Here is a 57337-nt window from a genome sequence, read left to right on the forward strand (position 1 = left end):
GTGCAGGGGCCGAACCTTTTTCTGCTTGCAGCAATTGCTGCTCTCCCAGAAACGTCAATAGTCCATTGAATGCTGCGCTATCAAGCTGGAGCGCCGTCACGCTGTTGATCTCGGCGAGGATGGCTTCTGCATCGCCCATATTCCAGCGACTGAGCATTTCAAAACTAGGCCAGTCGAGCTGAAAAAACATATTGCGCACAGGATCATGCAGCGTCCAGCTCGGTTGTCCGTCGGGCAAGCGCGGGCCGACGCTGATGGACAGTTCCTGGCGCAGAGCAGGTAGGCTAGAAGGCATGCGTACTCAAATCGCCAGGAATTGACGGATGCTGGCCAGCGGTCGTCGTAGTACCCAATAGACCAACGGTACATAGCTACCACCCAATTTAGCCGTTCCTTTGAGGCCCACGCGCTGGTCGGTGCTGGCATTCAGTTTGGCGCGTACCCGGTAGGCGTAGCTGCCATCGGGACGCGCTGTGGCACGATGGCTCATGTAACGCAGGGTGCCGGATACCGACGACAAGGGAGCGGCTGCCAGGTACAAAGACAGTGGCGCTTGCTCGCTGACCGGGACGGCATCACCTATCGGTACCCACGCTTCGATTTCAATATCGTTAGCTGCGGCTACCTGCATGATGCGCTCTCCGGTTTGTACCGGACGACCTACCCATTCGGATGGATCATCGAACAATACGGTACCCGCTTGCGGTGCCACCACGCGCGAACGTTGTGCCTGACTTTCGAGGAAGCTGGCCTGCGCCTGTTTCTCGGCGATCCGGCCCAGGAGCGTAGCTAATTGCGTTTTTGCACGCGGGTCGTTCAACATGAGTTGTGCGGCTTGCCGGTACTCGGCTTGAGCCGTACCCAAGGCTTCGCGTGCTACTTCCAGGCGGCTGCCGATAGGTGCCTGATCGAAAGAAAATAGTAGCTGACCGGCGGCGACGGTCTGGTTGGGCGTGACGGCGAAATCTGCAATGACGCCATCCAATGGCGCACGTATGGTGGCCGGATTGGCTGGTACCAGCTCACCGGGCGCCAGCACCGTGAGGCGCACTGGAAACAATAGAACGACCAGTAATCCGACACCTGCTGCGAGACGGCGACGCCAGCGTTTGTCTGCTGCACCACCATGCCACCAGGCCCGTAAGCGCGCCGGAATAGCGGCAAGCGACCAGCGTGCAGGGCGATGCATGGCGCGCCACGCGTGCTGCCAGATATCCATCCATTCTTCTAGCAGCGCCAATTCGTCCGGGCGTAATGGATGATCGCCTGCCAGCAGCAAGCCAGCCTGATCAGCAGTTGGGTGATTGTTTTCGGGATGGCGCAGTCCGCGCAGCGGTATCCATGTTACTGCTGCAGGCAACCATTCGTCCCACGCAGTAGTTATCGAGGCGGGTAGCTGTGTCGCATCGACCGTTAGCGCTCCACCGCTTGTATGCTGGGTCGCGAGCGTGCGGCACAACTGGTTCAGCCATTGTGCATATGGCGCATTGGCTTCGACCGCCACCACGCCGGACAGTGTGTGTACACCACTTGTGCCTAACCATAATGCAGCCTGGCGGTAAGGCAGCAAAACGCGCGTGTCGTTGACTGCGAGGAAGGCAAGTTCAATGGCACTGGCAGCAGCGCGTGCGCGCTGAGCCAGTTCGATTAACTTCAGTAGCGGATTACCTGCTGCGCCGTCGCTCATGCCCCCGGTCTCGCTCCTGTCGTACTACGCGCCAATACGGCCAGGCGTTCGGCACCAGCTTCGCGCGTGGTACGCATTTGTTCAGTCAGGCTGGCGCGACCGATAGGTTCGGCGATGCCGCGCTCTAAATGAGCGCCTTTGTTACCTTGTCCATCTTTGGTCACAACGATTTTGAAGGTCTGTACTGCGATCCGTCCCTGCGCATCCCGTGCCACCACCTTGAAGCTAATTGTGCCTTCGAAGGCGGGAGGTGGAGTACCTTCAAAACGTCCGGTGCGGGAATTGAATTGGAGCCAGCCTGGCAATGGCATGCCATTGGCTTGCGTTGCGCTCAACTCTATGGTGCTGGATGAGATAAAGGCATCGCCTGGTATTTGTACTGCAATGCGACTGCCGCTGCCCACACTCAAGTCTGCAATTGGACTATTGATTAACAATACGTCACTGTTGACCGTCGATTCCGCACGCACAGTGGAATCGAAAGGCGAAGACAAGCTATTGCTATCGAGTGTGGACACGCTCGGATTTAAAACACTGGACCAAGTGCCGGATGGCGACGGCGCGAAAACGGGCGCGGGAACTGAGCCAGGGCCGCTTGGCGCCGGTGGTTCTATGCTCGGCTGATGGATTACCTGCGGCGGCGGGGTTTGCGTCTCCACAGGTAATGGTGGCGGTGCTGTTGATGGCAGTACACCGACTGTCAATTCATTCACGTTGCTGTCGCTGGCAGTATTGCCAGCCAGATCGGTGACGGTAGCGACCACACTGTATTGATGGTTCATGACCAGGGTCAAGCTGCCGCTAACCGGTACCGCTGTTGCCAGATCCAGGGTCCAGCTACCGGCCACTGGCGTAACGTTATAGGTAGCGCCGCCGACTGTGACGGTCATGGTCTCACCGGCCGCCAGTGTGGCGCTACCGGTCAATACCGGTGTGAGGCTGGTGGTCGACTGTGTATCGACGGTAGGCACGCTGGCCGCGGTATCGTAGACATAAGCCTGGGCTGTCACGGTGCCATCATTACCGGCAGTGTCGACTACCTTGACCAGCAAGGTGTTACTGCCGCTCAGCGTCTGGCCGCTCAGCGACCAGGTGTCAGTACCGACGGTGGCGGTAGCAACGATCCAGGTAGCGCCATTATCCAGCGAGACCTGGACAGTCTCACCGCTGGCCAGATTGGCTGACAAAGTACCGCTGATAGTTTGTGCGGCGACGTTGGTAATGAAGTCGGTGGACGAAGCGCCGCTGTCAGCCGAGAAGGAGATGCTAGCCACGCTGGTCATCGGCCCAGTCGTATCGAGTACATAAGCACGGCTGGTGGCGGTACCGTTGTTGCCTGCTGCATCAGTGACGCGCAATTGCAGGGTGTCGCTGGCGGCCAGCGTGACGCCGTTCCAGGTCAGTGTCGTGCCGGATACCTTGCTGGTGATGTCGGTCCACGTCGCACCGTTGTCGAGTGAGCCGTAGACAACATCACCGGCCGCTGGTGCCGCGCTAAGCGTAGCACTGATGGTTTGCGCCGCGGTGTTGGTGATCAAGTCGGTTGCGCTGCTGCCGGTGTCGGCTGATAGCGCGATGTCGCTGAAACTGATGCTCGGTGCCGTAGTGTCGAGTACATAGGCTTGCGAGTAAGGCGTGCCATTATTACCAGCGTCGTCGCTGATGCGCACCTTCAGCGTGCCGCTGCCGTTTAAGGTTTGATTGGCGAGTGACCAAGTGTTGGCGCCGACCGTGGCGGTGGCGAGGGTCCAGGTAGCGCCATTGTCGAGCGAGACGTAGACGCGTTCACCAGCGGCCAGATTGGAAGTTAATGTGCCGCTGATGGTTTGCGCTGCCGTCTTGGTGATGAAGTCGCTGCCTGAGGTTCCGGTGTCATCCGAGAAGGCGGCACTGGCGACGGTATTGGTCGGTGCCGAGGTATCGATAACGATATCTTTGTTTGCACCCAGCGATCCGGCCGTGCCCGGCGTCGCCAGAATGATATTGGCGGATTGCTGGGAACCCCCTGCATCGATAATCGAGGCACCGTTGAGCGCCAGCGCGAAGGCCGAGCTGTAGTCGAGGTCGGCACTGTTCTCGCCAGCCCCGACGGTGTAGCTAAAGGTCAGCGTGCCGGTACCACTGCCGCCGGTATAGGTGGCAGTGCCACCACTGGCAAGCGCAAGGGTCGGCGTGCCGAAGGTGGTGTCGACATTGATCGCAGTGGAAAAATCGACCGTGATCGTGATGGTCGAGCCGGCGCCATAGGCACCGTCGGATGTGCTGGAGCCGACGCTGGTGATGGCGGGGTTGGTGCCGTCAACATTGATGGCGGCCGTGCTGCCTACGCTGTTGAGGGTAGTCACGATGTCGTTGCCAGCGGCATCCTGCATTAGGGCTCCGCCGGTTGATAAGGCGCCTATCGTAATGCCATTGGCGTCGATGTCACCACTAGGTACGATGTAGCGGAACAGCAGCGCGCTACTGCCCGAACCTGATACATAGTCAGCATAGCGAGTAGTGGAACCGACAACGAGGGCGATCCGCGGCGTGCCGCCGAAGGTGTCGACGATGACTGCCTCACTGAAGTTAACGGTGAACTCCAATGTGCCGCCAGCGCTATAGGTACCGTTGGCCGGGACTGCGACTGAGGTTACGGTAGGCGCGGTGGTGTCGATGGTGATGGTCAGTCCGCTGGAGGCGGCTGAGACGTTACCGGCGGTATCAGTGGCGACGGCAGTGATAGTGTGGCTGCCCTGGGTTAAGACGCCAGTAGTGTAGGTCCAGCCACCGGCACCAGCGACAACAGTGCCGAGCATTGTAGCGCCATCGTACAGCGTGACTGTGCTGCCATTTTCTGCCGTACCGCTCAGCGTAGGCGTGGTATCGAGCGTGATGTTGTCATTGTTGAGCGGACCTGTATCACTGGACGTTGCCAGATCCGGCGTGCCGGGCGTGGCCGGGGCGCTGGTGTCCAGCGTATAAGCTTTGCTTTGCGGTGTGCTTTGGTTGCCGGCAGCATCGACCACCTTCAGTTGTAGCGTGTTGCTGCCAATGAGGGTGGCGCCGTCCCAGCTCAGGCTGGTGCTGCTAACTTTACTGGTGATGTCGGTCCAGGTCGCGCCGTTATCCAGCGAGCCGTACAGGATATCGCCAGCAGCGAGTGGTCCGCTCAGCGTGGCTCCTATGGTCTGACTAGCGGTCTTGGTGATGAAATCACTGTTGCTGCTACCTGTATCGGCTGACAGCGACAGGCCGCTGAAGGTAGTGGTCGGTGAGGTGGTGTCGTACTGGTAGGCCTGCGACAGCGCGGTGCTAACGTTACCGGCAGTGTCGCTAACCCTGACCAACAGGGTACCGTTACCCGTCAGTGTGCGGGGCAGTGACCAGGTGTTCTGGCCGACGGCGGCGGTGGCGGCGGTCCAGGTGCTGCCATTGTTGAGCGACACATAGACTGTTTCGCCGCTGGCCAGGTTGGCCGATAACGTACCGCTGATGGTCTGTGCCGCTTGGTTGGTGATGAAGTCCGTTGGCGAAGTCCCGGTGTCGCCGGAAAAGGACGCAGTGGCTACAGTGGTGGTCGGTACACTTGTGTCGAGCGTGTAGTTGCGGAAGCTCAGCGCGCTGTCGTTACCAGCCTCGTCGGTGACCTTGAACATGATGGAGTTGGCGCCCGTACCGAGCGTGGCACCATTCCAGTTCAGTGAGGTGCCGCTAACCTTGCTGGTGATATTGGTCCAGTGCGCGCCACCGTCGACTGAACCCCAGACGACATCGCCACCGGCTGGTGCACCGCTAAGCGTGGCACTGATGGTCTGCGACGCGCTGTTAGTGATGAAGTCGGTGTTGCTGACGCCGGTGTCGCTTGACAAGGCAATGCTGCCGAAGGTGGTCGTCGGCGGGGTGCTGTCGACTGTGTAGCTTTGGCTGCGCACCGTGCCGTCATTACCGGCGGCGTCAGTGACTTTGAGCTGTAGCGTGTTGCTGCCGGTGAGGGTGACGTTGTCCCAGGTCAAGGTAGTACCGCTGACTTTGTTGGTGATGTCGGTCCAGTGGGCGCCATTGTCGATCGAGCCCCAAACGATATCTGTGCCGGCTAGTGGGCTGCTGAGTGTAGCAGTGATGGTCTGGCTACTGTCCTGCGTGATGAAGTCAGTCCCCAAGGTGCCTGTGTCGCTCGACAGTGACTGGCCACTGAAGGTGATGGTCGGTGCAGTAGTGTCCAGGGTGTAGGTGTGCGAAAACGCGGTACTGGTGGAACCGCCGTTCGTCACGCGCGCCATGAAGGTGTTGCTGCCGGACAGCGTGGTGGTGGTGCTCCAGGTGCTGCTGCCGACCGCGTAGCTGGTGGCGTTGTTCCACGTGCTGCCGTTGTCGTAGGAAACCTCGATCCGCTCACCGCTGCCCAGGTTGCCAGAAAGTGTGCCGGTGATGGTTTGCGCGGCGGTCTTGGTTATGAAATCGGTATTGCTGGTACCGGTGTCGGCCGACAGGTGGGCATCATTGTTGACCACGATGGTCGGCGGAGGAAGTGCCTTGACGTCGGTGATGTCGAAATTCTGGAACGTCGTAAACATGGTGGAACTAAGAGTCACGCTTCTGACGTCCTGCAGCGACAGGGTGAGCGGCGACAACATGCCGCTGTCGTCGATAGTTCTATTGATGGGGGTACCGGCGGTGCCGTCTGCCTTGGTGTAATTGATGGTCAGGCTGGAGCCGAAGGACGACAGGTCTAGCGAGTTCAAGTCGAAGGTGTAGCCGTTCTGGACGGTGATCGTCACCAGCGAGTCGCTGCGGTTCGCCGCCATGGAGTACAGGCCGTTGCCATCGTTGTAGACATACAGTTCGGGGCCGCCGCCGGCGAAGGTGATGGACTTGCCGCCGACGGTTTTCATGATCGAGCCCACCTGGCCGTTACCGTCGATGTCGGTGCCGTTTTCATCGCCGTCGACGCCGTAGGTGAAGCTCACCACCTGCAAGGTGCCATCGTACTGCGATGGTGCCAGTGCCTGGGTGTCGATGGTGCCGGCATGCGCTTCCAGCGTCCAGTCGCCGCCGAGGCTGGCGGCACCGGTCAGATCAGTCGAGGCAGCCACATCGGCACCGGTGGCCCTTGCGATGCCGTTAATCAATTGCGCGCCATTAGTACCAGCCGCTATGTCGCAACCGTATAAGAGTAAATCGCCGTCGGCGCTCAGCGCCTGGCCCAGCTGCGCGAGTTCGGCTTGGGTTGTTGCGTTCGAAAGCGACGCTTCGGTCAACTGCGCGGTGCCGAGGATGACGGCACCTTCCGAACCGTGAGACATGATGTGGATGGCGTCATAGCCGCCTTCATTGGCAGCCCATAGGGCAATTTGCGCCAGCCCATTTTTGTTGCCGTCGAATTCGACAATACCCACGCCCTCGCGTATGCCTGCTTCCAGTGTTTTGTAATTTGCCAGCGAAGTATCAACCAGCACCACTTCCTTCTTGCCATCGTCTTTCGCGGGATCTGCCGCGCGTATCGTGACTGCCGGTGGCACCGGCGGCGGGGCGCTGTCAGGTGTGGCGGCATGGGCTGCGTCGACGACTGCACCATCAAACATGAAGCGCTGCTCCAGCGACATCAACTGCGAAGCACGGCGTAACGGGCGACGCGTGCTGAGGGCCGCTGCGGTAAGGTTCAGTGGAGTGATCATTTGATTCATGGCAGGCTCCTCGAAGGGCGCGGGTGGTGCAACTAAATAGTGTGTAGAGAACTAACGCTGCGGCGGTGCCATCAGGACTTTGCCGCTCATGCCAGCAACCAGTTCGCTGAAGCGACCGTCAATGACGGCAGTCAACTTGACCGACTGACTGATAGGGTCGACACGGGCGCCGATGCGTTGTACTTTGGCCGGATAGGTTTTGCCGGTCTCGTCTATATTGACCTGGAAGGCGGCGCCATTGCGCACCCAGGCGAGCCAGCGCGACGGGACGATGAATTCCAGTTCCAATTGACTGTCGTCGAGGATTTCCAGTAGGGCCTGACCTGGTTGTACGTATTGCTGCTCGCGCGCTTTTTGTTCGGCGATACGACCGCTGAACGGGGCGGTAATCTGACACTTGCCGATTAACGCGCGGTTGGCTGAGACTTCGGCCTGGGCCTTGAGTACATCAGCCTTCGAAATATCGAGTTCAACTTTGCCGACCGAATTAAGCTCGGCCAGTTTTTGATTGCCGCGCCATGCCGTATCGGCCGCCATCAATGCAGCCTCCGCTTTGGCCAGCTGGGTTTGCTGCAGCGCGCAGTCAAATTGCACCAGGGTTTGCCCCTACTTGAATGCTGCGCCTTCGGTCAGTGGCAAACGATTGATCTTGGCACCTATCTCGGCCGCCAGCGTGGTGTAACGACGTGGTGACAATTGCGCACGGATTTCACGTGTTTCCAGCGTTGAACCAACGACTGCTTGCGGCGGGGCGGCTTGTATGAGCGGGGTCAGTACCAGCAGCGTGCAGGCCAGTGAGCGACGCAGGTTGGTACCGATTAAAACTTGCTTCATGGAGCGCTTTCAATTTCCGGTAACTGGCCCTTGTTCCATGTCTGCAGCGATTTGGACACTGCATCGGTCAATGAGGCCAAAGGCATGTCTGATGCAGCGTCTATAGTCGGTTCCATGCCCAGTGTGGCTTGCAGGCGCGATGCGGCGGCCTGTGCATTCGACAAAGCCTGATAGCGACGCAGTTGCGATAGTGCGGCTGCGCTTTGTTGCGAAATACGATCAAGCGCAGATTGTTTTTGCGCATCCGCCTGATTGGATACATGCTGGGTAATACGGTTATCTACCTGCGCGATCGCATCGGAGCGTTCGTATTGACGTGCAGTGTTTGCGTATTGCAGGCGCGCGATATGTAATTGGCTCAGCACGGCCATTTGCATTGCCATCCGCTTTTGATCAGCCAGTGCAACACCGGCATCGGCCAGGCGCATTTGTGCCGGTGCTGCCAGCAGTCCCAGTAAGTTGAACGATAACTGTATGCCAGCTTCGTTCCAGCTTTGATTGATCAGATAGCTGTCATCACTATGCTTGGCACCGTAGTTGAAAGACAGGCCAGGGAACAGCTTGAGCATCGCGCGACGCGTTTCTTGTTGCGCGATACGCGAGTTATAGATGCCCTCACGCAGATCAGGATTGCGCAGCAAGGCGACTTCTTCCATCTTGTCCAGCGGCTGATTCAACCAGGCGGTATTGATATCACTTGCTGGTTCGACCACCGTATAGTCAGTGTTCAACGGCAGCGCAGTCAGGTTGGCCAACTCGATTCGTGCGGTCGACAACTCTTGTTCTATGGTTTCCAGCAAGCGCAGGTTTTCCAGCAATTGACGTTGATAACGCAGTGGTTCCAGTGGTGAACGGATGCGGTCGTCTTCTGCTTTGCGTGCGTCCTGCAAGGCTTTTTCCGAATCTGCAATGGTAGTGCGCAGCAAAGGCAATAATTTTTGTGCTGCGACGACGCGCCAGTAAGCGGTGCGTACATCCAGGATCAGGTTATGCAAGGCCTTGCGGCGGCGCTCACCAGCGATCATCACGCGGTCAGCATTTTGACGTGCCGCGTAATAGCTCTGTCCGAAGTCGAGCAAGCTCCACGAAATACCGATTTCGGTCGTGGTTGCCTCACGGCTGGACGAGATGTATGGATTGGCCAGTGAAGGCTGACCGGTAACTGAGTCGACGCTACGGGTGATCAGGTCCTTGTCGCGATCACGGTATCCGGCCGATGCCATCAGCTTGGGCAGCATGTCGAACTTGCCAGCTTCAAAAGTGCCCATCGCGACAGCTTCTTCCAGCGCACGATAACGACGGTCTGCGTTGTACTTGATGGCACGGGCAATCGCGCCGTCCAGGGTCAGCGGTCCTGCCAGTGGTTCTATATCTTTTTGTAAGGCGGCTTTGTCTTGCAGCAGCGTGTCGCGGATTTCCGGTGTCGAAAGCCGGGCATTATCGACATTGAAGGTAGAGCAGCCGCTTAAAACCAGCACGCTGGTGACGGCAATCGCGCCCATCTTTACACCAGATAAACGAACGAAGGGATGCTTAAGGGTTTTGTACATAGATTGATTTTTTTGGTTATTCGATTTATCTGGCGCGACTACAGTCGTTAACTATTTGGCAATTTTCTGACTTTCCAGATTTTCCTCGCTGCAATATTTTACTAGCTAACTTTCTAATAAAAATACAATTAGCCTCATCTATTTTTTAACAACAAAACGGGCTGCTGATTGCTGATCAGGCCGATTTTTGATAAGGCACACGAGTCTATTCATTTCAAAATGAATGTAAATACTGCAAACGCAGTAGGTGAGTGTTCCTGCCATTCCCATCCAGCAGAAAAAAATCCCGCCGAGATCGCTCAGGGCGGGAAATGCTTTACTGCTATTTTTACGACCCAGTCAGGTAGTGACCCTGGCCGCTCTTGTTAATCCGAAACCGATTTGAATTGTGTTCAATCGATACCGGTTGCCGTCGCGACAACGGCAAGTCGATGGCGTGGTGGCGTGACCGCGCGTTTGATGCTGGATAGTTTGGAAGTCAGGGCAGGCCGTACCGGTGTCGAGCGCGCTGCTTCCTGCTGTTGCTGCTCGGCCTGGATTGCGCTGGCGTCGATCTTGAAGACGCTGACGGTTTGTTCCAGCTTGACTGCCTGATCCTTGAGCGAGGCCGCGGCAGCCGCTGCTTCTTCTACCAGTGCCGCGTTCTGCTGCGTGACGTTATCCATTTGCGAGATGGCTTGGTTGACCTGTTCTATGCCTGCGCTTTGCTCTTCGCTGGCAGCCATGATTTCAGCCATGATGTCGGTTACGCGTTTCACGCTGTCTACAACTTCTGTCATGGTCGAGCCGGCTTGCGCCACCAGTTTGCTGCCGGTGTCGACACGACCGACTGAGTCGTCGATAAGTGCCTTGATTTCCTTGGCGGCGGCAGCGGAGCGTTGTGCCAGGTTGCGTACTTCGCTGGCGACGACGGCAAAGCCGCGGCCTTGTTCACCGGCACGTGCCGCTTCGACTGCAGCATTAAGGGCCAGGATGTTGGTCTGGAAGGCGATGCCGTCGATGACGCCGATGATGTCGGTGATTTTTTTCGCGGAGTCGTTGATGCCGTTCATGGTGACGACAACTTCGTTGACGACGTCACCGCCTTTGATTGCGATTTCGGAAGCGGACATGGACAGGCTGTTGGCCTGACGGGCGTTGTCTGCATTCTGTCTGACGGTAGAGGTGAGTTCTTCCATTGACGAGGCAGTTTCTTCCAGTGAGCTGGCTTGTTCTTCGGTGCGGGAAGAGAGATCCATATTGCCGCTGGCGATCTGGTTGGAGGCGGTCGCCATAGTCGAGGTACCGCTGCGCACTTCGTCGACGATACCGATCAGGCTTTGGTTCATGTCTTTCAGTGCTTGCAACAACTGACCGGTTTCATCTTTGGATTTGACATCGATTTTGCTGGTCAGGTCGCCGCTGGCCACAGTTTGTGCAACCAGTACTGCTTCGTTCAGTGGGCGCGTAATCGAGCGGCTGATGAAGATGCCCAGGCCTATGCTGAGGAGCAGGGCAATGGCAGAGATCGCGACGATGATGGTGATCGATTGTCGCGCTGCGAGGTCGGCTTCAGCGCTTTTCGCATCAACTACTTTCTGCATAGCAGTGACGACTACACCGATGTCTGCAACGATTTGTCGACGCAGCGGACTGCATTCATTGACGAGGAATTTGCCGAAGGCTTCCATTTGATCCGCATCGCGGAACTGACGCGGGCGTTTGAGTTCTTCCGCCATGGTCAGCAAACCTTTGCTGACTTTTTCAAAGTTGGCATCGCCTTTGAAGTGGGGCGTCATCTGCGCCAGGGCTTCCAGATAGATGGCTTTTTGCTCATCCAGGATGTCCAGTTCTTTCACCGCATCTGCTTTGTTGGTGAAGATGTACGCATTACGCGCCGCAAGGCCGGTCTGGCCGAGCGCTTCACGCGCGGTGTAGAGGCGCTCCAGTTGCTGGGTGCGGATTTCGTTTTGTGCCGCGATGACACCGTCGATCTGATTTATTCGCATCAGGGCGAATATTGCGATCAGCAATGTAAGCAGGGCGGTGATGCCGAATCCGAGGGCTAGCTTGGTTCCTACCTTCATATTTGCAAACATCGTTATCTCCCAATGTACGTCATTGAAGTTCTTCGCTGAGTGATGATTAGTCCGAAACGCGTTTGTGAAAAAAAGAGGTCCAGAGGCCAGAAAAAAGCGTGATGCCATGAGGAAATTTTCATGACGCTACCATGCTGTATGGAAATAAACGCTCCCATAAATATGAGATTTGATGCGGATTTGCGACGGTTTTTGCTAAAAAACGTCAAATGAAACTAAGCCCAACTATTTTTAATATGCGCTTAACAAGATGTGCACCAAATTGACACGTGCTGACGTGTCAGTTGCGCTGTTTTTGCGGGCTTATTCGAGGTACCTGATCTTGTGCAGATAGGCATAAAGTTGCTGGCGTTGCGCGGTGTCGAGCTGCAGGCATTCGCCCCCTATCGAGATAGTCAATTCACCATCAGAGAACAAGCCTGCAATGACGGGAGGAGACTTGGATTCGAAGCTGAGTGATGGGAATTCGATGTGTTCGATCGAAGATGGTGTGCCATTTTCGTGACCGCTCATTGAGTACACATTGGAAGAGATAAGTGCGGGTGTTTTTTCGGCGGAGGCTCTCTGCAACTGCAGGATGTTTGGTTTCGATGATGTATCGCTATCTGCTATTCCTGATTCGCCTTGAGGAGTAGGGACAAATTGTTCATCCAGTATTGTGTCTGGCGTAGCGAAATAGAGGCGACCACGCCGGTCTTTGACTCTGATGATGGCTGCATGCGTCAGGGCGCGTAACAACAAGGTATTGATCGCAGAACTATCGCGTTGCAGCACATGGGCCAGTTCTTTCGGTGTCATAGGGCCATTGCCGAGTGCATCGATGGCTTCTGCGACCTTGCTGCCTGGACGAGGAGAATATCGAGAAGGTGGTTTTTTCATGGCATTGGTTTCAGATATGGCCAGGGCGGTTTAGCTGCTTTTTTCGGATACTCGGGTTCTGATCTGGTAAGTATTTGCGCTGGTCGTTGATCTATACTCAAATGAATAGAATGATGCGTCTTTTTATACGGAAATGACGCGGGATTAGTCTGGAAGGGTGGGGTGGGAGCGTCGCCAGACTGCTGGCGATCGCTGAAATGGCAATGTGATACTGCGGAAGAAAAGTGCGCTGCTGGGCGGAAATTTAATTGTCCGAGACTGACTTGTCAGGACTGTTGCCGGGTAATGGTTCTGCTATCGTATCGATGATTTTGACCATTTGATTGAGCTGATAATCCGACATCTGCTGCATGGTTTTCACCGCATGTGCGATGCGTTTGTCCATAGCAGGATAGCTGTCTGTCGCACCTTCCTCCGAGTCGGAATGCTCCGCCACGCCTTCATTCAGCCATGAGAAGCTAACCCGGCAGGCTTTGGCCAATCTCTTGACGGTTTCAGTTTCCGGCCCTTTGCTGCCGACACCTTTCAGGATGCGGCTAATCGTCGCTTGCGGCACGCCCGAAATACGGGCGAGTTCACTTTGCGATTTGATGCGCGCGGCCTTCATGGCCTGGTCCAGTCGGTTTCCTATAGTCATGCAAAGACTATACATATGCGCATAATCACGATCAAAGAAACAATCATTTGTGCATAGTTTTAAACCATTCATGCATATATCGTGTTTTTCTGCATGTCCGGCGCTGATCAGGAGTGCTGGTAGTAAACTTGAAACTCCGTATTTGGAGTATATTATATCCATATATGGAGGTAATCATGAGTGCAGCTTACGCTTATCCGAAGAGCCGATTTGAACCAGCAACGCTGGTAGACCTGAACGCGAAGTCAGAAAGAGAGCGCTTGTCGCGCTCCGCGCTGAAAGGTTTTTTCTTGCTGGCCGCGGCGTGGAAGCTGCGCGATGAAGATGCGCGCGAGTTGCTGGGCGGTTTGTCCAGCAGTGCTTTCTATGAGTGGAAAAAGAATCCTGATCGTCTGCTTGAGGTCGATCGCATCACGCGCATTTCCTATCTGATCGGTATCTACAAGGCGCTGCACATTTTGTACGGTGAGAAGCTGGCGGATGAGTGGGTCAGTCTGCCGAATAAAAACGTGATTTTCTCCGGCGTGTCGCCGCTGGCTTATATGCAGGCTGGTGGCTTGCTGGCGATGCAGACCGTACGCAAATTACTGGATGCACGACGCGGAGGCTTGTGATGGCGTCACCTCCGTTAGTGCAGTTGCGGCAGTTTGATACCTGCCGCTTAATCCCTTCGCGTTTTGTCGATAAAGAAGATTCAGTACTGGTTGCGCTGTCCGAAGACGAGAAGCATCTGGCCGACATCTTTGAGCTGGATAATGCAACCAATGCGCGCCTGATCGCCGAGCATGGCAGGGCTACCGGCATCGGTGTCGACGAGCTGGTGTTTGGCGTACCTAACTTTCGCATGATTAACGCTGCATATACCTATGCACGGCCGGAAGGTAGTCGCTTCAATACCGATGAACGCGGTGCCTGGTATTGCGCTTTCGAGTTGCAGACAGCGCTGGCCGAGATCATCTTTCACAAGACGGTCGAGTACTACGAGATAGACCGTTTTGACGATAGTGTGCGTTATCAAGTCTTATTGGCGGATTTTAATAGCGAGTTTCATGACCTGCGCGGCGCGACGCGTTATGCCAAATGCCTGGCACCTGATAGCTATCTTGCGTCGCAAAAGCTGGCAGTACAGTTATTGGAAGCAGGAGCGCTGGGGATTATTTATCCCAGCGTGCGGCATGCGGGCGGTACCAATCTGGCATGCTTCCGTCCGGCACTGGTTGGGAATGTGCGGCGTGGGCAGGTGTATGAACTGACATGGTCGGGTACACCTGAACCCAAGGTGAAGGCGGTACGTAAATAGGTGGTTCTGGAGATCAGGCGCCCTGTTGCATCGCCTTTGCCACGCTGTCCTTGTTCAGCACGTCGCCCCATGACTCGATGCGGTAGATGTCGCCAAATTTGTGGATGACCATGCCGTATTGTTCGCGCAGTTTGTCGACTTGTTCATCTATCGAGCTTTTGTCGATACCTGTCAGGTCATCGATCGCGGTGGGAGTGGGGCGCTCCAGTAAGTCGATCGCAGATGCCAATACAAACAATCTGCGCGCATCATCCAGCGGATATTGCGGCACCCCGAATTTATTCCTGGTAACAGTCATGCGATCATCCTTTTCTCTACGGACGGCGGCAGATGTGTTCTGCCGCTTGCGGCCAGAGGTATAAGCATGCGTGTTGACGCTATTTTGAATACGCTACCCTCAATATAGTACCGACTCTGCTGACTGGCAAAAATTCCATTTGCCGATGACCAACATTTTGGTTTCGGCTCCGTGCCACCAGATAGGCATTTTTAAGTTAGTCTTATGCAACTTGGCCTGGATAAGGCTAAGCAAGCAGACTGGCTCTGCTAATGTCTTTCCCATCAGAATTCCTTAACGTCGCGGGTTTGCCGTTTTGCATGCTCGCTGCGGCTGTCGTTGCTGTTTTTTAGAAAGTGCCTGAACTCATGTTTGTGCAATCCCTACGTATGACGCAACGCGACTGGCGTGCCGGTGAACTGCGTTTCCTGCTGGTGTCGCTGATTGTTGCGGTAGCTGCTTTATCTTCTGTCGGTTTCTTTGTTGATCGCATGCGTGCCGGTTTGAATCGCGATGCACATCAATTGCTGGGTGCTGATCTGGTGATACGGGCAGATGAGCCGATCGCTGCAGCCATGCGCAAGGAAGCACAGCAACGCGGTTTGCAACTGGCAGATACCACCGTGTTTCCGAGTATGGCGATAGCCGGTGAGGGCGAGCAAGCGGTATCCAAGCTCGCTTCGATCAAGGCTGTGACGACCGGATACCCGTTGCGCGGCAAGCTGAAAGTGGCGGAGACGGTAGCAGGTGAGGGCGAAGTGACAGATGTCATTCCCGCCGCTGGTACGGTATGGGTCGATCCGGGCATCCTGGAAAGCCTGAATGTCGCAGTCGGCAGTCCGCTGAAGCTGGGTGATAAAACCTTCACGATTGCCAAGGTACTTAACTTTGAGCCGGATCGCGGCGCAGGTTTTATGAACTTCGCGCCACGGGTAATGCTGGCGCAAACTGATCTGGCCGCCACCAACCTGGTGCAGAACGGCTCACGTGTCAGTTATCGCATGCTGGTCGCTGGCAAGCAAGCGGACGTTGCTGCGTTTGATAAGCAGGTGCAGGAACAGATAGAGAAGCAAAACCTCAAGGGCGTACGCACCGAATCGCTGGAATCCGGACGACCGGAAATGCGCGCCACGCTGGAGCGCGCCGAGCAATTCCTGTCATTGGTTGGCTTGTTGTCGGCAATGCTGGCCGCAGTCGCAGTGGCGATGGCGGCACGTCGCTTCATGCTGCGCCATGTTGATGCCTGTGCGATGCTGCGCTGCCTGGGCATGACGCAGAATCAGGTAACCAGCCTGTACCTGATTGAATTCCTGATTGTCGGTTTGCTGGGCAGTGCAGTAGGTGCCGCGATTGGCTTTGCTGCGCACTTTGTGCTGATCGAATGGCTGGGCAAATTGGTGACGAATGGTTTGCCTGCGGCTTCCTTCTTGCCGGCGGCGCAGGGCATCGTAACCGGATTGCTGTTGCTGATTGGCTTTGCCGTGCCACCTATCCTGCAGTTGCGCAATGTGCCGCACAACCGTGTGATACGCCGTGAGCAGGATATGCCGCAGCCGATGACGATCGCGACCTATGTATTGGGTTTGCTGACCTTTGTCGGCTTGCTGTTGTGGCAGGCGGGTAATGTGAAGCTGGGTTTGCTGACGGCAGCGGGCTTCCTCGGAGGCCTAGCTGGCTTTGCGGTGATTAGCTGGTTTGCGCTGAAGTCTTTGCAATCGCTGCGCGGCTTGATCAATCACCCGAGCTGGCGTTTTGCCGTCACCGCATTGCAGCGCCGTCCGGGTGCGACGGTGGTGCAGGTGGTGGCACTGGCTTTGGGCTTGATGGCCTTGCTCTTGCTGACGGTGATACGTGGCGACCTGGTTTCAGCCTGGCGCAACGCGACACCACCAGATGCGCCGAATCGTTTCGTGATCAATATCCAGCCTGAGCAGAAGGCGCAGATAGAAGCACGCCTGGCACAAAACAATATCGCCGGTAATGATCTGTATCCGATGATACGTGGCCGCTTGCTGGCGATTAACGGCAAGGAAATCACCGGTGAAACCTTTATCGAAGATCGCGCCAAGCGTCTGGTCGACCGCGAGTTTAATCTGTCGACCATGATGAAGATTCCCGAGCAAAATGAAATCACCGCCGGACGCTGGTTTGATAACAGCAAACCGGAAGCTTCGGTCGAAGTCGGCCTGGCCAAGACCCTGAACCTGAAGCTGGGCGATCATTTGAAGTTCGATGTCGCAGGTGAAACTGTCGACGTTCCTATCACTAGCTTGCGCAAGCTGGAGTGGGGTTCGATGCGGGTGAATTTCTTTGTCATCATCAATCCTGCTGCGATGAAAGATATGCCGCAAACATGGATCACGGCCTTCCATTTGCCGCAGACGAATACCGGACTGGAAAACCAGTTGACGCGCGATTTCCCCAACCTGACGGTAGTCGATATCGGCAGCATGCTGAAGCAGGTGCAGGAGGTGATAGACCAGGTGGTGACGGCAGTTGAATTCCTGTTCCTCTTCACACTGGCATCGGGCATGCTGGTCCTGTATGCGGCGCTGGCCAGTTCCCAGGATCAGCGCACACGTGAGGCTGGCTTGTTGCGCGCTTTGGGTGCAACGCGCAAGCAGTTGTCGCAATCACAATGGATCGAGTTTGCACTGGTGGGTGGCCTGGCTGGTTTGCTGGCGGCAACGGGCGCGACCGCAGTGGGCTGGAGCCTGGCGCATTTTGTCTTTGATTTCGAATGGATGTTCAGCCCGGTGGTGTGGCTGGCAGGACTGGGCATAGGCGCTGCCTGCGCGTTTATCGGTGGCTGGGTGGGCTTGCGTCATGTCCTCAAGCAACCACCTTTGCAGACCCTGCGCGAAGCCTGATTTTGGCGGGGCATGATGCCGTATCGAATAGCGATGCGGTATCATGCAGGCTATGACTACTGAACAAGAAACCCAGCCTGCAACTATCTATGAAATGATAGGCGGCGACGCCAAAGTACGTGAACTGGTAGACCGGTTTTATGACTTGATGGACCTCGAACCTGCGTATGCCGGTATACGCAAGATGCATCCGACCACACTGGAAGGTTCGCGCGACAAACTTTACTGGTTCCTGTCCGGCTGGACCGGCGGTCCGAATATGTTTGTTGAACGTTTTGGTCATCCACGTTTGCGTGCACGCCATCTGCCTTATGCGATCGCGACCGATGAGCGTGACCAATGGTTGCGTTGCATGGAAACCGCGATGCAGGATGTCGGCATCGAAGAGCGTATTCAAAAACGTTTGCAGCAAGCGTTCTATGACACCGCTGACTGGATGCGTAATACGCACGGTTAAGCATCCGGCAGTTTTCCCCGTTACACCCGAATAAAGTCCAATCATGACTCAACTGCATTTCATCATCCTGGCAGTGCTGGCTGCAGTCATCATCGTGTTGCAGGTGGTGGTCTTGCTGCGCGCACGCAGCACCGATATCACACCGCAGCTAACGCAATTGCAGAATGAGATTAAAGCGCATCAACAGCAAGGTGCTGAGCGCATAGAGCGCGAACTGCGCGAGCAAGTGCAGTCGACCGCACAATCGACCCGGCAGGAATTGGGCAATAACTTTACGCAATTTCAGCAAGCGCTGGCGACCCAGCTGACCAGCGTCGCCACACTGCAAAACAATCAGATCGATTCCTTTGCCCAGCAACTGGCCAAGCTGAACGAAGCCAATGCCCAGCAGCTGGAGGCGATGCGCCTGGCAATAGGTGCGCAAGCGCAAGCCGGACGCGAAGAACAGGCAACAGCATTGAAAAATTTCGGTGATACGCTGAATCAAACCTTGAGTACGCTGACTGAATCGAATGCGCAACGCATGGCTGAGGTGCGTGCGACGCTGGAAGCCAAGATCAAGGACTTGCAAACCGATAACGGCACGCGCCTGGAAGAGATGCGCAAGACCGTCGATGAGAAGCTGCATGCGACGCTGGAGCAGCGCCTTGGCGAATCCTTCAAGCTGGTTTCGGATCGCCTGGAGAAAGTGCATCAGGGCCTCGGCGAGATGCAGCAACTGGCGATCGGTGTCGGCGATCTCAAACGCGTGCTGACGAATGTCAAAACCCGCGGTACCTGGGGTGAAGTACAGCTGGAGATGTTGCTGGAACAGGTGTTAACACCGGATCAGTACGCGAAGAATGTGGAAACCGTTCCGCGTTCCGGTGAGCGTGTCGAGTTCGCGATCAAGTTGCCAGGTACTGACGATGGACAGACACCGATCTGGATGCCTATCGATGCCAAATTCCCGAAAGAACAATATGAACGCCTGGCGGAAGCTGCTGATCGCGCCGATGCAGATGGCGTGTTGCTGGCCGGGCGTGAGCTGGAGCGGGTAGTGCGCTTTGAGGCGAAGAAAATTGCCGAGAAGTATTTGTCGCCGCCATTAACCACAGACTTTGCGATCCTGTTCTTGCCGACTGAAGGTTTGTACGCAGAAGTCATGCGTCGTCCTGGTCTGGCTGATGATTTGCAACGCACGCATCGCATCAGCATCGCTGGCCCATCGACCTTGTCGGCTTTGTTGAATAGCCTGCAAATGGGCTTCCGTACTCTGGCGCTGGAAAAGCGTTCGTCCGAAGTGTGGCAAGTGCTGGGTGCAGTCAAAACTGAATTCGGCAAATTTGGCGACGTGCTGGCAGCGACCAAGACTACCCTGGAACGTGCGGCGAAGAATATCGAACAAGCTGAAACACGCAGCCGTCAAATGACGCGCAAACTCAAATCAGTTGAAGCGTTGCCGAGTGAGGCCGCGCAGCAATTGCTCGGTGTAGACCTGCCTTTGGGTGATCTGCTGGACGAGTAAGAGTAGCAGTGGAATTGCAAATTCGTTGCTCGCCTGCAGCCTTTTTTAAATCATGATAAATTGTCGACATCTGATGCGATGTGTGTGCTGACGTATTCGCGCATACCTCGCATCAGTTTAACGTTCTCGGGGCGGGGTGCGATTCCCCACCGGCGGTAATTACGTTTAGGCGTATAGCCCGCGAGCGCTTGCTGGAGTTTCCGGTCTGCTTTCTGCAGACAACTTCAACAAGGTCAGCAGACTCGGTGTGATCCCGAGGCCGACGGTCATAGTCCGGATGATAGAGAACGGAATGACTTTACACGCACGGTAACGTGCGCTTTGCCATTCCTGTACGCCCTGCATTTTATTTGCAAACAGGAGCTTCACATGCCACAAACGCAACAAGCTATAGATATCAAATCTAAATCCGCAGTACGTCGTGTCGCTTTCATACAAGCCAGCTGGCACAAGGAAATCGTTGATCAATGCCGTATCGCATTCATCGCTGAAATGGCCGAGCGCGGCTATACCGAAGACAGCATCGATTTCTTTGAAGTCGCTGGCGCATTTGAAATTCCTCTGCACGCCAAGGTATTGGCCAAGACTGGCCGTTACGCGGCCGTGGTTGGTACTGGCCTGGTGGTCGATGGTGGTGTTTATCGTCACGAGTTCGTGTCGCAGGCTGTCATTAGCGGTTTGATGCAGGTGCAACTGGAAACAGAAGTGCCGGTTATCTCCGCAGTGTTGACACCGCATCACTTCCACTCGCACGATGAGCATCAAAACTTCTTCTTCCAGCACTTCCTGGTGAAGGGTAAGGAAGCGGCGCATGCTTGTGCGGACACGATTGCGCGTTTGCAGAAGATAGAAGCGCTGACGCAGGAGCGGATTGCTGCCTGATGCAGGTTTTGCTCCCCGAGTAGTTTGGGGAGTTGGAAATGGGAATGCCGCTTGGATTTACTAAGCGGCATTTTTTATTGGTGGGTTGGTTTTCGTTCGCTTGTTGCTGATTCTGTTTGCTCTTCGTAGAGAGAAAAGACTCAGCAACATCAACACGCAAACCAGACCAACAATAAAAAAGGGAGCCGAAGCTCCCTTTTTACTTATTACCGTTTGGTTTCCATCTGGATCAACGGTTCAGTTGATTGCGGTGGAACCGGTTTGCGTTCACGTGGTACACGTGGTGGCGCTACGTATTTGGCGGCTTCTTCCTGAGCTGCACGCAGCTTTTCAGGGTTGGTGGAAGCCAGTACCAGGCCTGCAGCTTGCAGGACTGCTGCCAGGTTGTCGGTCGACAGTGCGGCTGGTGCTGCTACTGGAGCTGGAGTAGCAGGTGCCTCTACTGGTGCAGGTGCAACGACTGGAGCCGCAGCAACTGGTGCCGGAGCAGGTTCGATTACGACTGGCGCAACTTCAACTGCTGGTGCAACCGGTGCAGCTTGCGCAACAACTTCTGCGGCCACTGTTTCTGTTACTGGTGCCGCTACCACTGCCGGAGCAGCTTCAACGACTGGTGCCGGTGCTGGAGCAGGGGCAAATACGACTGCCGGAACAACAACTTCACCTTCAACTTTGGCCACTTCCTGCGGTACCACCGGAGCTGCGATAGCTGCGGTGAGAGCGCTGACTGGTGCTTCGGTTGCGACAGCTTCGTTGACTACTGCTGACGCGGCTTGCTGTACCTGAACTTGCGGTGCAGTTTCGTCTTGCGATGCGCTTACGTCTTCTTCGCTACCTTCGTTTTCAGCACCTGCTTCGGTGTTGTCACGATCGCGACGATTACGGTTGCGACCACCGCGGCGGCGACGGCGACGTGGTTGTTCTTCGCCTTCAGCGGCTGGAACAGGGATGCCGTTTGCATCCAGTACCACGACTGCTTCAGTTGCTTCGCCGGCTGGAGCCGGGTTGCGGGTAGGTGCAACGCTGGCAGCAACTGCCGCGCCTTGCAACAATGCCGAATCCTCAGCGACTTCCTTGCGTTCTTCGCGTGGTGGACGCGGTGTGCGTTCACGGCGGCCTTGTTGACCTTCAGCATTGCCTTCACGTGGTTCACGTGGCTCGCGTGGTTCACGCGGTGGGCGTGGCGGACGGGCTTGTTGGGTTTCTGCTGCTGGTGCTGCTGGTTTAGCTGTTTCTTCGCGTTCTTCACGATCGCGACCACGACCACCGCGGCTGCGGTTGCGTTGGTTACGGCCACCGTTGGCATTGCGTTCGCCACGTTCGCGGTTACGTTGCTGTTTGTCTTCTGCTACTGGCTGGGCTGCTGCCGCTTTTGGCTGTTCAGCACCGCCGCCGAGGAAGGCGAACAGTTTTTGGAAGAAACCTTTGGATTCAACAGGCGCTGCTTTGGCGGCTTCTGCTGGTTTGCGTTCCACGATAGGGGCTGGTTGATCCGGCGTAATGCCTTTTACCATGGCTTCCTGGCGTGGCTTGCTTTCTTCTTTTTGACGTTTGCCGTAGCTGATGTCGGTGTCTGCTTCTTCCGTCATCGCGTAGCTGGCTTGTGTTTCTTCCAGGCGTGGATCGTCGTGCTTGATGCGTTCCAGCTTGTAGTGTGGTGTTTCCAGATGCTTGTTCGGGATCAGGATGACGGAAACGCGGTGACGTGTTTCGATCTTCAGGATTTCGCCGCGTTTTTCGTTGAGCAGGAAGGCTGCAACGTCGACTGGTGCCTGAACATGGATCGAAGCTGAATTTTCTTTCATTGCTTCTTCCTGGATGATGCGCAGGACTTGCAATGCGGACGATTCGGTATCGCGGATGTGGCCGGTGCCGTTGCAACGCGGGCAGGTAACATGGCTGCCTTCGGACAGCGATGGACGCAGACGCTGACGCGACAATTCCATCAGGCCGAAACGCGAGATCTTGCCCATTTGCACGCGTGCACGATCGTAGTGCAGTGCGTCTTTCAGACGGGTTTCGACTTCACGCTGGTTCTTGGCGTTTTCCATGTCGATGAAGTCGATGACGATAAGGCCACCCAGATCGCGCAAGCGCAATTGACGGGCAACTTCTTCGGCCGCTTCACAGTTGGTATGGAATGCAGTGGTTTCGATGTCGCTGCCGCGGGTAGCGCGCGCCGAGTTGACGTCGACCGATACCAGCGCTTCGGTGTGATCGATGACGATGGCGCCGCCGGATGGCAGCGGCACGGTACGCGAGTACGCGGTTTCGATCTGGTGTTCGATCTGGAAGCGGGAGAACAGTGGCACGTCGTCGCGATAGCGCTTCACACGGTGCACCATGTCTGGCATCACGTGGCTCATGAACTGCTGAGCTTGTTCGTAGATTTCGTCGGTATCGATGAGGATTTCACCGATATCAGGCTGGAAGTAGTCGCGGATAGCGCGGATGACCAGCGAGGATTCCTGGTAAATCAGGAATGCGCCGCCACCGGATTGACCGGCGCCTTCAATCGCACGCCACAATTGCATCAGGTAGTTCAAATCCCATTGCAACTCATCGACATTGCGGCCGATACCAGCGGTACGGGCAATCACCGACATGCCTTGCGGCAAGTCCAGTTTGTCCATGGTTTCGCGCAGTTCCTGGCGATCTTCCCCTTCGACGCGACGCGATACACCGCCACCACGTGGGTTGTTCGGCATCAGGACCAGGTAGCGGCCGGCCAGCGAGATGAAGGAGGTGAGTGCAGCGCCTTTATTGCCGCGTTCTTCCTTTTCGACCTGGACCATGATTTCCTGGCCTTCGCGCAACGCATCTTTAATCGAGGCGTTACGGACATCGACGCCTTCCTTGAAGTAGGTGCGGGCAACTTCCTTGAATGGCAGGAAGCCGTGACGATCTTCACCGTAGCTGACAAAGCAGGCTTCGAGCGAAGGCTCGATACGGGTGATGACGCCTTTATATATGTTGGACTTGCGTTGTTCGCGTCCGGTTGTTTCGATATCGATGTCTATGAGTTTTTGCCCATTGACAATAGCAACACGCAATTCTTCTTGCTGCGTTGCATTAAATAACATGCGTTTCATGTAAGTGCTCCGTGGCTCTAAGGCCGTTTTTTTATGTGCAGTAGCACTACATATAACCGTCGAGGCACAAGTGAATCGCAAGCATGTGTCCTGCGTGAAGCGAATAGTGGCGACAGCTATGGCTATCGGGAAAATTCGCAGCAAGCTGCAGTTCTACAGTGCGTTTCTATGTGGCATCAACGGCGATATGCGCCATCTACAGCAACAGTACAGGGATGTACGCGGGGCAGGAAGGTTTGGGGAGGGAATTGCCTTGGTGTGTGATACTTAGCGCTAATGCGCTGTAGTCACAACGGGGCGCGGATAAAGTGAAGCGGATGCCGAATGCGCACTTGATCTGCATCGTGCGCGTCGATTGAATCGAGCGCTACAAACACAATCGCGAGTGGTGAGCAAATTGGTTGAGCCATACAGAGCATGGGCAGAATCGGCAAACAGTTTCAACTTTATCAACCAGCAAGCTTGCCATTAAACGGCGAGCTTGCCGGACTTATCCTAACAATCCAAACATTCTTGACCAACACCCTTACGCGTTATCCGATTACAACAACGGTGCAACCTTGACTCGCACAGGGGCGCTGCATACACATCTTTTCCATCGAATTTGCAAATTGGCGAGGCCGATGGAGACGCCCCTGTGTAGAATGTGCTTTTTATTCTTACACCTGCAATGGCTACTAACCATTGCGAATTGATTATATATTCAAAATGAAGGACTTAGCGATATTTTCTGGGAAAGAGGCTCAAACCCGCTCGCCCTCCCGGTCATCACAGGTCCAATCATCCGTTCCGGCTCAAGTTCAGCTTGTTACGATCAATGATGAAGACGCCGGACAACGCATAGACAACTTTTTGTTGCGTATTTGTAAAGGCGTGCCGAAAAGCCACATCTATCGCGTTTTGCGCTCCGGAGAGGTGCGCGTTAACAAAGGTCGCATAGATCAAACCTATCGTTTGGCTGAAGGCGATATCGTCCGCATCCCACCGATCCGGATCGCCGAAAAAGCGCCATCGACCGCGCCCGGTGCAGAATTCAAAATCTTGCTTGAAGACAATCATTTGCTGGTGATCGATAAACCGGCCGGTGTTGCCGTGCACGGTGGTTCGGGTGTCAGCTATGGCGTGATCGAGCAATTGCGGGCAGCACGTCCAGATGCCAAATTCCTGGAATTGGTGCACCGTCTGGATAGGGATACTTCCGGCGTACTGGTCTTGGCCAAGAAACGCTCGGCGTTGACAAATTTGCATGAGCAAATCCGTGGTGGCGAACCTGACAAGCGTTATCTGGTGCTGGTGCATGGCGACTGGAAGAATGCGCGCCAGCATGTGCGCTTGCCGCTGCATAAATATACGACGCCGGAAGGTGAGCGTCGGGTACGCGTACAAGCCGATGGTATGGAATCGCATACGGTGTTCAACCTGATTCAGCGTTACGGCCCGTTTGCCTTGCTGGAAGCAGAATTGAAAACCGGTCGTACGCACCAGATCCGCGTGCATCTGGCATCCAGCGGCTTTGCGATCGCTGGTGATGATAAATATGGTGATTTCGCGCTGAATCGTGATTTGCAGAAAGCTGATGGCGAACGCGTGCCCTTGAAACGCATGTTTTTGCACGCACATCAAATTACATTCATCCATCCGGAAACCGGCAAGTCAGTGACGCTGAATGCGCCTTTGCCGCCGGAGTGCGAGCGCTTCCTGAAGAGTTTGAAGAAGTCCGCTAATTAATTGATGCGTGCTGGTCGCGAGTCGGTCAGCGCGTCATATCTATTTATATAGTTAAAGGAGCTGGCAGCGCGCTGCCGGGTTACATGGCAAGAAAGCAATTTGATCTCATCGTTTTCGATTGGGATGGCACTTTGATGGATAGCACGGCAGTTATCATTAACTGTATACAAGCAGCAGCCAAAGACCTGGGATTGCCGATTCCGGCAGATCAGGCCGCTGCGCATGTAATCGGACTGAGTTTGCAAAAAGCGATGGAAACAGCATTGCCGGGCATCGATCCTAAATACTACCCACGCATGGTCGAGCGCTACCGTTATCACTACCTGAATCAGGATGGTGGTCTGACCTTGTTTAAAGGTGTGCGCGAGATGCTGGAAGATTTGTCGCAGCAGGGTTACTTCCTGGCAGTGGCGACCGGCAAGAGCCGGGTTGGTTTGAACCGGGCGCTGGATGGTACCAAGTTGCTGTCTTTGTTTGATGCGACACGCTGCGCTGACGAAACTTTCTCCAAACCGCATCCTGCGATGTTGCAGGAGCTGACGCGTGAGCTGGGGCAGGATATGAAGCGTACGGTGATGATCGGCGACACCACGCACGATTTGTTGCTGGCACAGAATGCAGGTGCCGCTGGCGTGGCCGTGCATTACGGCGCGCATACTCCGGCTGAGCTGACAGCGCTCAATCCAATGTATGCAGCAACTTCGGTGGCAGAGCTACACACCTGGCTGAATGAAAACGGATAAGCAAGATTGACTACTGAGATCCTGATTCCGGTTTGTGACTCGGCTGCGTTGGAAGACGGCGGCAAGGGCGTGCGTTTCCCGGTGACGGCGGGTGGTGAAGATGCGGGTGCTTTTGTAATTCGCTACAACGGCGTCGCTTATGGTTACCTGAATCGTTGCGCGCATATTCCGATTGAGCTGGACTGGAATAACGGCGAATTTTTCGAGTCGGAACGACGTTACCTGATCTGTTCCACCCATGGCGCGGTTTATCTGCCTGAAACCGGGCGTTGTGCTGGTGGTCCATGCCGCGGCGGGCGCTTGCGCGCAATTGTCGTCATCGAAAAGGATAATCAGGTATTCTGGCAGGCAGACGAATACGTAAGACCCGCGCGCGCATAAGCGGCGCGGAACAAAACACACGACATCATGAGCAACGATAACGACAACCTGAATCAGCCGTCTGCATGGCAGTCATCCGCGGCCCCTGCGCCGAAGAAGGAAGGCTGGGAACGTGAAGTGCTGGAAAAACTGGCCTTCGCCACGCTCAAGGAGCAGAGGGCGCGTCGACGTTGGGGCATCTTCTTTAAATTTGTCACGGTGGCGCTGATTGCGTTCGCGCTGTGGATGAGCTTCGGTCCATCGGTCGGCGATATGGAAAACGTAGGTCCGCATACTGCGCTGATCAAGATCGAAGGCACGATAGAAGCGAAGGGCGCGGGCGATGCAGATACCGTGATTTCCGCTTTGACCAAAGCCTACGCAGATCCGGGTTCGGTTGGTTTGATTTTGCAAATCAATAGCCCGGGTGGCAGCCCGGTACAGGCGGGCATCATCAATGATGAAATCACGCGCCTGCGCAAAAAGTATCCGCAAAAACCTTTGTATGTCGTCGTCAATGAAATGTGTGCGTCCGGTGGTTATTACATCGCGGCTGCAGCTGATCGCATCTATGTTAACAAGGCGAGCATCGTCGGTTCTATCGGTGTGTTGATGGATGGCTTTGGCTTTACCGGCACGATGGAAAAGCTGGGCGTTGAACGACGCATGCTGACCGCTGGTAATAACAAAGGCTTTATGGATCCGTTCAGCCCGCAAACCGAAACGCAAAAGCATTACGCGCAAGAGATGCTGAATGAAATCCACGAGCAGTTCATAGACGTGGTGCGTAAAGGACGCGGCAAGCGCCTGAAAGATACGCCTGAAATTTTCTCTGGCCTGGTCTGGACTGGTGCCAAATCGGTGGAACTAGGTTTGGCCGATGGCTTTGGTACGGTTGAAAGCGTCGCGCGCGATGAATTCAAGTCGACGAATATTGTTGATTACACGCAGCGTGAAGGTTTGTCTGATCGTGTATTGCGCAAGTTTGGTGCGGCAGCAGGTGCATCTGCTATGAAAGCCATTACCGAACAAGCAGTTCCTACGCTGAAGTAATTCGCTCGAAAAGCCACATTGCGGTGTTGCATTAATGCGGCGACGCAAGAATGTAACCGAGCTTGAAATCTGTTTGCGCTTGTCTATATTGGTAGTGCGCTATCAGCATCTGGAGATGTGAATGCAACAACGTCTGCAACTGCTAAGGGGCATCCGCTCGCATTTCGGTAGCGTGTCTATGCTGGAAAAATGAAGGTCTTCGACCTCTCCTAATGTCTCCTACGGAGACAGGCAAAACGGCGATGAAACATCGCCGTTTTGCATTTGTGCTCAGCTATCTGCGAGCAATAAAAACACGGTAGGTTTTTTGTGGAAGTCGGGCGTTTTGCCGGACGTCAAATCTGCTTTCCAGCGCGCCGCGGTTTGCGTCTTGATTGCTTCGGATGGCAGCGTGAGATCGGTAGCGACGCTGATCAGCGTATTCGGATTGCAGGTGTTGACGAGGGTTTCGAGCAAACCGGCATTGCGATATGGCGTTTCAATAAAGAATTGCGTTTGCTTTTCCTGGCGCGAGCGATCTTCCAATTGCTTGATGCGTTTGCTGCGTGCTGCGGCATCGATAGGCAAGTAACCGTTGAAAGCAAAATTCTGTCCGCTCAAACCACTGGCCATGACTGCGAGCAACAGGGAAGAAGGGCCGACCAGTGGGCGTACCTGTATGCCGCGCGCATGTGCGAGACGCACCAGGTTGGCACCCGGATCTGCGACAGCAGGAACGCCTGCTTCTGAAATCAGGCCAGCATCCTGTCCGGCCAGCAAGGGCTCAAGTAATGCAGGCAATGCCTTGGTTTCGGTATTGACGTTGAGTTCAGCGATCCGTATTTCCTGTATCGGCTTGGCTAGGGTATTGCGGCTGCTTATCAGCTTGAGAAAGGCGCGCGTGGTCTTGGCATTTTCGGCGACGAAGTAGTCAAGTTTTGCGGTGATGCTTTGTACTTCTTGCGGGATGATGTGGGCCAGCGGATCGGTGTCGGCGACCTCGGTCTGGCCCAGTGTGTTTGGTATGAGGTAGAGAATGCCTGGCATGTTGTTTGTAATGCGCTGCTTATTAAGTGTTGAAAAATGCGATGTTGGCGCGACGCAGCATGCCGGTCAAGGCGATCAAAGGCAGGCCGGTGAGGGCAGTCGGATCGTTGCTGGTGATTTTTTCCAGGATGGTGATGCCCAGGCCTTCGTTTTTTGCGCTGCCCGCGCAGTCGTAAGGTTGCTCTATGTGCAGGTAGGCATCGAGTTCTGCATCCGGCAAATCGCGGAAAGTCACGAAGGTTTGGATATTTTCCAGCTGGATCTGCGGTGATGAAATGTCGCTGCGACCATCGAACAGGCAAAGTGCGGTGTGGAAAACGACTTCGCGGCCACGCATTTTCTGCAATTGCAGCATGGCGTTGGCATGGTTGCCTGGTTTGCCTATCTGTTCGTCGTCCAGTGTCGCCACCTGATCCGAGCCTATGATCAGCGAATTCGGCGCTCTAGTGGCGATGGCGGTCGCTTTTTGTTGTGCTAATCGCAACGCTGTGGCGGACGGGGTTTCCCCGGCCAGGGCGGTTTCGTCTATATCCGGCGTCATGACTTCAAATGGCAGGCCCAGCCGGGAGAGCAATTCTTTACGGTAAACCGAGCTGGAACCGAGGATCAGACGTGCTGGCGGGGCGGAAGAAGGCATTTATTTGACGTTTATTTGAATGAGCGCTCAAAAAAACTGCGCTAACGCTTTGACGAATAAAGGAAAAGCCTGTTATTATCGCAGGTTTTCCGGGTTCGGCTAAGCCTATGAATGCTTTTGTAATTGACGCCTTCGAGTTCAGTCGGCATAGAGAGCAGCGTGAAGGCGACGTTGCAATCGCTGATTTGCCGCGGCTTGCTGCAGAATCCGTAAATATGCCTGCATCGCTGCATTGGTCTTTGCATGGTGGTACTGATGGTTTGGGCCACCCGCAACTGACTATGTCGGTATCCGGCTCAGTTCATTTGATGTGCCAGCGTTGCATGACGCCACTGAAATTCGATATTGCATCGGAATCCGTGCTGGTTCTTGCAAAAAACGATGAGCACGCTGATGAAATAGACGCGTTGCTGGCAGACGACACCATAGATGTGATAGTCGGATCCAAGACATTGAATGTTACTGATCTGATTGAGGACGAGGCTTTATTGTCGCTTCCTCAGGCGCCTAAGCATGATGTGTGTCCAGACAATGCAGCAGTTGAGAGTGCGATGAATGCAAGAAAACCATCGCCGTTCGACGTGCTGAAAGGTATGAAGCAATAGATTCGCTGCAGCTGTGAAGCCTTAAGCGGGCATATTGAGATTTTGTAGTAAGGATTATCGGTTTTGCCGTGAGTTTGCAAAACGGATGTGTTAGAATTTTAGAACTTAAGGTTTAGGAGTTATCATGGCTGTTCAACAAAACAAAAAGACACCGTCGAAACGCGGTATGCACCGTTCGCACGACTTCCTGGTTGCTCCGCAACTGAGCGTTGAGCCAACCACCGGTGAAACACACATGCGTCACCATATCAGCCCTAACGGCTTTTATCGTGGCCGTAAAGTCCTGAAAACCAAAAACGACGAATAATCATTCGTCTTTCAGGCAAAGAAAGCGGCGCGGTAAGTTCATAACTTTGCGCCGTTTTTTAATATGCTAAAACAGCACATTCCGTCATTTTGAATCAAGCTGAATCTGGCCCATAATGCGGTTAGAGTGACGCCCTGAGTCAATCCAATGACAATTAAAATATCTATCGACTGTATGGGTGGCGATCACGGCCCCTCAGTCACCATTCCTGCCGCTATTTCGTTTGTTCAAAGCGAGCCAGATGCCGAGCTTATTTTGGTCGGGCTGGAAGCATCGCTATTGGCCGAACTGAAAAAACACAAGGCCAGTGAGCATCCACGTTTATCGATCGTGAATGCGACCGAGGTCGTGACGATGGACGACCCCCTCGAAATCGCTTTGCGCCGCAAGAAGGATTCTTCCATGCGTGTCGCGATCAACCTGGTCAAACAGGGCGATGCCGATGCTTGCGTCTCGGCCGGTAATACGGGTGCCTTGATGGCGATCTCGCGTTACGTGCTGAAGACCTTGCCGGGTGTGAATCGTCCCGCCATTTGCAGCATCCTCCCGAATCAAAAAGACGGCCCTACCTATATGCTCGACCTCGGCGCGAACGTCGATTGCGAGCCGCAGCATTTGCATCAGTTTGCGTTGATGGGTTCTGCGCTGGTCTCCGCGATGGAAGGCAATCCGCGTCCTACCGTCGGTTTGCTGAATGTCGGCGAAGAAGATATCAAGGGCAATGAGGTGGTCAAGCAAACCGCAGTTTTGCTGCGTGCAGATCACGAGCAGGGCAGGCTGAATTTCTACGGCAACGTAGAGGGCAATGATATTTTCAAAGGTACGACCGACATCGTCGTATGTGACGGTTTCGTCGGTAATGTCACTCTCAAGGCTTCCGAGGGACTGGGACGTTTCGTCAAGAGCGTACTCACCACTGAATTTAAAAGCAGCCCGCTGAATTTGCTGGGCGCATTGATCGCACGTGGAGCCCTGAAAGCAATTTCACAACGAATGAATCCTTCTCGCTACAATGGCGGCAGTCTGCTGGGTCTGCGTGGCCTGGTATTCAAGAGTCATGGTGGTGCGGATGCTTATGGTTATCAATGGGCGATCAAGCGTGCGTTTGACGCCGCCAAGTACGATGTGTTGACGCGTATTTCGACCAAGATTGCCGATTTGATGCCGCAATCTGACGCCTCACCAGAAGATTCCGCTGTGGCAATATCTAATGCAACATCAATAGAAAAATAGAAAAGCGCATGACTATTTACAGCAAGATTATCGGTACAGGCAGCTACCTGCCACCTAACCGCGTTACCAATCAAGAACTGGCTGCGCAATTGGCCAGCAATGGCATCGAAACTTCCGACGAATGGATCGTTTCGCGCAGCGGTATTTCAGCACGTCATTATGCAGATGCAGACGTGCAATCCAGTGACCTCGCAGTAGAGGCTGCGAAGCGTGCGCTGGATATGGCCAAGCTCGGCGTCAATGATGTCGACCTGATTATCCTTGCGACCTCGACCCCGGATTTCTTCGGTGGCTTCCCAAGCACTGCCTGCGTGGTGCAGCGCAAACTGGGCATCACGAATGATTGCGCCGCTGTCGACGTACAAGCGGTATGCAGCGGCTTCGTCTACGCGGTATCGATCGCGGACAACTTCATCAAGGCCGGGACGCATAAAAACGTGTTGGTCATCGGCGCGGAAGTGTTCTCGCGCATCATCGATTTCGAAGATCGCACTACCTGCGTCTTGTTTGGTGACGGTGCCGGCGCTGTCCTGATGACGGCTTCGCAAGAGCCTGGCGTGCTGGCAACCAAGCTGCATGCAAATGGTAACTACGGCGATATCCTGTGCTTGCCTGGCAAGGTCAACAAGGGTGTGGTTGAAGGTAGCGCCTTCCTGTATATGGATGGCCCTGCAGTGTTCAAGATGGCCGTTTCGGTACTGGATAAAGTGGCGCACGAAGCGCTGGAATTGGCCGGTATGGAGTCGTCGGAAGTTGACTGGATTATCCCGCATCAGGCCAATATCCGTATCATGCAAAGCACAGCCAAAAAACTGGGCCTGGGCATGGACAAAATGATCGTGACTGTCGATCAGCACGGTAATACTTCAGCTGCTTCGATTCCTATGGCGCTCGACGTTGGTGTGCGTGATGGTCGTATCAAGCCAGGCCAGAATGTCATGATGGAAGGCGTAGGCGGCGGCTTCACCTGGGGCGCGGTGCTGGCACGGATGTGATCCCGGGGACAGGGACGCAAATCGTTTTTTTAAATAAAACTAGAAAACAAGCATGAGCAAATTCGCATTCGTTTTTCCAGGGCAAGGGTCGCAAGCGATCGGCATGCTCAACGGTTTCGCTGACAACGCAGTCGTGCAGCAAACTCTGGCAGAGGCATCGGACGCATTGCAGTTCGATCTGGCCAAATTGATTTCCGAAGGTCCGAAGGAAGAGTTGGACCTGACTACCAACACCCAACCGGTCATGCTGACGGCCGCTGTCGCGATGTATCGCGCGTGGATCGCTGCAGGCGGCAAGACTCCGGCGCTGGTCGCTGGTCATAGCCTGGGTGAATATTCCGCATTGGTTGCGGCTGGCGTGATCGCATTCAAGGATGCCGTGCCGCTGGTGCGTTTCCGCGCCAAGGCGATGCAGGAAGCCGTTCCTGTCGGCCAGGGTGGCATGGCTGCTATCCTCGGTTTGTCCGACGCGGATGTACTGGCTGTGTGTGCGGAAGCGGCGCAAGGTGATGTAGTCGAAGCGGTTAACTTCAATGCTCCAGCGCAAGTTGTCATCGCTGGTCACAAGGCTGCGATCGAGCGTGCCTGCGAAGCTGCCAAGGCGAAGGGCGCCAAACGCGCGTTGTCGCTGCCGGTTTCTGCGCCGTTCCATTCGTCTTTGCTGAAGCCTGCATCGGATCGTTTGCGCGAATACATGGCAACGCTGACTTTCAATGCGCCACAAATTCCATTGATCAATAACGTCGATGTCGCTATCGTCAGCGATGTTGATGGTATCAAGGACGCCCTGGTGCGCCAGGCTGCCAATCCGGTGCGCTGGGTTGAGACGGTGCAAAAAATGGCTGCGGATGGCGTCACTGACGTCGTTGAATGCGGTCCTGGCAAGGTATTGGCTGGTTTGACCAAGCGTATCAACGGCGAGTTGACCGGACATGCAATTGTCGATCAAGCGTCGCTGGACGCTGTTTTGGAGCTTTTGAAATAATGACTACAGTTGATTTGAGCGGCCAGGTCGCCCTGGTCACCGGCGCTTCGCGCGGTATCGGTCGTGCGATCGCACAGGAATTGGCTAAGCAGGGCGCCAAGGTAATCGGCACGGCAACGTCGGAATCCGGCGCCAACGCGATTTCCGAGTATCTCGGTAACGGCGGCAAGGGCGTCGTGCTGGACGTTAATGACGCCGCGCGCTCGGTCGAGCTGATCGATGAGATCCAGAAAGAATTCGGTGCTGTCAGCATCCTCGTCAATAATGCAGGCATCACCCAGGATCAACTGGCGATGCGCATGAAGGACGAAGAGTGGGACAGCGTCATTGCGACCAACCTGACTGCGGTCGGACGCTTGTCGCGTGCGGTTTTGCGCGGCATGATGAAGGCTAAAGCTGGTCGTATTATCAACATAACATCAGTTGTCGGCTCGTCCGGCAATGCTGGCCAGATGAATTACGCTGCAGCCAAGGCTGGTGTGGCTGGCATGAGTCGTGCTCTGGCACGTGAGATCGGTAGCCGCAACATTACCGTCAATTGCATTGCACCTGGTTTTATTGATACGGATATGACGAAAACCCTGAGCGAGCAGCAAATTGCTGCCTTGCTGCAACAGGTTCCGTTAGGACGTTTGGGCGCGGCGGAAGACGTTGCTGCTGCAGTGAGTTTCCTTGCATCGCCTCAGGCGAGTTACATTACTGGTACCACGTTGCACGTCAACGGCGGTATGTATATGAACTAAATTTGTAATTAGTCACTTTTAGCCGAAGTTTCAGGTTTCTTGATGACAAAAGCTAAAAATGAATTTTCGGTGCGCAAACCTGCTAAAATGCGCGCACTTTCTGTAACCACCCATTGGAGTTAAAACATGTCGGATATCGAACAACGCGTTAAGAAAATCGTCGCTGAACAACTGGGCGTCGCCGAAGCAGACATCAAAATCGAATCGTCTTTCGTTGACGATCTGGGCGCTGACTCGCTCGACACCGTTGAACTCGTGATGGCGCTCGAAGACGAATTCGAAATGGAAATCCCTGACGAACAAGCCGAAAAAATCACTACAGTGCAGCAGGCGATCGATTACGCCAAGGCACACGTAAAAGCGTAAGTTGTTTTGAACGACTCTAGGAGAATTGCTTGAGCCGCTCTAGTAAACGTCGTGTCGTCGTCACTGGTCTTGGTTGTATTTCTCCCGTCGGCAACACTGTCGCAGACGCATGGAATTCGCTTCTTGCAGGGCAATCTGGCATTGCAACCATCACCAAGTTTGATGCGACACCCTTCAGCACACATTTTGCTGGAGAAGTAAAAAACTTCAATATCGAGGACTACATTCCCGGTAAAGAAGCGCGCCACATGGATACATTCATCCACTACGGCGTGGCAGCTGGCATGCAGGCAATGCGAGACAGCGGTTTGGTTGTGACGGAAGAGAATGCCGAACGTATTGGCGTCATCGTCGGTTCCGGTATCGGTGGCTTGCCGCTGATCGAAGAAACCCACGCTGAGCTGACCAATCGTGGCCCGCGTCGCATCAGCCCGTTCTTTGTGCCTGCGTCCATCATCAACATGATTTCAGGTCACCTGTCGATCATTTGTGGTCTGAAAGGTCCGAATCTGGCGATTGTGACTGCATGTACCACTGGTTTGCATTCGATCGGCGCTGCTGGTCGTATGATCGAATACGGTGATGCGGACGTCATGATTGCAGGTGGTGCCGAATCGACGATTTCACCGCTGGGTCTGGGTGGTTTCGCTTCTGCACGCGCCTTGTCGTCGCGCAACGATGATCCTGCTACGGCTTCCCGTCCATGGGATAAAGACCGTGACGGTTTCGTCCTGGGCGAGGGTGCTGGCGTGATGGTGCTGGAAGAGTACGAGCATGCGAAAGCACGCGGTGCAAAAATCTATGCGGAACTGTGTGGTTTCGGCATGAGTGGCGATGCTTATCACATCACTGCTCCTAACATGGATGGCCCACGTCGCAGCATGACGAATGCACTGAAGAGCGCGGAAATCGCTGCCGATCAAGTGCAGTACCTGAATGCACATGGCACGTCGACCCCATTGGGCGATAAAAATGAAACGGATGCAGTGAAAGCCACATTTGGCGCACATGCGAAGAAGCTGACAGTCAACTCGACAAAATCGATGACAGGTCACTTGCTCGGTGGTGCCGGTGGACTTGAGTCGGTATTTACCGTGCTCGCCTTGCATCATCAAATTTCGCCGCCTACGATCAATATCTTCAATCAGGATCCGGAATGTGATCTCGACTACTGCGCTAATACCGCGCGCGAGATTCCTATTCAGTACGCCATGAAAAATAACTTCGGTTTTGGCGGTACGAACGGTACCTTGATTTTTGGTAAAGTCTGATCAAAATCCGATTATTCCGTAAGGGTAATCGGATTTTTTACTTATTCCTCCCATGTCTATTGCGGTATCAGCCGTAGTGCAGCAGTCCAGATGCTTAGCCGGGCTGCTGGTGCTGATGTGCGCAACCTTGTTTTTGATTGCCGCAGTGCTGTTGTTCGGGCTGGTTGGGGATTTGAGTTTGACAGTACGGAGCTTGCTTGCCGTCCTATGCGTAGCATGTGGATCTTATATATTTTTCCGGACTCTAAGGAATGGAAAAATATATAAGATACAAATATCGGGTAATGGTCAGATTCGTCTGGCTGGACTGCCTGCAGGTGAGAGGGCGGAACCGGGTGAGGGCGAGTTGGTGGAATTGCTGCCGGACTCGACTTTATGGCCAGGTTTGTTACTCTTACGTCTACAAAATGCCGTCCGGCAAACGCATAATGTAGTGATCTTGCCGGATTCAGTAACACCAGATAGTTATCGGGCCTTATTAGTCGCTTGTCGCTGGATAGTTATGCGGCATGCAGACGCTGATAAGCAGCGTATCAGCGGGATTTAGTTACGATTTTTTTGAACCAAACAAGTTTCGTCCAGTCAATTAGGCGAGCCGCGTGCGTGTTGCAGAATAACAAGGGAATGGATTGACGACAGAACGCGATATTGATCAGCAACTTGTCGAGCGTGTACAACGTGGCGACAAAAAAGCTTTCGAGCTATTAGTGATCAAGTACCAACGGAAATTGATGCGACTGGTGTCGCGGCTAGTCCGCGACCAGGCTGAGGCTGAAGACGTAGTGCAGGAAGCATTCATCAAGGCGTATCGCGCATTACCGCAGTTTCGCGGTGATTCGGCGTTTTATACCTGGTTATATCGTATCGGCATCAACACCGCGAAGAACTATTTGGTCACCCAGGGCCGTCGTGCTCCGACATCAACTGAAGCAGATGTCGAAGAAGCAGAAACTTTTGACGACGGAGACCACCTAAGAGATATCAATACACCGGAATCGTTGTTGGCAACCAAGCAAATCGCGCAGACTTTGAATGTGGCGATGGAGGAGTTGCCAGAAGAGTTACGAATGGCGATTACTTTGCGAGAGATCGAAGGACTGAGTTACGACGAGATAGCTGAATCGATGGGTTGCCCTATCGGTACAGTACGCAGCCGGATCTTCCGGGCGCGCGAAGCCATCTCGGAAAAATTAAGGCCGTTGCTGGATACGGCACTCGATAAACGTTGGTGAAAAATAAATAAAGAAACGCTTTTTGCTGCAAATATAGGGGTAGCCTTAATTTTTTCGAGGTAGTGATGAATACGATGAATATGACGCGGGAACAGATATCAGCTTTTGCCGATAACGAATTGTCTGATGGACATGTCGATATCGCTTTGGCTGCATTGCGCCAGCAAGAAGGACGCGATACGTGGAATATGTATCATCAAATCGGCGACGCCCTGCGCTCCGACGATTTGAATACTCAGTTGAGTGCAGATTTCAATACGCGCATGTTTGCCATGCTGGATGCAGAGCCGACCATCATGGTGCCTGCAGAGAAACGCGTAGCCGTGGCCAAAAAGGATGCAGCGTTCCGCCGCTTCGCCATGCCAGCCGGTATGGCTGCTGCTGTCGCGGTCGCCGCTTTCCTGACCGTGCCGCAAATGATGACGCCGAATGCGCCGGTAGTAACGGCTGCCGCAGCGCCTGAAACGATTACTGTCGCCAGCAAGGATGGTGAAGTCCTGCGTGATCCGCGTATAGACGACTATCTGTTGGCACACCAACGTTTTTCACCTTCTGTGTACAGCAGTGCGCAGTACGCCCGCGCAGCTACCTTCGCTGTTGACTCAGACAAGTAATAAATATGCGGCAAACATTAGGTTTTTTTAAATTCGTAGTGCTTTTTTCCAGCGTCATGGCGTTCACCGCTTATGCGGAGGATGCCGGCGCTGGTCACGAACAGCAAGATACGCAGGTATGGCTGAAGAAAATCCAGTCATCTGCACAGAAGCTGAATTACTCGGGCACCTTCGTCTATCAGCAGGGCAATCACGTACGCACCTCGCGTATCACGCATATCTTCAATGGCAAGAACGAGCTTGAGAAACTCGAGATACTCGATGGCAAGCCGCGTGAGTACATCCGCAACAATGAAGAGGTTGCCTGCTACATCCCGGAAGTGAAATCGATACGTGTAGAAAAGCGCGTGACGAAAGACGTCTTCCCGGCCATCCTGGGTGCCAATCCGGCAGACCTGGCTGAGCACTACCATTTCAAAAAAGGCGAGACTGGCCGCATAGCTGGTTTTGATTGCCAGGCCATTATCCTGGAGCCGAAAGACAAGCTGCGTTATGGCTACAAGCTGTGGGCTGACAAATCGACTGGTCTCTTGCTCAAGGCACAGACGCTGAACGAGAAAAATGATGTGGTCGAACAGATTGCATTTACCCAGCTGTCCATCGGTCATATCGATCCTAGTCGTGTGAAATCGAGTTTCCCGAATACCCAGGGCTGGCGCGTAGAAAATGCCGTCATGAGTGAAACCAATTTGTCCGGCTGGTCGGTGAAGGATATTCCGCCCGGCTTCAAAAAAATACGTGAGATGAAGCGCCTGGTGACCGATACCGCACCTGCGAATGCAGCGGACAACGCCGCGCCTACGCAACGTGAAGTGTCGCAAATTGTTTATTCGGACGGATTGGCAGCGATCTCGGTCTTTATTGAATCAGGTACGCAAAGCCGGACCGAAGGCTCGATGCAGCAAGGCGCGATGAACATCGTCGGCAAGCGGCAGGGTGATTATTGGTTGACGGTAGTGGGCGAGGTGCCTGCGGCAGCGATCAAGCAGGTTTCCAATTCGATAGAGTTCAAGTCTAAATAAGAATTTTTGAATTTATGAAAACAATTCCTCTCGTGCACAAAAAGCTCTCCGTAGTTTTATTCGGTGTTGCGAGTGCATTCTTTATTCCTGCGCTTGCAGGTGTCGCACCTGCTGTCGCTGCACCATCCGTTGCCGGTTTGCCTGACTTCACCGATCTGGTTGAAAAAACCGGCCCGGCGGTGGTGAATATCCGTACTACGGAAAAAGCCAAAGTCAGCCAGCAAGGCAATGCAGCGACCGACGATGAAGAAATGCAGGAATTTTTCCGTCGTTTCTTCGGTGCGCCAATTCCGCCGCGTCAGCAACAGCCTGCGCCACGTGGACGTGGCAAAGCCGCACCTGAAGCGGAAGAAGAAGTGCCGCGTGGTGTGGGCTCTGGCTTCATCATTTCTGCTGACGGTTACGTCATGACCAATGCGCACGTCGTCAATGGTGCGGACGAGGTCTATGTCACCCTGACTGACAAGCGCGAATACAAAGCAAAAATCATCGGTGCGGATATACGCACTGACGTCGCAGTCGTCAAGATTGAGGGCAGCAACCTGCCGCGTCTGGCGATGGGCGACTCCAACAAGATACGTGTAGGTGAATGGGTGATCGCGATCGGTTCGCCGTTCGGCCTGGATAACTCTGTGACGGCGGGTATCGTGTCGGCGAAAGCACGTGATACCGGTGATTACCTGCCTCTGATCCAGACTGACGTGGCTGTCAACCCGGGTAACTCGGGTGGTCCGCTGATCAATATGCGCGGTGAAGTGATCGGTATCAACTCGCAAATCTACAGCCGCTCCGGTGGCTACATGGGCATCTCGTTCGCAGTGCCTATCGACGAAGCTATGCGTGTGGCAGATCAATTGCGCACTACCGGTAAAGTGACGCGCGGTCGTATCGGCGTACAGATCGGTGAAGTGACGAAAGACGTCGCCGAGTCCCTCGGTTTGCCGCGTCCGCAAGGTGCGCAGGTACAACGCGTGGAACCAGGTGGCCCGGCTGAAAAAGGTGGCCTGGAAGCTGGCGACGTGATCCTGAAATTCAATGGCGTCAGCATCGAGCGCTCCAGCGATTTGCCACGTCTGGTTGGTGGTACCAAGCCAGGTACCCGTTCCGTGATCTCGGTATGGCGCAAGGGCGCAATGCGCGACCTGAACCTGACGGTAGCCGAGCTGGAAGCCGACAAGGTCGTGAAGAAAGAAGAGAAGAAGCCGAAGGCTGAGCAGGTTGCGAATGCGCTCGGTATGATCGTCAGTGACTTGAGTGCAGCACAGCTCAAGGAACTGAAGATAGATGGCGGTGTTCTGCTGGAAGCGACTGAAGGTGCTGCAGCGCGTGCCGGTTTGCGTGCCGGTGACATCATCCTGCGTCTGAATAACACAGACATCAAGGATGCGCGTCAATTCAACGGTCTGGTAGCCAAGCTGGATACCAAGAAAACCACTTTGCTGCTGGTGCGTCGCGGTGATTCCTCACAATTCGTGACGATCAAACCTCTGGCGCAGTAAGCCGACTAACGAAGATGAGGCTGCCTGCTGAAAAGCTCGCAGCCTTTTCTTTTGCCTGCGAAGGTCATCCTTGATGCAATTCACACTTTATTCGCGTATCTACTGTCATCTGTGCGATGACATGCTGCAGGCATTGCAAACCTTGCTCGGGCCGGATACTTATCCGATCCATGTGCTGGATGTCGATGCTGATCCGGCCCTGGTCGCGCAATATGATGAACTGGTACCAGTGCTGCTCGGTCATAAGGAGGGGCAAGCGGTGCAACAGCTGTGCCACTATTTTCTGGATGAGGCCGCGGTACGGGCCTTTGTTGCACATTCATAAACGGTATCGTCAGCTTCGGCGGCGCGTATCAGCGGAAATGATAGGGCTAATGTGATTTCGTATGAAATTGTCACACCAAACGCAGAAGCCGGGAATTTCCGGGATTTCCCCTCTGAAATCCGGTAAAATGCCGTGGCCGTCATCCCTCTGTAACAAGGCGCTCGCTTGGGGAAGCATCCCAGCATAGAGCGCTTTTTTTGTAATTGTCACTTGGTTAATGAACAACATTCGCAATTTTTCCATCATCGCCCATATCGACCACGGTAAATCGACTCTTGCCGACCGCATTATCCAATTGTGCGGCGGCTTGTCCGATCGCGAAATGGAGGCGCAAGTCCTTGATTCCATGGACATTGAGCGTGAGCGCGGGATTACCATCAAGGCGCAGACCGCAGCCCTGACGTACAAGGCGCGTGACGGCGAGGTCTATAACCTGAACCTGATTGATACACCGGGTCACGTCGATTTCAGCTACGAAGTCAGCCGTTCGCTGTCTGCCTGCGAAGGTGCTTTGCTGGTAGTCGACGCGTCACAAGGCGTGGAAGCGCAAACCGTAGCGAACTGCTATACCGCGCTGGATCTGGGCGTGGAAGTGGTGCCGGTACTGAACAAGATCGACTTGCCATCTGCTGATCCGGCCAATGCCTGTGCAGAAATCGAAGAAGTGATCGGGATTGATGCCAGCGACGCTGTGCATTGCTCGGCCAAAACCGGCCTCGGTGTGCAAGACGTACTGGAATCGCTGATTGCCAAGGTGCCGCCGCCTAAGGGTGATGCGAGTGCACCGCTGCAGGCATTGATCGTCGATTCCTGGTTCGATAACTACGTCGGCGTGGTGATGCTGGTACGTGTGGTGAACGGTACTTTGCGTCCGAAAGACAAAATTCTGTTGATGGCCAGCGACTCGCAGCATCTGGTCGAAAGCGTCGGCGTGTTCACTCCTAAATCGATTTCGCGCGATGCGCTGACAGCCGGGCAGGTGGGTTTCATCATCGCCGGTATCAAAGAGCTGAAAGCAGCCAAGGTCGGTGATACCGTGACCCTGGTCAGCCGTCCGGCAGCCGAGCCTTTGCCTGGTTTCAAGGAAGTGCAGCCACAAGTGTTTGCCGGTCTGTTCCCGGTTGAGGCCAACCAGTACGACGCTTTGCGTGATTCGCTGGAAAAACTGAAGCTGAACGATGCCGCCCTGATGTACGAACCGGAAGTGTCGCAGGCGCTGGGCTTCGGCTTCCGCTGCGGTTTCCTTGGTTTGCTGCATATGGAAATCGTGCAGGAACGTCTCGAACGCGAGTTCGACATGGACCTCATCACGACTGCACCTACCGTTATTTACGAAGTGGTCTTGCGTGACGGCTCCATCCTGATGGTGGATAACCCGTCCAAGATGCCTGATCCTTCGAAAATCGAAGAAATCCGCGAACCTATCGTCACCGTCAATCTCTACATGCCGCAGGAGTACGTCGGCTCGGTGATTACGCTGTGTACGCAAAAACGCGGCATCCAGATGGACATGAGCTACCACGGCAAACAGGTCAAACTGATCTATGAAATGCCGATGGCAGAAATCGTGCTCGACTTCTTCGATAAGCTGAAGTCGACCTCGCGCGGTTACGCGTCCATGGATTACGAGTTCAAGGAGTACCGTTCATCCGATGTGGTCAAGGTCGATATGCTGATCAATAGCGAGAAGGTTGATGCGCTGGCGATCATCGTGCATCGAGCCAACAGCCAGTATCGTGGACGTGCAGTAGCTGCCAAGATGCGCGAGCTGATTCCGCGTCAAATGTTTGACGTTGCGATTCAGGCCGCTATCGGTGCCAACATTATTTCGCGTGAAAACGTGAAAGCGCTGCGTAAAAACGTTTTGGCGAAATGTTATGGCGGCGATATCAGCCGTAAACGCAAGCTGCTGGAAAAACAAAAAGCCGGTAAGAAACGCATGAAGCAAGTGGGCTCGGTAGAGATTCCACAGGAAGCGTTCCTGGCAATTCTACAAGTGGATGAGAAATGACGTTTCAAGACATCTTAGGTAATTTTTCGCTGATTCTTTTCATCCTGATGGTGGGAACCGGCATCGTCTGGTTCCTCGATGTGCTGTACCTGAAGAAGCAACGACGTGCCAAGGCAGACGCAGTGCTGGCTGAATATGATGCACGCAATGCGAAGCTGGCAGGCGAGGGTATCAAGCCTGACACGACCGGCCGTTCTGCACTGGAAGCCAGCCTGTTGCGCCAACCGGCCTGGATAGAGTATTCGGGTAGCTTCTTCCCGGTGATTGCGTTGGTGTTCTTCCTGCGCTCCTTCCTGTACGAGCCGTTCAAGATTCCATCGACCTCGATGGTGCCGACGCTGCAAGTCGGTGACCTGATCCTGGTTAACAAATACCAGTACGGCATTCGCTTGCCTATCATCAACAAGAAAATCATCGATGTCGGCACACCGCAACGCGGTGACGTTATGGTCTTCAAATACCCGGAAAACATGGCGCTGGACTACATCAAGCGCGTGGTGGGGGTACCTGGTGATACCGTCACTTATCGCAACAAGCGCTTGATCGTGAACGGCCAGCCGGTGTCCTACAAGCCTTTGCCAGACTATCTGGATGAAGAGACACTGAGCTACTCCAAGCACCTGAGCGAAGATTTGAACGGTGTGGCTCACCAAATCCTGAATAATCCACGTGCACCGTCCTATGTGGCTAATCCGCACGACTTCCCGAACCGGGAATTGTGTAATTACGATGTAGAAGGATTTACCTGCAAGGTCCCTGCTGGACAATATTTCATGATGGGTGATAATCGGGATAACAGCCTGGATAGCCGTTACTGGGGTTTCGTGCCGGATAAAAACATTGTCGGAAAAGCATTTTTTATCTGGTTGAATCTGAACAACTTCCCGAGCAACCTCGGTCGTATCGGTAATTTCCAGTAATCAATATCAGGAGCGCGTACATGGGATACCCGTTGCAGAACAAGCGTTATCAACAAGGCATTAGTTTGGTAGGCCTGATCGTGGTGTTGGCTGTGATAGGGGCAATTGCAGTATTGGCAATGAAAGTAACGCCTACCGTGACTGAGTATTTCTCGATCAAGAAGGCGATCGCCAGCGTCAAGGCTGCGGGCGGTTCGGTGCCGGAAATGCGTGCAGCGTTTAACCGTCAGGCTGAAGTCGGTTATATCGATGCAATCGATGGCAAGGATCTGGACATCGTCAAGAATGGCGACGACACTGAAATCAGCTTTGCTTATCAAAAAACGATACCGCTAGGCGGACCGGTCAGCCTGCTGATCGATTACGCTGGTTCGACCGGTAACGGCGTAGCAAAGAAAGCTCTACCTTAAGGCGATGAAGCGATAGAAATAAGCGATAGAAAAATGGATTTAACGTTATTGCAAAACCGGCTGGGCCACACTTTCAAGGATGCTGTCTTGTTGCAGCAGGCTTTGACACATCGTAGCCACGGTAGCGTACATAACGAGCGCCTTGAATTCCTCGGCGATTCCATTTTGAATTGCGTGGTTGCCTCGCTGTTGTTTGATCGTTACAGCAAGATAGATGAAGGTGACTTGTCACGTTTGCGCGCCAATCTGGTCAAGCAACAATCGCTGTACGAAATCGCACAGCGCCTCGAGTTGTCGCACTTCCTGCGCCTCGGTGAGGGTGAATTAAAATCGGGTGGTTTCCGTCGTCCGTCTATCCTGGCTGATACGCTGGAAGCGTTGTTTGGTGCGATCTATCTCGATGCCGGTTTCGATATCGCACGCGATGTTATCCGCGCGCTCTACATTCCGATACTCGATAGCGTCGATCCCAAGACGCTGGGCAAAGACGCCAAGACTTTATTGCAGGAATACCTGCAGGGTAAAAAAATCGCTTTGCCGCAATACAATGTGGTCGCTACCCATGGTGCCGCCCACAATCAGGAATTCGAAATCGAATGCCTGGTCCCCAAGCTGGACATCCAGGTATTTGGCACTGGCGGCAGTCGCCGCGCCGGTGAGCAGGCTGCAGCCAAGCTGGCACTGGAAGCAGTGCAGGCCGCATTCGTCAAAGCACCTGCTGCCAGCCGCAAAGCCAAACCGCGTACCGCGCAACTGAAGCTGGCAGGTATCGCGACGGTGCAACTGGATGAAGCTGACAAGGCAGCCAAGGCACCGGCAAAGACCGAAGCTAAAAACACCAAGGCTGAAATCAAGCCTGTTACTGAATCAACTGAAGCGCCGACCAACGATGGGCAAAAGAGTCTGATCACCGAGCATGATGCCGCGAAAACGACATCTGCCGCATCTGATGACGGCGCAACAAAATCTTCTACCACTACACATTCTAAAATTGCATGACTGAATCCGCCGCACTGTCTCACTTTCGATGCGGTTATATCGCGATCGTCGGTCGCCCTAACGTCGGTAAATCGACTTTGATGAATGAGTTGATCGGCGCCAAGGTCAGCATCACATCGCGCAAGGCACAAACCACGCGCCATCGCATCACCGGCATCCAGACTGTGGAAGATGCGCAGTTTGTGTATGTCGACACGCCTGGTTTCCAGACGCGTCATGCGAATGCCTTGAACAAGACACTGAACCGTACGGTGACGAATACGCTGACTGCCGCGGACGTCATCCTGTATGTAATTGAAGCGGGTACTTTCGGCCAGGCCGATCAACAAGTGCTGGACCTGATCCCGAAAAATGTTCCTTGCATACTCGTGATTAACAAGTCTGATCGCACCAAGGACAAGGCAGTTTTGCTGCCGTTCGCACAGCAAATCGCCGCCAAGCATGACTTCGCAGCCGTGGTGCCGGTGTCGGCCAAGCTGCGTTTCCAGCTCGATGGTTTGCAAGGCGAAATCAAAAAATACCTGCCGGAAAACCCGCCTATCTTCGGCGAAGATGACATCACTGACCGCAGCGAAAAATTCCTCGCTGCTGAAATCGTGCGCGAAAAAGTATTCCGTTTCGTGGGCGATGAATTGCCGTACACCAGCACTGTGCTGATCGAGAAATTTGAAGTCGAAGGCAATCTGCGTCGCGTATTCGCTGCGATCCTGGTTGAGCGCGACACCCATAAATCGATGGTCATCGGTAACAAGGGTGCCCGTCTTAAAGATATCTCTACCCAGGCGCGTCTCGATATGGAGCGCCTGTTCGGTGGCCCGGTGTATCTGGAAATCTGGGTCAAGGTCAAATCAGGCTGGGCTGATAACGAAGCCGGTCTGCGTGCATACGGATACGAATAGCCCTAGCTAAAGATGGCTGCATCTATCGCCGACGTCAGTTCTTTCAACGACTCTTCAGCCGAAGAACAGCCGTCGGTGCCCGCAGAAAGTGTTGCGGAAACATCTGCTGCGAAACCTGCAAAATCCATCAAAGCGGCACCACGCCGTGCCCGTACCCCGGAAAAAGAATTCCGCATCGCCGGACAACCCGGCTTTGTGCTGCACAGCTATCCCTACAAAGAAACCAGCCTGATCGTCGATGTATTTACACGCGATCATGGTCGCATAGCGCTGGTCGCCAAAGGTGCCAAGCGTCCGCATTCCCAGTTACGTGGCGTGCTGCAAACCTTCCAGCCTTTATCAGTCGGCTGGAGCGGTAAGGCTGAAGTGCGTACGCTGACTGCGGCAGAGTGGGTTGGTGGGCTGTTGCCGCTGGAGAAATCGGCTCTGCTATGCGGCTTTTACCTGAACGAATTACTGGTGAAATTGCTGGCGCGTGATGATCCGCATCCGGCTTTGTTTGATCACTACATCAGTGCCCTGAATCAGTTGGCGCATGACGAACCGGCAGCGATAGTATTGCGCAAATTCGAGCGCGCCTTGTTGCAGGAAACCGGTGTCGCCAGCGACTGGCGTGTCTGCGCTGGCAGTGGCAAGGCGATCACCCTCGAACAAATTTATGTGCTGGATCCAGAACGTGGTCCGCGTCCTGCGCGTCCATCCGATGTCTGGCCACGCGTCTCCGGCAAGACCTTGCTGGATATGGAAAACGAAGATTACAGCGATGCGCAAACGCAAACGCAAAGTAAATTCCTGATGCGTTTCCTGCTCGCTCATCATCTCAATGGTGCGCCTCTTAACACCCGTCAAATATTGATCGACTTGCTGCAGCTTTAACGGAACCCCATACATGAGCTATCTTCAACCAGCTTCCACCATCATCGATCTCGGCATCAATATCGACCACGTTGCCACCTTGCGCAATGCGCGCGGCACTGTCTATCCGGACCCATTGCAAGCTGCCTTGCTGGCGGAAGAGGCCGGCGCTGATGCGATCACGCTGCACTTGCGCGAAGACCGTCGCCACATCAAGGATGCGGACGTCGAGGTGATCCGTCCCAAGCTGTTGACACGCATGAACCTGGAATCGGCAGTGACGACCGAAATGGTTGACTTCGCCTGTCGTATCAAGCCGCAAGATGTTTGCCTGGTACCGGAGCGACGCGAAGAAGTGACCACCGAAGGTGGGCTGGATATCGTTAAGTATTTCGATGTGGTTGCTGCAGCGATCCGCCAATTGCAAGCCGAAGGCATACGCGTGAGTCTCTTCATCGATGCCGATGCAGAGCAAATCCAGGCAGCAGCTGAAGCAGGTGCGCCCGTCATAGAGTTGCACACCGGACGCTATGCTGATGCACATGACGCTGCACAACAGCAGGCCGAACTGGAGCGCGTGCAACGCGGTGTAGCGGAAGGGATTGCGCGCGGCCTGAAGGTCAATGCAGGCCATGGCTTGCACTACACCAATGTGCAGGCCGTCGCGGCCATTCCGGATATCTCCGAACTCAATATCGGCCACGCCATCGTTGCACATGCGGTCTTCGTAGGCTGGCAAAACGCCGTGCGCGAAATGAAAGCCATCATGATCGCGGCACGCCTGGCTGGAATGAGAAAATGATATACGGCATAGGCACTGACATCCTTAAAATCGATCGCATAGAAGCGGCGCTGGGGCGCCATGGTGATCGCTTTGCCGAGCGCATCCTGGGCAAGGAAGAGCTGGAGAAGTACTATCGTCGCAAGGCCAAGGTAGAGGCACGCGGTTTGCGCTTCCTGGCGACACGCTTCGCGGCGAAGGAAGCATTTTCAAAAGCGATAGGGCTGGGCATACACATGCCCATGACCTGGCGTGCTGCGCAAATACTGAATGCGCCCAGTGGTAAACCTATCATCGTCGCCAGCGGCAAGCTGGAAGAATTCATGCAGGAAAATGGACTGACCGCACAGGTTTCGATAACGGATGAAGTCGAGTATGCGGTCGCTTTTGTGATTGTGGAGAAAAAATGAACGCAGCAGTGTTAAGTACAGCAGCTAGAAATGCTACAGAAAAATTCGGTCCGGTAATGCTGGACGTGGTCGGCACCACACTGAGTGCTGACGATATCCGTCGCATCCAGCATCCGCTGACCGGTGGCGTGATCCTGTTTGCGCGCAACTATACGGATCGCGCGCAACTGACAGCGTTGACGGCTGCTATCCATGCAGCGCGTCCGGGCATTGTGATTGCAGTCGACCATGAAGGCGGCCGCGTCCAACGTTTCAAAACGGATGGCTTCACGCATTTGCCAGCGATGCGCAAACTGGGTGCGCTGTGGGACAAGGATGTACTGGCAGCGACCAAGGCTGCGACCGATGTCGGCTATGTGCTGGCAGCTGAATTGCGTGCCTGCGGCGTTGATTTGTCGTTCACACCGGTGCTGGATCTGGACTATGGTGAATCGGGTGTGATCGGTGATCGCGCCTTCCATCGCGATGCACGTGTGGTTACCATGCTGGCGAAGAGCCTGAACCATGGCCTGATGCTGGCTGGCATGCTCAACTGCGGCAAACATTTCCCCGGCCACGGTTTTGTCAAAGCGGATTCGCATCTGGAAATCCCGGTTGACGAACGCGAACTGAAGCAGATTCTGGCGGAAGATGCAGCACCATACGACTGGCTCGGCCTGAGCCTGGCGGGTGTGATGCCAGCGCACGTGATCTATCCGAAAGTCGACAAGCATCCAGCCGGTTTCTCACGCAAATGGCTGACCATGCTGCGCAAGGATTTCGGCTTTGAAGGTTTGATCTTCAGCGATGACCTCAGCATGGAAGGCGCGAGTGTCGCCGGTACCGTGATCGATGGTGCGCATGCGGCATTGAACGCGGGTTGCGATATGGTGCTGATCTGTAATTCCCCGGACAAGGCAGATCAACTGCTGGCAGGCTTGCAGGTCAAGGATAACAAGGCAACGCAAGAGTCGGCTGCCCGTATTGCGGCGCTGACCCCGCAGTCACCAGCATTGAGCTGGGATGCCTTGCAACAGGACGCGCGTTATCTCGCGGCGAAGAAGGCTGCAAAAGCACTCGCTGCATCTTGAGTGCATACTTGTGCCACCGTGAGTAAATACGTAAACCAACATGTCTGAAACCGACGCGCCAGATCCGCGGGCAATCGTGCTGGAAACGGTTGCGAAGCTGCCGAATTTGCCCGGCGTGTATCGCTATTTCGATGCAGAAGACAATCTGCTCTACGTCGGTAAGGCACGCGACCTGAAGAAGCGTGTCTCCAGTTATTTCCTGAAGAACCTGGCCAGCCCGCGCACTGCGCTGATGGTGGAGCGCATCGCGCGCCTGGAGACGACCGTGACCCGCAGTGAGGCCGAAGCCTTGCTGCTGGAAAATAATCTCATCAAGACTCTGCAGCCGCGTTACAACATTTTGTTCCGCGATGATAAGTCTTACCCCTACCTGAAAATCACCGGGCAGGAATATCCGCGCATGGCTTACTACCGAGGCGCGGTCGATAAAAAGAATCAATACTTCGGGCCATTCCCCAGCGGCTGGGCAGTGAAGGAATCGATGCAGATACTGCAGAAGGTTTTCTTGCTGCGCACCTGTGAAGATTCGGTCTTTGCCAATCGCACACGACCTTGCCTGCTGCATCAAATCCATCGCTGCAGCGGCCCCTGCGTCAACTACATCAGCAAGGAAGACTACGCGCTGGATGTGGAGAATGCTGCCAAGTTTCTGCGCGGTCGCCAGAGCGAAGTGCTGGAAACCTTGCAAGGCAAGATGCTGGCCTATGCGGAAGAGCTGAAGTTCGAACAGGCGGCAGTCGTGCGTAACCAGATCAATGCCTTGTCACGCGTGCTGCATCAGCAAAGCATGGAGACTGGCAGTGATGCCGACATCGACATCATTGCGGTGGTGGTGCAGGGCGGTCGTGCCTGCGTCAACCTGGCGATGGTGCGCGGTGGTCGTCACCTGGGTGACCGCGCCTACTTTCCGACACATGTAGACAACGCGTTGACGAGTCCGGAAGAGTCGATTGCCAGCGAAGTGATCAAGGCTTTCCTGGCGCAACATTACATCGACAAATTCATACCCGGCACCCTGATTCTGAATACTGAACTGGATGAACCGGAACTGATGCTGGCACTGATGGAGCAATGCGGCCATCGCATCAACCTGGTGTTTCAGCCGCAAGGCCAGCGTCGCCAGTGGCTGGAGATGGCGCATAAGGGGGCGGAAATATCATTGGCGCGTCTGTTATCGGAGCAGGGCTCGCAACAGGCTCGTACGCGTATGCTGGTGGATGCGCTGGGCATAGATGTGCCGGATCTGGAAAGCTTTCGTGTCGAGTGCTTCGATATCAGTCATACTCAGGGCGAAGCAACACAGGCGTCTTGCGTGGTGTTCCATCATCACGCGATGCAGAATGGCGAATACAGACGTTACAACATCAACGACATTACGCCGGGCGATGATTATGCTGCGATGCGCCAGGTGCTGTTGCGCCGCTATGAGAAGGTCGCGAATGGTGATGGCGTGATGCCGGACGTGGTGCTGATCGACGGCGGTAAAGGCCAGGTTGAAATGGCGCGTCAGGTGTTTGTCGAGCTGGGACTCGATATCAGCCTGATCGTTGGTGTCGCCAAAGGCGAAGGACGCAAGGTCGGCCTTGAAACCCTGGTCTTTGTTGACGGTCGTGCCGAGCAGGAGCTGGGCAAAGAATCGGGTGCCCTGATGCTGATTGCACAGATACGCGATGAAGCACACCGCTTTGCGATCACCGGCATGCGTGCCAAGCGTGCCAAGGCACGCCAGACCTCGCGTCTGGAAGAGATCGAAGGGATTGGAGCCAAGCGTCGACAGAAGCTGTTGGCGCGTTTTGGTGGCTTGCGGGGTGTGGTGGATGCAAGTATTGAGGATTTAGCCTCGGTCGAGGGCATTTCAAGGCAATTGGCTGAAGACATTTACAAGCAATTGCATTAGATTACGGGTGCGCATGCAAATGCCTGTGCACATTCATGAAAATGTAAAGTTTGATATGCCTTTCAATATTCCTATTCTCCTTACATGGTTGCGTGTCGCGCTGATCCCGCTGATGGTCGGTGTGCTATACATACCGGATTCGTGGTTGGGCTCGTTCAACAAGACCCAGGGTCTGGCTGCCACTTTGATTTTTATCGTTGCTGCGCTGACCGACTGGATCGATGGTTTTCTCGCGCGTCGCTGGAATCAGACTTCGGCCTTTGGTGCCTTCCTTGATCCGGTCGCGGATAAGCTGATGGTGGCCGGTGCCTTGCTGGTACTGATAGAGCTGAATCGCGTGAACGCGGTCATCGCATTCATCATTATCGGACGTGAGATTACGATTTCTGCATTGCGTGAGTGGATGGCGCAAATTGGCGCATCAAAATCGGTAGCGGTGAGCTCGCTAGGCAAGATCAAAACCATCGCGCAAATGGTGGCGATACCGATGCTTCTTTACTATGAAAGTATTTTCGGTATCAATCTTCAATACTGGGGGGATATCCTGTTATGGGTGGCTGCTGTGTTGACGGTGTGGTCCATGTTCTATTACTTGCGTAAGGCCTGGCCGCTGATTAAGGAAAGTGCAGGGCATTTATTGTAATTTTGCTGCGAGGAACGCTTGACATGCAAAGGCATTCCTCTATAATGTGCACCTGTTGTTGATGCGGGAGTAGCTCAGTTGGTAGAGCGCAACCTTGCCAAGGTTGAGGTCGAGAGTTCGAGACTCTTCTCCCGCTCCAAAGGTTTTCAAAAGGAGCCGCACTGGCTTCTTTTTTTATTGAGTGAGCAATCATTCAATTAGTGGTGGTAGTAACAGATATGCGGGAGTAGCTCAGTTGGTAGAGCGCAACCTTGCCAAGGTTGAGGTCGAGAGTTCGAGACTCTTCTCCCGCTCCAGTTTCAAAGCCAAAACATGGCGAGCTGTAGCAAATAAAAAGGGGCTTACGCCCTTTTTTTACGTCTGTAGCTTTTGCTGTGCGCTCACAGTGGGCTTTTATTCTTTATACGTGCTGAGCCTGGATCAGTTCAGACTTGGCGCCGTATCCCATGCACTTCAATCGATGTGTCTCTGCTTCAAAATCCAATCTTGTTTTTATCTTCGGTTCCACTCGTTGACGAGTGTAATTCTTCGTGCGCTGCATCGGCGATGGTCCGTTTGTCAGCCTTACGGTACTTCCGTTGTATCGCGCCCGCGCTGATCGTTGTCGACGGCTGTTTGCTATGTCTGCGCAAATACAAAAGGGGAAATATTTTTCTGTTTCTTTGTAATTCTGCCTGCCGGCATATGCCTGAACAGTCATTACTCAAGGTTTAGCCCTCATCATTTTGTACTATTGTTCATAATTTCGCGCATAAATACGTGTTTATGTACAAACAGGAGCCAAAGTTACGCAGGGTCCGGCCCATGCCAAAGCGACATTTAATATTACTTACAACTAGTGTGTGCGGTTGCTCGCGGCCATGTATCTGGCCATCAATATGGCGCGGGCAGGGGCGTAGCAGAACGTCTTGCAAAGACGCGCCATACTAGGGCATAATACGCGCTGTCGGAAAACCTTTCCGACACCGGATTTCCAAAAGGAAGCTCGTAGCCCAGCTTCCTTTTTTATTCGCTGATAGTTTCTTATTTTGTATACGTTTTGTTCCAGGCATGCGGAAATGTTGCTTGCAAGGTACAATACGGCCCCATGGCGGGGTAGCAAAGTGGTTATGCAGCGGCCTGCAAAGCCGTTTACGCCGGTTCGATCCCGACCCCCGCCTCCAGTTTTTCCTAAAGCGCCGCGGGCGCTTTTATTTTTTGATCTTGTTTTAGAATCGTGACATGCCCGGGTGGTGAAATAGGTAGACACAAGAGACTTAAAATCTCTCGCCGGTAACGGTGTACCGGTTCGATTCCGGTCCCGGGCACCATACTCATGAAAGTCTATGACCTCTGCTGTGAGCTGGAACATCGCTTCGAAGGTTGGTTTGCTTCCGAAGATGATTTCCTCACGCAATCCTCGCAAGATTTGATCGCATGCCCGATGTGCGGCACGCATCAGATCAAGCGCTTGCCATCTTCCCCTCGTTTAAATTTATCCGGTGCGACCACGCGCGTGAGCGACAATGGTGCTGCCGCACGTTTGCAGGAACAGTTGCTGGAATACGCACGTAAAGTGGTGGCTAATACTGTGGATGTAGGCAAGCAGTTTGCCGAGGAAGCGCGTCGCATCCACTACAAGGAAGTACCCGAGCAGGCGATACGGGGCGTGGCGACGGCAGAAGAATGTGCCGAGCTGGCGGAAGAGGGCATCGATGTGATGGCATTGCCACTTCCGGTTCCCGTCAAACAAACACTTCAATAAACGATCGGAAATGATATGCGTCAAATTGCATCGCTGGCCGGGCTCAAGGACCTGGTCGGGCAAGAGCTTGCGGTATCCGACTGGTTACAGATCACGCAGGAGCGCATCAATCAATTCGCGCAAGCCAGCAGCGATCATCAATGGATACATATTGATGCGGAGCGCTGTCGACGTGAGTCGCCGTACGGCATGCCGGTCGCACATGGTTTCCTGACTTTATCCCTGTTGCCGATGTTGCTGTCGACAGCCGTTGCTTTCCCGCCGTGCAAGCTGGCCGTGAATTATGGTTTGAATCGGGTCAGGTTTCCGGCGCCGGTATTGGTCGGTCAGCAGATCCGCGGGCGCATGTTATTGCAGGCGCTGGAAGAGATAGACGGTGGCGTGCAGATGGTGTGGGAGGTAACGGTGGAAGCCGAGAGCGGCGACAAACCAGTGTGTGTGGCGGAACTGCTACTACGGCATTACGGTTAACTGAATTTACCCGCCACGATGAGGGCGATGATCTCTGCTATAACCTGGCAGTGATCATCGCCTTTTTTATTTAACGCTTTGCGTACTGTGTCGCGCCAAACAGGATTTCCTTGGCTTTGTCATCGGCGACCGGCTGGCGCACGTCGACAAACATGGTGGTGCCTTTCTGGACCGCAGGGCGAGCGTTGATTTCATCAAACCAGCGTTTCAGGTGCGGGTAGTCAGTCAATACGATGCCTTGCTTTTCCCACGAACGCAGCCATGGGAAGGTCGCGATATCGGCGATGGTGTAGCTGTCGCCTGCCAGGTATTTGCTTTCCGCCAGGCGACGATCTATCACACCGTACAAACGCTTGGCTTCATTGGTGTAGCGATTGACGGCATAGTCAATTTTTTCCGGCGCATAGATGCGGAAATGATGCGCCTGTCCCAGCATAGGGCCGACGCCACCCATCTGGAACATCAGCTATTGCAGCGTAGTGAATTTTTCACGGTCGGTATCGCCGAGGAATTTGCCGACCTTGCTGGCGAGGTAAACCAGGATCGCGCCGGATTCAAACAAGGACATTTCCTTGCCGTCCGGGCCGTCGCTATCGATGATGGCCGGGATTTTGTTGTTTGGTGAAATCTTCAGGAATGCAGGAGTGAACTGGTCACCCTTGCCGATATCGATGTGGTGGCTGCGGTACGCGAGGCCGCATTCTTCCAGCATGATGTGGACTTTGTGGCCGTTCGGCGTGGCGGTGGAATAAAGGTCGATCAATTTTTTCTCCAGGGAAGATACGAAGGCTAAGCGCAGGGCAGTGCGCAACTCGGAATATGTCGAACCAGATTATGCAGAAATTCGGCATTCCTTGCTGCGAGTCGCATGAAAAACCGCAGCGACGGAATGGGTATGGCTGAACGTACGACGCTTAGCTTACGATCAACGCGCGCGTGACTTGCGGTATTGATGAAGCATTTCTTCCATCGTGCTCAGGCGTGATTCGGTTTGCAGTGGCAGCAGCGGCGAGTAGTTGATGCTTTGTATGACCCAGTCATTGCTACGTTCGCCGACGTCCAGCACATTGATGCAACCAGGAGCCTGCTCGATATTGCCCAGGAAGATGCGCTGGCTAGTGATCGCATACGACAGGAAGGCGCGGTTCACTCCACCGTGCAATACCAGCAGCACGGTATCCCAGTCCGGGTCGGCGCGCAGCTTGTCTATGGCAGGATGGATGCGATCGAGTAATTCACCTACGCTTTCACCATCGAGGAATTTTTTGTGTTCGGCCGCCATGCTGGCGAAGGCATGCGTGAAAGCTGCTTCGAGGTCGTCGTCATGGATGACTTCGAGTATACCGCCGCGCACTTCCTGAAACTCCGGCCATTGCTCCAGTTCGATTTGCTGTCCGGTTTCTGCCAGCACCCGGGTTGCTGACTCTATCGTGCGTGGCAGATTGGAAGTGATCACACGGTCGAACTGTATGCCTTGCGCGGCAAATTCTTTGCCCGCTGCCGTGGTCTGGATACGGCCTTTTTCATTCAACGGGACTTCGTCCGGCGGATAGGCTGTGCCATCAGCATCGAAGTAGGTGACGTTGCCGTGACGCATCAGATAAATGCGTCGTCTTTTTTCAGTCGTCATTTGTAGTGCGGTTTTCTTTTTTCGAGGAATGCGTTGATGCCTTCCAGCGCATCGCGATGGTTGAGGCTTTCAACGAAGTGAAATTTTTCGGATTCGAAATGTTGTGCCAGTGTATTGCTGCTGCCTTCGCGTACCAGTGATTTGATGCGTTCGAGCGCGTGGCCGGACAGGGCCGCCAGATCGTCGGCCCATTGTTGCGCTACCGTGAGGGTAGTGCCGTCAGGCACCAGGCGATTGATCAGACCCAGTTCATGCAGGCGTGTCGCTTCGACCGCTTTACCTTCGAGCAGGATCTCAGTCGCCAGTTGGCGCGGCAAGGCCTGGGTCAGAAACCAGGAGGCACCGCCGTCTGGCGTCAGGCCGACCTTGGAATAAGACATCGCGAATTTGCTATTGCTGCCTGCAACGATCAGATCGCATGCCAGTGCCAGCGAAAATCCAGCGCCAGCGGCCGCACCTTCGATAGCAGCGATGACGGGTTTAGGGCAATCACGTATGGCTTCGATCCAGCTGCGCAAGCTATCGACTGCCGCGCCTTGTTCATTCTTATCGATGGCGCGATGTTCCAGCAATTTATTGAGATTGCCGCCCGCGCAAAAGAAATTGTCGGCACCTGTCAGGATCACGGCGCGTATGGTGTCATCGCGCTCCGCGGTAGACAGCACTTCAACGGCCGCTGCAAACATGTCCGGATGCAAGGCGTTCTTGGCGCCAGGATTGGAGATGGTGAGGATCAGCGTAGCTTCGTGGCGGGATGCTTGGATTTCTGCAGACATGATGGCCGTATGAAGTGGATAGATGGATTAAGAATATACAGGAAGCGTCGCTGCGGCGCGTATTTGAGCTGGGTACCTGTGCCTGCTTAAACTTTATTGAGTCGTTCCAGTGCGGTTTGCAGCGTCTGATCCTGTTTGGCAAAGCAGAAGCGGATCACGCCAGCATCTTTGCCGTCTGCATAGAAAGCTGATACCGGAATCGCTGCTACGCCTATCTCTGTCGTCAGCCATTGCGCGAATTCGCTTTCCGGCAAATCGGAAATGGCGCGATAGTCGACGCACTGGAAATAAGTACCGTCTGCTGGCAGAAGTTTGAAACGCGTGTTTTGCAAACCGGCACGGAACAGATCACGTTTGCGCTGGTAAAACCTCGGTAGTTCCAGATAGGGTTGCGGATCGCCCATATAGTGTGCGATTGCATGTTGCATAGGTGTGTTGACTGAGAACACATTGTATTGATGCACTTTGCGGAACTCTGCGCTAAGGGCAGCAGGTGCGGCGACGTAGCCTATCTTCCAGCCGGTGACGTGATAGGTTTTGCCAAAGCTTGATACCACAAAGGCACGCGCTGTCAGCTCGGGATGGCGGCATACGGATTCATGCTGCATGCCGTCATATACCATGTGTTCATACACTTCATCCGACAGCAGCAGGATGTCGGTGCCGCGTACGATGTCGGCCAATGCTTGCAGATCGCGCGGATGCAGCACGGAGCCGGTCGGGTTATGCGGCGAGTTGATCATGATGAGGCGGGTTCTGCTGCTGACGGCAGCCGCGACTTTTTCCCATGGCACCAGATAACCAGCATTACCCAGTTCCATCTGGACGCAGACGGCTTTGCCACCCGCCAATGCAATCGCTGGCAAGTAGCTATCGAAGGCTGGTTCGATCACGATGACTTCATCGCCGGGGCCTACGCAGCAGTGGATGGCGGTCAGCAGTGCCTGTGTTGCGCCTGCGGTGACTGTGATTTCATTCTGCGCATCGTAGTGATGCCCATACAACATGGCGATTTTTTTCGCGATGGCTACACGTAGGACAGGTGCGCCCGTCATCAGCGGATATTGATTCAAACCACTTTGCATCGCATCGCTGACAGCAGTGATCAAGGCCGGATCACAGGAGAAATCAGGAAAGCCTTGCCCCAGGTTGACGGCTTTCTTCTCAGCCGCGAGCGCTGACATCAGGGTAAAGATGGTAGTGCCGACTTGTGGCAGCTTGCTCTGTATGGCCGGCGTGGCGAAATCAGGTGCTGAGTTGTTGGACATGTCTGAATGTGTGTAGGGCTGAAGCTGCCTATTCTAGCGCTTGCCGCGCCTGGCTTGCTTCCAGGGTCCAGGCCTCGGGTGTCATGATGGAAA

At 54.4% G+C, this 57337-nt stretch carries 54 protein-coding genes, 4 tRNA genes, 1 pseudogene and 1 riboswitch (2 of these 60 only partly in view); of the genes and pseudogenes, 41 read left to right on the forward strand and 18 right to left on the reverse strand.

Translation table 11 applies throughout. The annotated features are described in order from the left end of the window. From IXC47_RS05040 to IXC47_RS05075, 9 genes are all read right to left on the reverse strand, one after another. Positions 1 to 295, reverse strand: the beginning of a protein-coding gene (locus tag IXC47_RS05040; protein ID WP_195874895.1) for an HlyD family efflux transporter periplasmic adaptor subunit. 1808 nt of this gene lie to the left of the window's left edge; 295 of the gene's 2103 nt are visible here — the first part of the coding sequence; its start codon is at positions 293 to 295; its stop codon lies off the left edge, out of view. Positions 296 to 301: 6 nt separating this feature from the next. Next, positions 302 to 1687 (reverse strand): efflux RND transporter periplasmic adaptor subunit, encoded by a 1386-nt coding sequence (locus IXC47_RS05045; RefSeq protein ID WP_195874896.1) that lies wholly within the window; start codon positions 1685 to 1687, stop codon positions 302 to 304. Further along, positions 1684 to 7353, reverse strand: a complete 5670-nt coding sequence (locus IXC47_RS05050; RefSeq protein WP_195874897.1) for an Ig-like domain-containing protein — start codon at positions 7351 to 7353, stop codon at positions 1684 to 1686. Before IXC47_RS05050 ends, IXC47_RS05045 begins: the two co-directional genes overlap by 4 nt. Before the next feature lie 51 nt (positions 7354 to 7404). Then, complete coding sequence (locus tag IXC47_RS19320; RefSeq protein WP_326838368.1) at positions 7405 to 7947, reverse strand: efflux RND transporter periplasmic adaptor subunit; 543 nt, start codon at positions 7945 to 7947, stop codon at positions 7405 to 7407. A gap of 12 nt (positions 7948 to 7959) precedes the next feature. Further along, on the reverse strand, positions 7960 to 8187 hold the full coding sequence (locus IXC47_RS19325; RefSeq protein WP_230089405.1) for a hypothetical protein: 228 nt from the start codon (positions 8185 to 8187) through the stop codon (positions 7960 to 7962). Next, positions 8184 to 9737 (reverse strand): TolC family protein, encoded by a 1554-nt coding sequence (locus IXC47_RS05060; protein ID WP_230089406.1) that lies wholly within the window; start codon positions 9735 to 9737, stop codon positions 8184 to 8186. The genes IXC47_RS19325 and IXC47_RS05060 overlap by 4 nt, the downstream gene beginning before the upstream one ends. A gap of 392 nt (positions 9738 to 10129) precedes the next feature. Further along, positions 10130 to 11815, reverse strand: a complete 1686-nt coding sequence (locus IXC47_RS05065) for a methyl-accepting chemotaxis protein (RefSeq protein WP_195874898.1) — start codon at positions 11813 to 11815, stop codon at positions 10130 to 10132. Positions 11816 to 12118: 303 nt separating this feature from the next. Next, complete coding sequence (locus tag IXC47_RS05070) at positions 12119 to 12694, reverse strand: helix-turn-helix domain-containing protein (RefSeq protein ID WP_195874899.1); 576 nt, start codon at positions 12692 to 12694, stop codon at positions 12119 to 12121. 244 nt (positions 12695 to 12938) lie between these two features. Continuing rightward, entirely contained in the window at positions 12939 to 13331 is a 393-nt protein-coding gene (locus tag IXC47_RS05075; protein ID WP_195874900.1) for a helix-turn-helix domain-containing protein, read from the reverse strand. A 176-nt stretch (positions 13332 to 13507) separates the two neighbouring features. Between IXC47_RS05075 and IXC47_RS05080 the strand changes: the two genes are divergently transcribed. Both IXC47_RS05080 and IXC47_RS05085 read left to right on the forward strand, forming a co-directional pair. Beyond that, a complete protein-coding gene (locus IXC47_RS05080) occupies positions 13508 to 13945 on the forward strand; it encodes an antitoxin Xre/MbcA/ParS toxin-binding domain-containing protein (RefSeq protein WP_175626598.1) in 438 nt (145 codons plus the stop codon). After that, complete coding sequence (locus IXC47_RS05085; RefSeq protein ID WP_195874901.1) at positions 13945 to 14631, forward strand: RES family NAD+ phosphorylase; 687 nt, start codon at positions 13945 to 13947, stop codon at positions 14629 to 14631. Before IXC47_RS05080 ends, IXC47_RS05085 begins: the two co-directional genes overlap by 1 nt. A gap of 13 nt (positions 14632 to 14644) precedes the next feature. Here the strand turns inward: IXC47_RS05085 and IXC47_RS05090 are convergent, their stop codons facing one another. Further along, on the reverse strand, positions 14645 to 14929 hold the full coding sequence (locus IXC47_RS05090; protein ID WP_175626600.1) for a hypothetical protein: 285 nt from the start codon (positions 14927 to 14929) through the stop codon (positions 14645 to 14647). Between the two features lie 347 nt (positions 14930 to 15276). Between IXC47_RS05090 and IXC47_RS05095 the strand changes: the two genes are divergently transcribed. From IXC47_RS05095 to IXC47_RS05110, 4 genes are all read left to right on the forward strand, one after another. Further along, on the forward strand, positions 15277 to 17778 hold the full coding sequence (locus tag IXC47_RS05095; protein WP_195874902.1) for an ABC transporter permease: 2502 nt from the start codon (positions 15277 to 15279) through the stop codon (positions 17776 to 17778). A gap of 52 nt (positions 17779 to 17830) precedes the next feature. Next, positions 17831 to 18235, forward strand: coding sequence for a group II truncated hemoglobin (locus IXC47_RS05100; RefSeq protein WP_175626602.1), 405 nt, complete (start codon positions 17831 to 17833; stop codon positions 18233 to 18235). 43 nt (positions 18236 to 18278) lie between these two features. Beyond that, entirely contained in the window at positions 18279 to 19742 is a 1464-nt protein-coding gene (locus tag IXC47_RS05105; protein ID WP_175626603.1) for a DNA recombination protein RmuC, read from the forward strand. Positions 19743 to 19860: 118 nt separating this feature from the next. Next, positions 19861 to 20035: riboswitch (FMN riboswitch) on the forward strand. A 76-nt stretch (positions 20036 to 20111) separates the two neighbouring features. Continuing rightward, on the forward strand, positions 20112 to 20624 hold the full coding sequence (locus tag IXC47_RS05110; RefSeq protein ID WP_195874903.1) for a 6,7-dimethyl-8-ribityllumazine synthase: 513 nt from the start codon (positions 20112 to 20114) through the stop codon (positions 20622 to 20624). Positions 20625 to 20830: 206 nt separating this feature from the next. Here IXC47_RS05110 and IXC47_RS05115 read toward each other — a convergent pair whose 3' ends face one another. Next, positions 20831 to 23716: an Rne/Rng family ribonuclease gene (locus IXC47_RS05115; RefSeq protein WP_195874904.1), complete on the reverse strand. Its 2886-nt coding sequence runs from the start codon at positions 23714 to 23716 to the stop codon at positions 20831 to 20833. A gap of 708 nt (positions 23717 to 24424) precedes the next feature. Here IXC47_RS05115 and IXC47_RS05120 point away from each other — a divergent pair. The 4 genes from IXC47_RS05120 (at position 24425) to IXC47_RS05135 (ending at position 27600) form a co-directional block, all read left to right on the forward strand. Then, positions 24425 to 25444: an RluA family pseudouridine synthase gene (locus IXC47_RS05120; protein ID WP_195874905.1), complete on the forward strand. Its 1020-nt coding sequence runs from the start codon at positions 24425 to 24427 to the stop codon at positions 25442 to 25444. Between the two features lie 83 nt (positions 25445 to 25527). After that, complete coding sequence (locus IXC47_RS05125; RefSeq protein WP_195874906.1) at positions 25528 to 26187, forward strand: HAD-IA family hydrolase; 660 nt, start codon at positions 25528 to 25530, stop codon at positions 26185 to 26187. Between the two features lie 6 nt (positions 26188 to 26193). Further along, on the forward strand, positions 26194 to 26568 hold the full coding sequence (locus IXC47_RS05130; protein WP_175626608.1) for a Rieske (2Fe-2S) protein: 375 nt from the start codon (positions 26194 to 26196) through the stop codon (positions 26566 to 26568). Between the two features lie 27 nt (positions 26569 to 26595). Continuing rightward, positions 26596 to 27600: a S49 family peptidase gene (locus IXC47_RS05135; protein ID WP_175626609.1), complete on the forward strand. Its 1005-nt coding sequence runs from the start codon at positions 26596 to 26598 to the stop codon at positions 27598 to 27600. 270 nt (positions 27601 to 27870) lie between these two features. Here IXC47_RS05135 and IXC47_RS05140 read toward each other — a convergent pair whose 3' ends face one another. Together IXC47_RS05140 and IXC47_RS05145 are read right to left on the reverse strand one after the other, a co-directional pair. Then, positions 27871 to 28626, reverse strand: coding sequence for an SAM-dependent methyltransferase (locus IXC47_RS05140; protein WP_195874907.1), 756 nt, complete (start codon positions 28624 to 28626; stop codon positions 27871 to 27873). Positions 28627 to 28648: 22 nt separating this feature from the next. After that, entirely contained in the window at positions 28649 to 29263 is a 615-nt protein-coding gene (locus IXC47_RS05145) for a Maf-like protein (protein WP_195874908.1), read from the reverse strand. 107 nt (positions 29264 to 29370) lie between these two features. On the opposite strand from IXC47_RS05145, the gene IXC47_RS05150 reads away from it, so the two are divergent. The 31 genes from IXC47_RS05150 (at position 29371) to IXC47_RS05295 (ending at position 53570) form a co-directional block, all read left to right on the forward strand. Next, positions 29371 to 29868, forward strand: a complete 498-nt coding sequence (locus tag IXC47_RS05150; protein WP_175626612.1) for a YceD family protein — start codon at positions 29371 to 29373, stop codon at positions 29866 to 29868. Positions 29869 to 29992: 124 nt separating this feature from the next. Further along, positions 29993 to 30175, forward strand: coding sequence for a 50S ribosomal protein L32 (rpmF, locus tag IXC47_RS05155; RefSeq protein WP_012079211.1), 183 nt, complete (start codon positions 29993 to 29995; stop codon positions 30173 to 30175). Positions 30176 to 30322: 147 nt separating this feature from the next. After that, positions 30323 to 31408: a phosphate acyltransferase PlsX gene (plsX, locus tag IXC47_RS05160; RefSeq protein ID WP_175626613.1), complete on the forward strand. Its 1086-nt coding sequence runs from the start codon at positions 30323 to 30325 to the stop codon at positions 31406 to 31408. 8 nt (positions 31409 to 31416) lie between these two features. Continuing rightward, positions 31417 to 32403: a beta-ketoacyl-ACP synthase III gene (locus IXC47_RS05165; RefSeq protein WP_195874909.1), complete on the forward strand. Its 987-nt coding sequence runs from the start codon at positions 31417 to 31419 to the stop codon at positions 32401 to 32403. A gap of 52 nt (positions 32404 to 32455) precedes the next feature. Beyond that, the gene (fabD, locus tag IXC47_RS05170; RefSeq protein WP_195874910.1) at positions 32456 to 33388 is read left to right on the forward strand and encodes an ACP S-malonyltransferase; all 933 of its coding nucleotides are present in this window, start codon (positions 32456 to 32458) and stop codon (positions 33386 to 33388) included. Beyond that, positions 33388 to 34131 carry a 3-oxoacyl-ACP reductase FabG gene (gene fabG, locus IXC47_RS05175; protein ID WP_195874911.1) on the forward strand — a complete coding sequence of 248 codons (744 nt, stop codon included), beginning with the start codon at positions 33388 to 33390 and terminating at the stop codon, positions 34129 to 34131. The genes fabD and fabG overlap by 1 nt, the downstream gene beginning before the upstream one ends. A 126-nt stretch (positions 34132 to 34257) precedes the next feature. Continuing rightward, positions 34258 to 34497 carry an acyl carrier protein gene (gene acpP / locus IXC47_RS05180; protein ID WP_009664389.1) on the forward strand — a complete coding sequence of 80 codons (240 nt, stop codon included), beginning with the start codon at positions 34258 to 34260 and terminating at the stop codon, positions 34495 to 34497. Between the two features lie 29 nt (positions 34498 to 34526). Continuing rightward, entirely contained in the window at positions 34527 to 35768 is a 1242-nt protein-coding gene (gene fabF, locus IXC47_RS05185) for a beta-ketoacyl-ACP synthase II (protein ID WP_195874912.1), read from the forward strand. Positions 35769 to 35820: 52 nt separating this feature from the next. After that, positions 35821 to 36315 carry a protein YgfX gene (locus IXC47_RS19570; protein WP_407651069.1) on the forward strand — a complete coding sequence of 165 codons (495 nt, stop codon included), beginning with the start codon at positions 35821 to 35823 and terminating at the stop codon, positions 36313 to 36315. An 82-nt stretch (positions 36316 to 36397) separates the two neighbouring features. Beyond that, positions 36398 to 37000 (forward strand): RNA polymerase sigma factor RpoE, encoded by a 603-nt coding sequence (rpoE, locus tag IXC47_RS05190; protein ID WP_124575132.1) that lies wholly within the window; start codon positions 36398 to 36400, stop codon positions 36998 to 37000. A gap of 65 nt (positions 37001 to 37065) precedes the next feature. Further along, a complete protein-coding gene (locus tag IXC47_RS05195; protein WP_175626617.1) occupies positions 37066 to 37614 on the forward strand; it encodes a sigma-E factor negative regulatory protein in 549 nt (182 codons plus the stop codon). Between the two features lie 5 nt (positions 37615 to 37619). After that, positions 37620 to 38636 carry a MucB/RseB C-terminal domain-containing protein gene (locus tag IXC47_RS05200; protein ID WP_175626618.1) on the forward strand — a complete coding sequence of 339 codons (1017 nt, stop codon included), beginning with the start codon at positions 37620 to 37622 and terminating at the stop codon, positions 38634 to 38636. Positions 38637 to 38650: 14 nt separating this feature from the next. Next, positions 38651 to 40135, forward strand: a complete 1485-nt coding sequence (locus IXC47_RS05205) for a DegQ family serine endoprotease (RefSeq protein WP_195874913.1) — start codon at positions 38651 to 38653, stop codon at positions 40133 to 40135. 73 nt (positions 40136 to 40208) lie between these two features. After that, on the forward strand, positions 40209 to 40460 hold the full coding sequence (locus tag IXC47_RS05210; protein ID WP_195874914.1) for a glutaredoxin family protein: 252 nt from the start codon (positions 40209 to 40211) through the stop codon (positions 40458 to 40460). 217 nt (positions 40461 to 40677) lie between these two features. Then, a complete protein-coding gene (gene lepA, locus IXC47_RS05215) occupies positions 40678 to 42471 on the forward strand; it encodes a translation elongation factor 4 (RefSeq protein WP_195874915.1) in 1794 nt (597 codons plus the stop codon). After that, complete coding sequence (gene lepB, locus IXC47_RS05220; RefSeq protein WP_195874916.1) at positions 42468 to 43391, forward strand: signal peptidase I; 924 nt, start codon at positions 42468 to 42470, stop codon at positions 43389 to 43391. Before lepA ends, lepB begins: the two co-directional genes overlap by 4 nt. A gap of 20 nt (positions 43392 to 43411) precedes the next feature. Further along, a complete protein-coding gene (locus IXC47_RS05225; RefSeq protein WP_175626623.1) occupies positions 43412 to 43801 on the forward strand; it encodes a DUF4845 domain-containing protein in 390 nt (129 codons plus the stop codon). Positions 43802 to 43834: 33 nt separating this feature from the next. After that, positions 43835 to 44800: a ribonuclease III gene (gene rnc, locus IXC47_RS05230; RefSeq protein WP_195874917.1), complete on the forward strand. Its 966-nt coding sequence runs from the start codon at positions 43835 to 43837 to the stop codon at positions 44798 to 44800. Then, entirely contained in the window at positions 44797 to 45699 is a 903-nt protein-coding gene (gene era, locus IXC47_RS05235) for a GTPase Era (RefSeq protein ID WP_175626625.1), read from the forward strand. Before rnc ends, era begins: the two co-directional genes overlap by 4 nt. Before the next feature lie 12 nt (positions 45700 to 45711). Beyond that, entirely contained in the window at positions 45712 to 46575 is an 864-nt protein-coding gene (gene recO / locus IXC47_RS05240) for a DNA repair protein RecO (RefSeq protein ID WP_195874918.1), read from the forward strand. Between the two features lie 13 nt (positions 46576 to 46588). Beyond that, positions 46589 to 47356, forward strand: coding sequence for a pyridoxine 5'-phosphate synthase (gene pdxJ, locus IXC47_RS05245; protein WP_195874919.1), 768 nt, complete (start codon positions 46589 to 46591; stop codon positions 47354 to 47356). After that, complete coding sequence (gene acpS / locus IXC47_RS05250; RefSeq protein WP_195874920.1) at positions 47353 to 47745, forward strand: holo-ACP synthase; 393 nt, start codon at positions 47353 to 47355, stop codon at positions 47743 to 47745. The genes pdxJ and acpS overlap by 4 nt, the downstream gene beginning before the upstream one ends. Next, on the forward strand, positions 47742 to 48815 hold the full coding sequence (gene nagZ / locus IXC47_RS05255; protein WP_195874921.1) for a beta-N-acetylhexosaminidase: 1074 nt from the start codon (positions 47742 to 47744) through the stop codon (positions 48813 to 48815). The genes acpS and nagZ overlap by 4 nt, the downstream gene beginning before the upstream one ends. A gap of 40 nt (positions 48816 to 48855) precedes the next feature. Further along, on the forward strand, positions 48856 to 50712 hold the full coding sequence (gene uvrC, locus IXC47_RS05260) for an excinuclease ABC subunit UvrC (RefSeq protein ID WP_195874922.1): 1857 nt from the start codon (positions 48856 to 48858) through the stop codon (positions 50710 to 50712). Between the two features lie 55 nt (positions 50713 to 50767). Next, positions 50768 to 51355: a CDP-diacylglycerol--glycerol-3-phosphate 3-phosphatidyltransferase gene (pgsA, locus tag IXC47_RS05265; RefSeq protein ID WP_175626631.1), complete on the forward strand. Its 588-nt coding sequence runs from the start codon at positions 50768 to 50770 to the stop codon at positions 51353 to 51355. A 63-nt stretch (positions 51356 to 51418) separates the two neighbouring features. Beyond that, positions 51419 to 51494 (forward strand) — tRNA-Gly (locus IXC47_RS05270). Between the two features lie 81 nt (positions 51495 to 51575). Continuing rightward, positions 51576 to 51651: transfer RNA gene (locus tag IXC47_RS05275), tRNA-Gly, on the forward strand. 793 nt (positions 51652 to 52444) lie between these two features. After that, positions 52445 to 52518: transfer RNA gene (locus tag IXC47_RS05280), tRNA-Cys, on the forward strand. Between the two features lie 60 nt (positions 52519 to 52578). Continuing rightward, positions 52579 to 52665: transfer RNA gene (locus IXC47_RS05285), tRNA-Leu, on the forward strand. Between the two features lie 5 nt (positions 52666 to 52670). Next, complete coding sequence (locus IXC47_RS05290; RefSeq protein ID WP_195874923.1) at positions 52671 to 53099, forward strand: DUF1178 family protein; 429 nt, start codon at positions 52671 to 52673, stop codon at positions 53097 to 53099. Between the two features lie 15 nt (positions 53100 to 53114). Beyond that, positions 53115 to 53570, forward strand: a complete 456-nt coding sequence (locus tag IXC47_RS05295; protein ID WP_175626633.1) for a MaoC family dehydratase — start codon at positions 53115 to 53117, stop codon at positions 53568 to 53570. Between the two features lie 70 nt (positions 53571 to 53640). On the opposite strand, the pseudogene IXC47_RS05300 reads toward IXC47_RS05295, so the two are convergent. From IXC47_RS05300 to IXC47_RS05320, 5 genes and pseudogenes are all read right to left on the reverse strand, one after another. Continuing rightward, positions 53641 to 54333 (reverse strand): annotated as a pseudogene (locus tag IXC47_RS05300) (glutathione binding-like protein). A gap of 162 nt (positions 54334 to 54495) precedes the next feature. Further along, positions 54496 to 55200: a histidine phosphatase family protein gene (locus IXC47_RS05305; protein WP_195874924.1), complete on the reverse strand. Its 705-nt coding sequence runs from the start codon at positions 55198 to 55200 to the stop codon at positions 54496 to 54498. After that, a complete protein-coding gene (locus IXC47_RS05310) occupies positions 55197 to 55976 on the reverse strand; it encodes an oxepin-CoA hydrolase, alternative type (RefSeq protein WP_175626636.1) in 780 nt (259 codons plus the stop codon). The genes IXC47_RS05305 and IXC47_RS05310 overlap by 4 nt, the downstream gene beginning before the upstream one ends. Positions 55977 to 56062: 86 nt before the next feature. Beyond that, positions 56063 to 57244 (reverse strand): pyridoxal phosphate-dependent aminotransferase, encoded by a 1182-nt coding sequence (locus IXC47_RS05315; RefSeq protein ID WP_175626637.1) that lies wholly within the window; start codon positions 57242 to 57244, stop codon positions 56063 to 56065. A gap of 28 nt (positions 57245 to 57272) precedes the next feature. Next, on the reverse strand, positions 57273 to 57337 hold the 3' end of the coding sequence (locus tag IXC47_RS05320; RefSeq protein WP_175626866.1) for a putative toxin-antitoxin system toxin component, PIN family. The gene runs 409 nt beyond the window's last position; 65 of the gene's 474 nt are visible here — the last part of the coding sequence; the start codon falls outside the window, past its right edge; its stop codon occupies positions 57273 to 57275.

The organism is Herminiimonas contaminans (genome assembly GCF_015645465.1).
GTDB classification, from domain to species: Bacteria; Pseudomonadota; Gammaproteobacteria; order Burkholderiales; family Burkholderiaceae_D; genus Oxalicibacterium; species Oxalicibacterium contaminans.

Bases quoted from the DNA above. Each gene is read 5' to 3' on its own strand.
- IXC47_RS05045 (WP_195874896.1), bottom strand. From the start codon at position 1,687: ATGAGCGACGGCGCAGCAGGTAATCCGCTACTGAAGTTAATCGAACTG.
- IXC47_RS05050 (WP_195874897.1), bottom strand. From the start codon at position 7,353: ATGAATCAAATGATCACTCCACTGAACCTTACCGCAGCGGCCCTCAGC.
- IXC47_RS19325 (WP_230089405.1), bottom strand. From the start codon at position 8,187: ATGAAGCAAGTTTTAATCGGTACCAACCTGCGTCGCTCACTGGCCTGC.
- IXC47_RS05060 (WP_230089406.1), bottom strand. From the start codon at position 9,737: ATGTACAAAACCCTTAAGCATCCCTTCGTTCGTTTATCTGGTGTAAAG.
- IXC47_RS05065 (WP_195874898.1), bottom strand. From the start codon at position 11,815: ATGTTTGCAAATATGAAGGTAGGAACCAAGCTAGCCCTCGGATTCGGC.
- IXC47_RS05070 (WP_195874899.1), bottom strand. From the start codon at position 12,694: ATGAAAAAACCACCTTCTCGATATTCTCCTCGTCCAGGCAGCAAGGTC.
- IXC47_RS05075 (WP_195874900.1), bottom strand. From the start codon at position 13,331: ATGACTATAGGAAACCGACTGGACCAGGCCATGAAGGCCGCGCGCATC.
- IXC47_RS05080 (WP_175626598.1), top strand. From the start codon at position 13,508: ATGAGTGCAGCTTACGCTTATCCGAAGAGCCGATTTGAACCAGCAACG.
- IXC47_RS05085 (WP_195874901.1), top strand. From the start codon at position 13,945: ATGGCGTCACCTCCGTTAGTGCAGTTGCGGCAGTTTGATACCTGCCGC.
- IXC47_RS05090 (WP_175626600.1), bottom strand. From the start codon at position 14,929: ATGACTGTTACCAGGAATAAATTCGGGGTGCCGCAATATCCGCTGGAT.
- IXC47_RS05095 (WP_195874902.1), top strand. From the start codon at position 15,277: ATGTTTGTGCAATCCCTACGTATGACGCAACGCGACTGGCGTGCCGGT.
- IXC47_RS05100 (WP_175626602.1), top strand. From the start codon at position 17,831: ATGACTACTGAACAAGAAACCCAGCCTGCAACTATCTATGAAATGATA.
- IXC47_RS05105 (WP_175626603.1), top strand. From the start codon at position 18,279: ATGACTCAACTGCATTTCATCATCCTGGCAGTGCTGGCTGCAGTCATC.
- IXC47_RS05110 (WP_195874903.1), top strand. From the start codon at position 20,112: ATGCCACAAACGCAACAAGCTATAGATATCAAATCTAAATCCGCAGTA.
- IXC47_RS05115 (WP_195874904.1), bottom strand. From the start codon at position 23,716: ATGAAACGCATGTTATTTAATGCAACGCAGCAAGAAGAATTGCGTGTT.
- IXC47_RS05120 (WP_195874905.1), top strand. From the start codon at position 24,425: ATGAAGGACTTAGCGATATTTTCTGGGAAAGAGGCTCAAACCCGCTCG.
- IXC47_RS05125 (WP_195874906.1), top strand. From the start codon at position 25,528: ATGGCAAGAAAGCAATTTGATCTCATCGTTTTCGATTGGGATGGCACT.
- IXC47_RS05135 (WP_175626609.1), top strand. From the start codon at position 26,596: ATGAGCAACGATAACGACAACCTGAATCAGCCGTCTGCATGGCAGTCA.
- IXC47_RS05140 (WP_195874907.1), bottom strand. From the start codon at position 28,626: ATGCCAGGCATTCTCTACCTCATACCAAACACACTGGGCCAGACCGAG.
- IXC47_RS05145 (WP_195874908.1), bottom strand. From the start codon at position 29,263: ATGCCTTCTTCCGCCCCGCCAGCACGTCTGATCCTCGGTTCCAGCTCG.
- IXC47_RS05150 (WP_175626612.1), top strand. From the start codon at position 29,371: ATGAATGCTTTTGTAATTGACGCCTTCGAGTTCAGTCGGCATAGAGAG.
- rpmF (WP_012079211.1), top strand. From the start codon at position 29,993: ATGGCTGTTCAACAAAACAAAAAGACACCGTCGAAACGCGGTATGCAC.
- plsX (WP_175626613.1), top strand. From the start codon at position 30,323: ATGACAATTAAAATATCTATCGACTGTATGGGTGGCGATCACGGCCCC.
- IXC47_RS05165 (WP_195874909.1), top strand. From the start codon at position 31,417: ATGACTATTTACAGCAAGATTATCGGTACAGGCAGCTACCTGCCACCT.
- fabD (WP_195874910.1), top strand. From the start codon at position 32,456: ATGAGCAAATTCGCATTCGTTTTTCCAGGGCAAGGGTCGCAAGCGATC.
- fabG (WP_195874911.1), top strand. From the start codon at position 33,388: ATGACTACAGTTGATTTGAGCGGCCAGGTCGCCCTGGTCACCGGCGCT.
- acpP (WP_009664389.1), top strand. From the start codon at position 34,258: ATGTCGGATATCGAACAACGCGTTAAGAAAATCGTCGCTGAACAACTG.
- IXC47_RS19570 (WP_407651069.1), top strand. From the start codon at position 35,821: ATGTCTATTGCGGTATCAGCCGTAGTGCAGCAGTCCAGATGCTTAGCC.
- IXC47_RS05195 (WP_175626617.1), top strand. From the start codon at position 37,066: ATGAATACGATGAATATGACGCGGGAACAGATATCAGCTTTTGCCGAT.
- IXC47_RS05200 (WP_175626618.1), top strand. From the start codon at position 37,620: ATGCGGCAAACATTAGGTTTTTTTAAATTCGTAGTGCTTTTTTCCAGC.
- IXC47_RS05205 (WP_195874913.1), top strand. From the start codon at position 38,651: ATGAAAACAATTCCTCTCGTGCACAAAAAGCTCTCCGTAGTTTTATTC.
- IXC47_RS05210 (WP_195874914.1), top strand. From the start codon at position 40,209: ATGCAATTCACACTTTATTCGCGTATCTACTGTCATCTGTGCGATGAC.
- lepA (WP_195874915.1), top strand. From the start codon at position 40,678: ATGAACAACATTCGCAATTTTTCCATCATCGCCCATATCGACCACGGT.
- lepB (WP_195874916.1), top strand. From the start codon at position 42,468: ATGACGTTTCAAGACATCTTAGGTAATTTTTCGCTGATTCTTTTCATC.
- IXC47_RS05225 (WP_175626623.1), top strand. From the start codon at position 43,412: ATGGGATACCCGTTGCAGAACAAGCGTTATCAACAAGGCATTAGTTTG.
- rnc (WP_195874917.1), top strand. From the start codon at position 43,835: ATGGATTTAACGTTATTGCAAAACCGGCTGGGCCACACTTTCAAGGAT.
- era (WP_175626625.1), top strand. From the start codon at position 44,797: ATGACTGAATCCGCCGCACTGTCTCACTTTCGATGCGGTTATATCGCG.
- recO (WP_195874918.1), top strand. From the start codon at position 45,712: ATGGCTGCATCTATCGCCGACGTCAGTTCTTTCAACGACTCTTCAGCC.
- pdxJ (WP_195874919.1), top strand. From the start codon at position 46,589: ATGAGCTATCTTCAACCAGCTTCCACCATCATCGATCTCGGCATCAAT.
- acpS (WP_195874920.1), top strand. From the start codon at position 47,353: ATGATATACGGCATAGGCACTGACATCCTTAAAATCGATCGCATAGAA.
- nagZ (WP_195874921.1), top strand. From the start codon at position 47,742: ATGAACGCAGCAGTGTTAAGTACAGCAGCTAGAAATGCTACAGAAAAA.
- uvrC (WP_195874922.1), top strand. From the start codon at position 48,856: ATGTCTGAAACCGACGCGCCAGATCCGCGGGCAATCGTGCTGGAAACG.
- pgsA (WP_175626631.1), top strand. From the start codon at position 50,768: ATGCCTTTCAATATTCCTATTCTCCTTACATGGTTGCGTGTCGCGCTG.
- IXC47_RS05290 (WP_195874923.1), top strand. From the start codon at position 52,671: ATGAAAGTCTATGACCTCTGCTGTGAGCTGGAACATCGCTTCGAAGGT.
- IXC47_RS05295 (WP_175626633.1), top strand. From the start codon at position 53,115: ATGCGTCAAATTGCATCGCTGGCCGGGCTCAAGGACCTGGTCGGGCAA.
- IXC47_RS05305 (WP_195874924.1), bottom strand. From the start codon at position 55,200: ATGACGACTGAAAAAAGACGACGCATTTATCTGATGCGTCACGGCAAC.
- IXC47_RS05310 (WP_175626636.1), bottom strand. From the start codon at position 55,976: ATGTCTGCAGAAATCCAAGCATCCCGCCACGAAGCTACGCTGATCCTC.
- IXC47_RS05315 (WP_175626637.1), bottom strand. From the start codon at position 57,244: ATGTCCAACAACTCAGCACCTGATTTCGCCACGCCGGCCATACAGAGC.